The organism is Streptomyces sp. NPDC093546, from assembly GCF_044765045.1.
Taxonomy (GTDB): Bacteria; Actinomycetota; Actinomycetes; order Streptomycetales; family Streptomycetaceae; genus Streptomyces.
Genome location: NZ_JBIWJG010000020.1, coordinates 54,913 through 106,065, shown reverse-complemented (window position 1 = coordinate 106,065; position 51,153 = coordinate 54,913). Strand labels below are relative to the sequence as shown.

Annotated in this window: 43 protein-coding genes; 21 read left to right on the top strand and 22 right to left on the bottom strand. The window is 73.0% G+C overall.

Translation table 11 applies throughout. The features are described from left to right. Window positions 1-197: 197 nt before the first annotated feature. The 6 genes from ACIRNI_RS30255 to ACIRNI_RS30230 form a co-directional block, all read right to left on the bottom strand. Window positions 198-1,241 carry a helix-turn-helix domain-containing protein gene (locus tag ACIRNI_RS30255; RefSeq protein ID WP_403556327.1) on the bottom strand — a complete coding sequence of 348 codons (1,044 nt, stop codon included), beginning with the start codon at window positions 1,239-1,241 and terminating at the stop codon, window positions 198-200. A 231-nt stretch (window positions 1,242-1,472) separates the two neighbouring features. Beyond that, a complete protein-coding gene (gene galU, locus ACIRNI_RS30250) occupies window positions 1,473-2,387 on the bottom strand; it encodes a UTP--glucose-1-phosphate uridylyltransferase GalU (protein ID WP_403556325.1) in 915 nt (304 codons plus the stop codon). 203 nt (window positions 2,388-2,590) lie between these two features. Then, window positions 2,591-3,205: a TetR family transcriptional regulator gene (locus ACIRNI_RS30245; RefSeq protein ID WP_403556323.1), complete on the bottom strand. Its 615-nt coding sequence runs from the start codon at window positions 3,203-3,205 to the stop codon at window positions 2,591-2,593. Next, on the bottom strand, window positions 3,199-4,563 hold the full coding sequence (locus ACIRNI_RS30240) for a hypothetical protein (protein ID WP_403556321.1): 1,365 nt from the start codon (window positions 4,561-4,563) through the stop codon (window positions 3,199-3,201). The genes ACIRNI_RS30245 and ACIRNI_RS30240 overlap by 7 nt, the downstream gene beginning before the upstream one ends. After that, on the bottom strand, window positions 4,560-6,344 hold the full coding sequence (treS, locus tag ACIRNI_RS30235; RefSeq protein WP_403556337.1) for a maltose alpha-D-glucosyltransferase: 1,785 nt from the start codon (window positions 6,342-6,344) through the stop codon (window positions 4,560-4,562). The genes ACIRNI_RS30240 and treS overlap by 4 nt, the downstream gene beginning before the upstream one ends. A gap of 5 nt (window positions 6,345-6,349) precedes the next feature. Further along, a complete protein-coding gene (locus ACIRNI_RS30230) occupies window positions 6,350-8,440 on the bottom strand; it encodes a maltotransferase domain-containing protein (RefSeq protein WP_403556319.1) in 2,091 nt (696 codons plus the stop codon). Between the two features lie 250 nt (window positions 8,441-8,690). On the opposite strand from ACIRNI_RS30230, the gene ACIRNI_RS30225 reads away from it, so the two are divergent. The 9 genes from ACIRNI_RS30225 (at window position 8,691) to ACIRNI_RS30185 (ending at window position 19,223) form a co-directional block, all read left to right on the top strand. After that, complete coding sequence (locus ACIRNI_RS30225) at window positions 8,691-9,518, top strand: type 1 glutamine amidotransferase domain-containing protein (RefSeq protein WP_403556317.1); 828 nt, start codon at window positions 8,691-8,693, stop codon at window positions 9,516-9,518. Then, window positions 9,508-11,175 carry a thiamine pyrophosphate-binding protein gene (locus tag ACIRNI_RS30220; protein ID WP_403556315.1) on the top strand — a complete coding sequence of 556 codons (1,668 nt, stop codon included), beginning with the start codon at window positions 9,508-9,510 and terminating at the stop codon, window positions 11,173-11,175. Before ACIRNI_RS30225 ends, ACIRNI_RS30220 begins: the two co-directional genes overlap by 11 nt. Window positions 11,176-11,206: 31 nt before the next feature. Then, window positions 11,207-11,659, top strand: a complete 453-nt coding sequence (locus ACIRNI_RS30215) for a nuclear transport factor 2 family protein (RefSeq protein WP_403556313.1) — start codon at window positions 11,207-11,209, stop codon at window positions 11,657-11,659. Window positions 11,660-11,712: 53 nt separating this feature from the next. Continuing rightward, a complete protein-coding gene (locus ACIRNI_RS30210) occupies window positions 11,713-12,336 on the top strand; it encodes a DJ-1/PfpI family protein (RefSeq protein WP_403556311.1) in 624 nt (207 codons plus the stop codon). Then, a complete protein-coding gene (locus ACIRNI_RS30205; RefSeq protein ID WP_403556309.1) occupies window positions 12,333-14,201 on the top strand; it encodes an AGE family epimerase/isomerase in 1,869 nt (622 codons plus the stop codon). Before ACIRNI_RS30210 ends, ACIRNI_RS30205 begins: the two co-directional genes overlap by 4 nt. Then, the gene (locus ACIRNI_RS30200; protein WP_403556307.1) at window positions 14,198-14,590 is read left to right on the top strand and encodes an STAS domain-containing protein; all 393 of its coding nucleotides are present in this window, start codon (window positions 14,198-14,200) and stop codon (window positions 14,588-14,590) included. Before ACIRNI_RS30205 ends, ACIRNI_RS30200 begins: the two co-directional genes overlap by 4 nt. After that, on the top strand, window positions 14,587-17,091 hold the full coding sequence (locus ACIRNI_RS30195) for a sugar phosphate nucleotidyltransferase (protein ID WP_403556305.1): 2,505 nt from the start codon (window positions 14,587-14,589) through the stop codon (window positions 17,089-17,091). Before ACIRNI_RS30200 ends, ACIRNI_RS30195 begins: the two co-directional genes overlap by 4 nt. Before the next feature lie 140 nt (window positions 17,092-17,231). After that, a complete protein-coding gene (locus ACIRNI_RS30190; RefSeq protein WP_403556303.1) occupies window positions 17,232-17,735 on the top strand; it encodes a MarR family winged helix-turn-helix transcriptional regulator in 504 nt (167 codons plus the stop codon). Between the two features lie 267 nt (window positions 17,736-18,002). After that, window positions 18,003-19,223: a lipase family protein gene (locus tag ACIRNI_RS30185; RefSeq protein ID WP_403556301.1), complete on the top strand. Its 1,221-nt coding sequence runs from the start codon at window positions 18,003-18,005 to the stop codon at window positions 19,221-19,223. Window positions 19,224-19,469: 246 nt separating this feature from the next. Here the strand turns inward: ACIRNI_RS30185 and ACIRNI_RS30180 are convergent, their stop codons facing one another. The 3 genes from ACIRNI_RS30180 to ACIRNI_RS30170 are packed head-to-tail and all read right to left on the bottom strand — an operon-like array spanning window position 19,470 to window position 21,462. Further along, the gene (locus ACIRNI_RS30180) at window positions 19,470-20,447 is read right to left on the bottom strand and encodes a Gfo/Idh/MocA family protein (RefSeq protein ID WP_403556299.1); all 978 of its coding nucleotides are present in this window, start codon (window positions 20,445-20,447) and stop codon (window positions 19,470-19,472) included. A 13-nt stretch (window positions 20,448-20,460) separates the two neighbouring features. Then, complete coding sequence (locus ACIRNI_RS30175; RefSeq protein WP_403556297.1) at window positions 20,461-21,024, bottom strand: zinc-binding dehydrogenase; 564 nt, start codon at window positions 21,022-21,024, stop codon at window positions 20,461-20,463. A 6-nt stretch (window positions 21,025-21,030) separates the two neighbouring features. After that, complete coding sequence (locus tag ACIRNI_RS30170; protein WP_403556295.1) at window positions 21,031-21,462, bottom strand: alcohol dehydrogenase catalytic domain-containing protein; 432 nt, start codon at window positions 21,460-21,462, stop codon at window positions 21,031-21,033. A gap of 152 nt (window positions 21,463-21,614) precedes the next feature. Between ACIRNI_RS30170 and ACIRNI_RS30165 the strand changes: the two genes are divergently transcribed. Further along, a complete protein-coding gene (locus ACIRNI_RS30165; protein WP_403556293.1) occupies window positions 21,615-23,156 on the top strand; it encodes a glycoside hydrolase family 3 protein in 1,542 nt (513 codons plus the stop codon). Here the strand turns inward: ACIRNI_RS30165 and ACIRNI_RS30160 are convergent. The 10 genes from ACIRNI_RS30160 to ACIRNI_RS30115 all read right to left on the bottom strand — a co-directional run bounded on the left by ACIRNI_RS30160 (window position 23,124) and on the right by ACIRNI_RS30115 (window position 34,517). After that, on the bottom strand, window positions 23,124-23,684 hold the full coding sequence (locus ACIRNI_RS30160; protein ID WP_403556291.1) for a GNAT family N-acetyltransferase: 561 nt from the start codon (window positions 23,682-23,684) through the stop codon (window positions 23,124-23,126). The two genes, ACIRNI_RS30165 and ACIRNI_RS30160, sit on opposite strands and share 33 nt — an antisense overlap. After that, the gene (locus ACIRNI_RS30155; protein ID WP_403556289.1) at window positions 23,678-24,988 is read right to left on the bottom strand and encodes a DUF6271 family protein; all 1,311 of its coding nucleotides are present in this window, start codon (window positions 24,986-24,988) and stop codon (window positions 23,678-23,680) included. Before ACIRNI_RS30155 ends, ACIRNI_RS30160 begins: the two co-directional genes overlap by 7 nt. Then, window positions 24,985-26,091, bottom strand: coding sequence for a phytanoyl-CoA dioxygenase family protein (locus tag ACIRNI_RS30150; protein WP_403556287.1), 1,107 nt, complete (start codon window positions 26,089-26,091; stop codon window positions 24,985-24,987). The genes ACIRNI_RS30155 and ACIRNI_RS30150 overlap by 4 nt, the downstream gene beginning before the upstream one ends. Before the next feature lie 103 nt (window positions 26,092-26,194). Then, window positions 26,195-27,511 (bottom strand): extracellular solute-binding protein, encoded by a 1,317-nt coding sequence (locus ACIRNI_RS30145; protein WP_403556285.1) that lies wholly within the window; start codon window positions 27,509-27,511, stop codon window positions 26,195-26,197. Window positions 27,512-27,534: 23 nt separating this feature from the next. Then, entirely contained in the window at window positions 27,535-28,281 is a 747-nt protein-coding gene (locus ACIRNI_RS30140) for a class I SAM-dependent DNA methyltransferase (RefSeq protein WP_403556283.1), read from the bottom strand. 17 nt (window positions 28,282-28,298) lie between these two features. After that, window positions 28,299-29,981: a WD40 repeat domain-containing protein gene (locus tag ACIRNI_RS30135; protein ID WP_403556281.1), complete on the bottom strand. Its 1,683-nt coding sequence runs from the start codon at window positions 29,979-29,981 to the stop codon at window positions 28,299-28,301. 62 nt (window positions 29,982-30,043) lie between these two features. After that, on the bottom strand, window positions 30,044-31,306 hold the full coding sequence (locus ACIRNI_RS30130) for an MFS transporter (RefSeq protein WP_403556279.1): 1,263 nt from the start codon (window positions 31,304-31,306) through the stop codon (window positions 30,044-30,046). 83 nt (window positions 31,307-31,389) lie between these two features. Then, window positions 31,390-32,046 (bottom strand): GTP cyclohydrolase II, encoded by a 657-nt coding sequence (ribA, locus tag ACIRNI_RS30125; RefSeq protein ID WP_403556277.1) that lies wholly within the window; start codon window positions 32,044-32,046, stop codon window positions 31,390-31,392. A 49-nt stretch (window positions 32,047-32,095) separates the two neighbouring features. Next, the gene (locus ACIRNI_RS30120) at window positions 32,096-33,331 is read right to left on the bottom strand and encodes a hypothetical protein (protein ID WP_403556275.1); all 1,236 of its coding nucleotides are present in this window, start codon (window positions 33,329-33,331) and stop codon (window positions 32,096-32,098) included. Next, the gene (locus ACIRNI_RS30115) at window positions 33,321-34,517 is read right to left on the bottom strand and encodes a glycosyltransferase family 2 protein (RefSeq protein ID WP_403556273.1); all 1,197 of its coding nucleotides are present in this window, start codon (window positions 34,515-34,517) and stop codon (window positions 33,321-33,323) included. Before ACIRNI_RS30115 ends, ACIRNI_RS30120 begins: the two co-directional genes overlap by 11 nt. 453 nt (window positions 34,518-34,970) lie before the next feature. Between ACIRNI_RS30115 and ACIRNI_RS30110 the strand changes: the two genes are divergently transcribed. The 8 genes from ACIRNI_RS30110 (at window position 34,971) to ACIRNI_RS30075 (ending at window position 44,877) form a co-directional block, all read left to right on the top strand. After that, entirely contained in the window at window positions 34,971-36,107 is a 1,137-nt protein-coding gene (locus ACIRNI_RS30110) for a radical SAM protein (protein ID WP_403556271.1), read from the top strand. 22 nt (window positions 36,108-36,129) lie between these two features. Next, the gene (locus ACIRNI_RS30105; protein WP_403556269.1) at window positions 36,130-38,310 is read left to right on the top strand and encodes a DegT/DnrJ/EryC1/StrS family aminotransferase; all 2,181 of its coding nucleotides are present in this window, start codon (window positions 36,130-36,132) and stop codon (window positions 38,308-38,310) included. Further along, the gene (locus ACIRNI_RS30100; protein WP_403556267.1) at window positions 38,307-39,557 is read left to right on the top strand and encodes a hypothetical protein; all 1,251 of its coding nucleotides are present in this window, start codon (window positions 38,307-38,309) and stop codon (window positions 39,555-39,557) included. Before ACIRNI_RS30105 ends, ACIRNI_RS30100 begins: the two co-directional genes overlap by 4 nt. Before the next feature lie 35 nt (window positions 39,558-39,592). Then, window positions 39,593-40,747 carry a hypothetical protein gene (locus ACIRNI_RS30095; RefSeq protein WP_403556265.1) on the top strand — a complete coding sequence of 385 codons (1,155 nt, stop codon included), beginning with the start codon at window positions 39,593-39,595 and terminating at the stop codon, window positions 40,745-40,747. A gap of 65 nt (window positions 40,748-40,812) precedes the next feature. Next, complete coding sequence (locus tag ACIRNI_RS30090) at window positions 40,813-41,670, top strand: phytanoyl-CoA dioxygenase family protein (protein WP_403556263.1); 858 nt, start codon at window positions 40,813-40,815, stop codon at window positions 41,668-41,670. A 61-nt stretch (window positions 41,671-41,731) separates the two neighbouring features. Next, window positions 41,732-42,934: a glycosyltransferase gene (locus tag ACIRNI_RS30085; protein WP_403556261.1), complete on the top strand. Its 1,203-nt coding sequence runs from the start codon at window positions 41,732-41,734 to the stop codon at window positions 42,932-42,934. A 42-nt stretch (window positions 42,935-42,976) separates the two neighbouring features. Then, entirely contained in the window at window positions 42,977-44,104 is a 1,128-nt protein-coding gene (locus tag ACIRNI_RS30080) for a dihydrofolate reductase family protein (RefSeq protein WP_403556259.1), read from the top strand. Window positions 44,105-44,115: 11 nt separating this feature from the next. Then, window positions 44,116-44,877, top strand: a complete 762-nt coding sequence (locus ACIRNI_RS30075) for a formylglycine-generating enzyme family protein (RefSeq protein WP_403556257.1) — start codon at window positions 44,116-44,118, stop codon at window positions 44,875-44,877. Here the strand turns inward: ACIRNI_RS30075 and ACIRNI_RS30070 are convergent. After that, window positions 44,817-45,488 (bottom strand): DsbA family protein, encoded by a 672-nt coding sequence (locus tag ACIRNI_RS30070; RefSeq protein WP_403556255.1) that lies wholly within the window; start codon window positions 45,486-45,488, stop codon window positions 44,817-44,819. The two genes, ACIRNI_RS30075 and ACIRNI_RS30070, sit on opposite strands and share 61 nt — an antisense overlap. Before the next feature lie 11 nt (window positions 45,489-45,499). Next, on the bottom strand, window positions 45,500-46,744 hold the full coding sequence (locus ACIRNI_RS30065) for an acyltransferase family protein (RefSeq protein WP_403556253.1): 1,245 nt from the start codon (window positions 46,742-46,744) through the stop codon (window positions 45,500-45,502). Between the two features lie 248 nt (window positions 46,745-46,992). On the opposite strand from ACIRNI_RS30065, the gene ACIRNI_RS30060 reads away from it, so the two are divergent. After that, entirely contained in the window at window positions 46,993-48,198 is a 1,206-nt protein-coding gene (locus ACIRNI_RS30060; RefSeq protein WP_403556251.1) for an IS701 family transposase, read from the top strand. Between the two features lie 165 nt (window positions 48,199-48,363). Here ACIRNI_RS30060 and ACIRNI_RS30055 read toward each other — a convergent pair whose 3' ends face one another. Further along, on the bottom strand, window positions 48,364-49,335 hold the full coding sequence (locus tag ACIRNI_RS30055) for a ScbA/BarX family gamma-butyrolactone biosynthesis protein (protein ID WP_403556249.1): 972 nt from the start codon (window positions 49,333-49,335) through the stop codon (window positions 48,364-48,366). A 218-nt stretch (window positions 49,336-49,553) separates the two neighbouring features. Here ACIRNI_RS30055 and ACIRNI_RS30050 point away from each other — a divergent pair, with 218 nt between their 5' ends. Together ACIRNI_RS30050 and ACIRNI_RS30045 are read left to right on the top strand one after the other, a co-directional pair. Next, entirely contained in the window at window positions 49,554-50,177 is a 624-nt protein-coding gene (locus ACIRNI_RS30050) for a ScbR family autoregulator-binding transcription factor (RefSeq protein WP_403556247.1), read from the top strand. Next, window positions 50,174-51,109, top strand: a complete 936-nt coding sequence (locus ACIRNI_RS30045) for an SDR family oxidoreductase (RefSeq protein WP_403556245.1) — start codon at window positions 50,174-50,176, stop codon at window positions 51,107-51,109. The genes ACIRNI_RS30050 and ACIRNI_RS30045 overlap by 4 nt, the downstream gene beginning before the upstream one ends. The last annotated feature ends 44 nt before the right edge of the window (window positions 51,110-51,153 follow it).

Here is a 51,153-nt window from a genome sequence, read left to right as displayed (position 1 = left end):
TGAACTGCGCGATCAGCAACACCACCAGCACCAGCCGCTGCCGGCCCGTCATCCGAGGCGGACCGACAGTCCTCCCCTCACCAACCGACTTCACATCATCAATAACCGACATGGGGACGTTCCTCTCTGGGCACTTCTGGCACTGTCTTGGGGGGTCTTCCGGGGGGAAGCTTCTGGGCGGCGCGGCGCGGCGGACATCAGGTGTCACCGCCCTCCGCGCCGGAGCGGGAGCGCATCCTGATCGCCAGGTCCCGCCAGACCGCGGCGCACTGGTCGGCGGCCGCCGCGACCATGGCCGCGCGGTGCGCCGGCACGGCGGCGAGGATCTGCTGCCGACTGCGGGTGCCGGCCACCTGGACGTCGAACATCCGCAGGAGCAGGCGTCCGGCGTCGCTCAGCCGGAGCGCCGGGTCCTGGCAGAGGTTCCTGACCAGGGCCTCCAGCCCCTGACCGGGCCCGCCGTCACCGGACGCGGGGAGTGCGGCGGACACCCTCGGGGCCTGCTCCGGGACGGCCTTGCGTTCCGCCTCGCGCTGGCGCGGCGGCACCGGGTCCTCGCCGTCGTCGGTCCGCCGCCGTACGTCGCGGACCGTGCCGGGCGACAGGCCCGTGCGCTCCGCGATGGCCCGCAGGGACGCGCCCGGGTCCTCGGCGATGAGGCGGGCGGCGGCCCTGCGGCCCTCGGCGGTGCTGAGCGGGCGGACGCGGCCGTCCTGGCCGATCCGGTGGGTGGCGGCCTCGTCCGGCGGAGCCGTCCGCCGGCGCAGCGCGCCGACGGTCGCGGCGGCGAGCCCGGTGCGGGACGCCACGGCCCGGTCCGACCACTGGGGGTGGGCGGCGAGGATGCGCGCCGCCGCGGCCGTCCGGTCGGCGAGGGTCAGCGGCAGGCCGTGCAGGGTGTTCGACTCGACGGCGAGGACGAACGCGTCCTCGCTGCTGCCGTCGAAGAACCGCACCTCGATGAGGCGCTGTCCGCGCAGCCGCGCGGCCCGCAGCCGGTGCGTCCCGTCGATCACCCGCATGGTGGGCCGGTGCACCACGATCGGGGGCAGCGGGTCGCCGCAGGCCGCGAGGGCCTGGGCGTGTCCCAGGTCCTCGCCCCCGGTGCGCGGTGAGTCGGCGGGCAGCAGGTCGTCGACCGGGATCCGGTGCACACGCTGGTCCACACGCCGGTCCACCGCCTCGTGCAGGGGACCCTCGTTCAGGGGCGTGGACATGGACGTGGACATGGGCGTGGACATGGGCGGGTGCACCCCCTCGGGTGGTGATGTGGTCGGGTGTCAGGTCGCCTTGCGTCCGGCGGTGTTCCGGCCGGATCGGGCACGACAACGAGATTACGTAGATACCGTTCGGTATGCTGCCCTGGCAGGGCCTGCCGGATACGACCTTGGCAACTTGCCCAAGAGGACCGCCCGTTGTGGTGTGCAACCGTGCACCTTGCGCGGTCGCACACCACACGCGCCCCGCGCGGCTCAGCCGACCGGGACGAGCAGCTCCTGCTGCACGTACTCCCCCAGCCAGGCCCGGAAGTCCCGCCCGAGGTCCTCGCGTTCACAGGCGAGGCGGACCGTCGCCTGGAGGAAGCCGAGCCGGTCGCCCGTGTCGTAGCGCCGTCCGGAGAAGACGACGCCGTGCACCGGGCCGGCGTCCTCGCGCACCGCCAGTTCGCGCAGGGCGTCCGTGAGCTGGATCTCGCCGCCGCGACCGGGCGCCGTGCGGCGCAGCACGTCGAAGATCTCCGGGTCGAGTACGTACCGGCCGATGACGGCGTAGTTGCTGGGCGCTTCGCCCGGGGCGGGCTTCTCCACGAGGTCGGTGACGCGCACGGTGTCGCCGCCGGTCGGCCGGACCGCCGCGCAGCCGTAGAGGTGGATCTGGTCGGGGTCGACCTCCATCAGCGCCACCACACTGCCGCCGTACCGGGCCCGCACCTCGGCCATCCTGGCGAGCAGCGGGTCGCGGGGGTCGATCAGGTCGTCGCCCAGCAGGACGGCGAAGGGCTCACGGCCCACGTGCGGCGCCGCGCACAGCACCGCGTGCCCCAGCCCCTTGGGGTCGCCCTGGCGTACGTAGTGGATGGAGGTGGCGAGCTCGGTGGGGGCGCACACGCGGGCGAGCTTGTCCCGGTCGCCCTTGCGCGCGAGGGTCTCCTCGAGCTCGTAGTTGCGGTCGAAGTGGTCTTCCAGGGGGCGCTTGTTCCGCCCCGTCACCATGAGGACGTCCGTCATACCGGCGGAGACGGCTTCTTCGACCACGTACTGGATGGCGGGCTTGTCCACCACCGGCAGCATTTCCTTCGGAGTGGCTTTCGTGGCCGGCAGGAAACGCGTGCCGAGTCCCGCCACCGGGACGACTGCCTTCGTTATGCGGTGCGGAGTCGAATTCATGGGAAAAACGCTAGGCGGTGTGCACGCGGCAGCTGAAGCAACTGCCGTGCCACCAGGCCGACTTCGGCAATTCAGCGAAGGCGCGCAAGGGCGCTGCCCCGGGCGCGCGGCCGCCCCGGCGGTCCCGGTCCTGCCGGGGCCGCCGGGGCGGTCGCCGCAGCGTCAAAGCCGTGGGGCCGGAGCCTCCGCGCCAACGCCCCGGATCAGGCCTGCGGGGCGCGCAGGCCGCGGAGGGCCAGCTCCCAGATGCGGGCGAGCTGGGCGTCGGCGGGGCACGGGGAGCCGTCCGGCTGGGGAAGGCCGTGCAGCCATTCGCGGACCTGTACCTCCGAGCCGGCGACCAGGTGGGCGACGAGCGCCGACACCGTGTCCGGCTCGACGCCCTGCCGCAGTTCGCCCTGCTCGCAGGCGCGTTCGGCCAGGTCCCGGGCGAGCGGCGCCCAGAGGGACGACCAGCTGCCCCCCGCGCTGCGCCAGCCGTCCCGCTCCAGCCGGGCGCAGGCGCGGACGAGGGACTTCTCCCGCAGCAGCCGGGCCAGCGTGACGGTCAGCGCGACCATCCGGTCCAGCGCCGGTGCCGGCTCGTCGGTGGCCGGCCGCTCCAGCGCCGCCCGGGTGGCGGACCGGCCGCACGCGTGCACCGCCTCGGCCAGCTCGTCCTTGGTGGGGAAATGGAAGGTCAGCGCCCCCATGGATATTCCCGCGGATTTGCTCACCCGGGCCAGGGACGTGCCCTCGTAACCGTTCTTGTCGAATTCCTCGGCGGCCGCCACGACGAGGGAGTGCCGCGTCCGTACTGCCCGTTCTTGTTTCACCATGCTTGATTCCCGCTGTTCAGGTGTCCGTGCCGCACCAATTCTGCGACGGCCGCGAGCGGAAGACTGATCCGCTCGGGCCGGTGGTCGTGCTCGTACACCACTTCGTGTACGGCCCTGGCGAGGACGCAGGCCCGGAGCAGGAGCGCGTGCTCCCGCGGATCGAGGCCCGACACCCGCGCGTAGCCGTCGCAGAAGGCGTCCGCGCACCGGGCCGTCCAGTGGCCGGTGTCGGGCGCCCCGGCACAACGGGCCGCGTAGTCGAACGAACGCAGCATGCCCGCTATGTCGGACAAAGGCGAATGCAGGGCTCTGCGTTCGGCCAGGGACACGCCCGGGGCGCCTTCGAAGTCCACCAGGATCCAGTCGGCGGAGGACCGCAGGAGCTGGCCGAGGTGCAGATCGCCGTGGACGCGCTGCGCGGGCGGCCCGGAGGTCAGTGCGGCCAGGCGCTCGTAGGCGGCGCGCACCGCGGGCCGCAGCGGGCGCAGGGCCGCCACCCGTCGGGCGGCCACGTCCAGGTCGGTGGTCAGGTCGCGGCGCAGCGCGGCGATCTCCGCGGCGCCGGTGGGCACGGTGCCGAGCCGCCGCGCCAGGTCGGCGTGGACCCGGGCGACGGCCTCCCCCATGGCGCGCGCTTCCCGGACGAAGGCGCCGCGCAGCACACCGGCGCCCGGCGCCTCACCGGTGGCCGCCGCCGCGCCCGCCGCCGCCGCGCAGGCCGCCGTGAAGCCGTCCGTCGCCTCCGGCAGGTAGTCCTGCACCGTGGCGTACGTGACCGGTTCGCCGTCGAGTTCGCCTTCGACGGCCCCGCGCAACTCCGTGACGTGCGGGTTGGCGGTGGAGCCGAGGGCCCGCAGCAGCTCCACGTCCGGGTTCGTACCGGTGCTGATCCGCCGGAAGATCTTCAGCAGGTAGCGCTCGTCCACGACGACGGAGGTGTGGGTCTGCTCCACGCCCAGCGGCCTGCTGGATCCGGTGGCGGGTACGGCCGGTGCGGCCGACGCGCCCGTGAGCCCCAGCAGCGCGCCGACGAGCGCGGAGTCGCCGACCGCCTCGTAGACGAAGAGGTCGTCCACCCCGGCGATCACGTACGGCTCCAGTTCCGGTGCGAGCACGGCCCGCATGCCCACCGGGACCTGGTAGTACTCGGGCGGGCCGCCGTCGGCGAAGGTGACGCGGAGCAGGAGCAGCACGCCGCGCGCCCCGCCGGTGCGGAGGCTGTCGCCGAACGCGGTGGTCCGCACGATCGACGCCCCCTCCGGGGGGCGGCCCTTGCTGCCGTACCAGCGCTGCCAGGGCAACCAGGCGGTCAGGGCACGCTCCAGCCGGAGGTGGAGGGTGTCCATGTCGACGGTCATGTGCGCGGTCCCTCCGCCGTCGGCGGGGGCGTGGGCGTGGGCGGCGGCGTGAGCGACAGCCAGTAGAAGCCGCGGCCCTGGAGGGAGAGCCGGTAGGGGTGGGCCCCGATCCGGGGGAAGGCGGCTCCGCCCAGCAGCTCGACGGGTACGGCTCCGGCCCACCGGTCCAGGTCCAGTTCGACGGGTTGGGGGTGGCGGGAGAGGTTGTTGACGCACAGCACCGTGTGGGCGGTGCCGTCGTCCTCGGTGTGGTGGCGGACGAAGGCGAAGACCGCGTCGTTGTCGGTGGGGACCTCGGTGTAGGCGCCGGGCCCGAAGGCCGGGTGCGCGCGCCGGGCGGCCAGCATGGCGCGCGTCCAGTGCAGCAGCGAGCCGCCGGCGCCCTGCTGGGCCTCGACGTTGACCGCCTGGTAGCCGTAGACCGGGTCCATGACGACCGGCAGGACGAGCCGGCCGGGGTCGCCGGTGGAGAAGCCGGCGTTGCGGTCGGGGCTCCACTGCATGGGGGTGCGGACGGCGTCCCGGTCGTCGAGCCAGATGTTGTCGCCCATGCCGATCTCGTCGCCGTAGTAGAGCACCGGCGACCCGGGCAGCGACAGCAGCAGCGCCGTGCACAGCTCCAGCTGGCCGCGGTCGCCGTCGAGCAGGGGTGCCAGGCGGCGCCGGATGCCGACGTTGATACGCATCCTCGGGTCGCGGGCGTACTGCGCGTAGAGGTAGGCGCGCTCCTCGTCGGTGACCATCTCCAGCGTCAGCTCGTCGTGGTTGCGCAGGAAGATGCCCCACTGGCAGCCCTCCGGCAGCTCGGGGGTCTTGGCGAGGATCTCCGACAGGGGGCGGGCCGTCTCGCGGCGTACGGACATGAACAGGCGCGGCATGAGGGGGAAGTGGAACGCCATGTGGCACTCGTCGCCGCCCGTGGAGGTCTCGCCGAAGTAGTCGACGAGCTCCTCGGGGCGCTGGTTGGCCTCGGCGAGCAGCACCCGGCCGGGGTACTCGTTGTCCAGCGTCTTGCGGACGAGCTTGAGGAAGTCGTGCGTGGCGGGCAGGTTCTCGCAACTCGTGCCCTCCTGTGCGTACAGGTACGGCACGGCGTCCAGGCGGAAGCCGTCCACGCCGAGGTCGAGCCAGAAGCCGAGCGCGTCGAGCATGGCCGCCCGTACGGCCGGGTTCTCGTAGTTGAGGTCCGGCTGGTGGCTGAAGAAGCGGTGCCAGTAGTACTGCTTGCGGACCGGGTCGAAGGCCCAGTTGGAGGTCTCGGTGTCGGTGAAGATGATCCGGGCGTCGGGGTAGCCGGTGTCGTCGTCGGCCCAGACGTAGAAGTCGCCGTACGGGCCGGACGGGTCGCGGCGTGACTCCTGGAACCACGGGTGCTGGTCGCTGGTGTGGTTCATGACCATGTCGATGATGACCCGGATGCCGCGGCTGTGGGCGGCGTCGAGCAGGTCGACGAAGTCGTCCAGGGTGCCGAAGTCGGGGCGCACACTGCGGTAGTCGGCGATGTCGTAGCCGCCGTCGCGCAGCGGCGAGCAGTAGAAGGGCGGCAGCCACAGGCAGTCCACGCCGAGCCACTGGAGGTAGTCCAGCCGCCGGGTCAGCCCCTTCAGGTCGCCGATGCCGTCGCCGTCGCTGTCCTGGAAGGCGCTGACGAGGACCTCGTAGAAGACGGCCCGCTTGTACCAGTGGGGTGCGTACGGGAGCGGGGACGCGCGGCGCGCGGGCGGTCTCGGGGCCGGGCCGTCGGCGAGCACGCCGTGCAGGGACAGCGGCGGGAGTTCCATGAAGGTCACTGGTCGCTCCAGGTGAAGACGTGGGCCACGGACTGCTGGGGGTCGATCTTGAGGTCGAGTACGGGACCGAGCTCGGCGGTCCGGCCCGTCACCTCGTCGACGGCGTGGACGCGCCGGCCGGGGGCCAGGCCCAGGGCCGCCGTGTCGAGCCGTACGGTGGCCTGTTCCGTCTCGTCCGGGGTGAGGGTGACGGCGCACAGGACGGTGTCGCCGCTGACCGGGTCGCGCTTGGAGTAGACGAGGACCCGGTCGTTGCCGGTGGGGTGGAAGTGCAGCGAGCGGAGCTGCTGGAGGGCGGGGTGGCGCCGCCGCAGGGTGTTGAGGAGGGTGATCCAGGGCTCCAGCGAGGGGCCCGCGGCGGTGTGGTCGCGGGGGCGCAGTTCGTACTTCTCCGAGGCGCGGTACTCCTCCTCGCCCGGCACGAGCGGGTCGTTCTCGTACCGCTCGAACCCGCTGTACACGCCCCAGCTCGGCGACAGCGTGGCCGCCAGCGCCGCGCGCAGCGCGAAGACGGCCGGCTGCCCGCTCTGGAGGTGGACGGGGAGGATGTCGGGGGTGTTGACGAAGAAGTTGGGCCGGAACCAGGCGGCCGCCTCCCCCGTCAGCTCGGTGAGGTAGTCGGTCAGCTCGCGCTTGCCCGTCTTCCAGGTGAAGTAGGTGTACGACTGGCTGAACCCGAGCTTCGACAGCCCGTGCTGGACGGCGGGCCGGGTGAACGCCTCCGCCAGGAACAGCACGTCGGGTTCGGTGGACTGGACGTCGCGGATCAGCCGGTGCCAGAAGTCCGGCGGCTTGGTGTGGGGGTTGTCGACGCGGAAGATCCGTACGCCCCGGCCGGTCCAGAAGCGGACGATCCGCAGGATCTCCGCGGAGAGGCCTTCGGGGTCGTTGTCGAAGTTCAGCGGGACGATGTCCTCGTACGTCTTGGGCGGGTTCTCCGCGCAGGCGATGGTGCCGTCGGGGCGGTGGGTGAACCACTCCGGGTGCTCGCGCAGCCAGGGGTGGTCGGGCGAGCACTGGAGGGCGAGGTCCATCGCCACCTCCAGGCCGGCGCGGCGGGCGGCGGCGACGAAGGCGTCGAAGTCCTCCAGGGTGCCGAGGTCCGGGTGGACCGCGTCGTGTCCGCCGGCCGCCGATCCGATGGCCCAGGGCGATCCGACGTCGCCGGGGGCGGCGCTCAGGGCGTTGTCGCGGCCCTTGCGGGCGGTGGTGCCGATGGGGTGGACCGGCGGCAGGTACACCACGTCGAAGCCCATGCGGGCGATCCGGGGCAGCTCGCCGACGGCCGTCCGGAAGGTGCCGTGCCGCGGGGTCCCGTCGGCGGCCCGCCCTCCGGTGGAGCGGGGGAAGAACTCGTACCAGCTGCCGTACAGCGCCCGGCGCCGCTCCACGCGCACGCGGTACGCCGGGCTGTCGGCCGCCAGGGCGCGCAGCGGGTGCCGGTCCATGACGGCGCGCACGGCGGGGCTCAGCGCGGCGAACAGCGCCTCGGAGCCGGTCGCGCCGGTTGCTTCGGTCACGCCGGTCGCGTCGATCCCGTCGCCGGTCGCGCCGGTCGGACCGGTCACGCCGGTCGCGCCGCGCAGCGCGTGCGCGGCCCGGAGCAGCGCCTCGGCGTGGCGCGTCTCAACCGCCCCGGCGGCAACTCCCGCACCGGGCGCCCCTACGGCGCCACGCGGCGCCGCCTCCTCGGCGAGGAGCCGCGCCGCCTGGTCCAGGAGCCTCGCGCCCGTCTCCGGGTCGCCCGACCCGCCGGGCGGGAGGCCGGCCGCGCGGCGGGCCTCCGCCGCCTGCAGCCAGGTCTGCCACGGATCCGTCCAGGCCCGGATCCGGAAGGTGAACTCACCCGTGCCCTCGGGCACGATCACGGCCCGCCACCGGTCGGTCTCCGGGTCCGACGGTCGCAGCGGTGTCTCGCGGCAGGACCCGTCCGGGCCGGTCCACAGCACCGCGGCGGCGAGCGCCTCATGGCCCTCGCGCCACACGGTCGCCTCCACGGGCAGGGCTTCGCCCACCACCGCTTTGGCGGGAAAGCGCCCCAGACCGACGACCGGTGACACGTCGTCGATGAACAGTCGGCCGCTCATGTCCGCCCCCTCTCACGGCTCGCACTGATGCACTCGGTATGTCCGGGGAGAACGGGCGTGCGGCGCGCCCCGTTTCCGTTGCGCGGGAATCCCCGCTACTTCGGCAACTCGCTCCAGTGTCACCAACGCGCCGGGCGTGTCTTGCCGATGGCGTACTCCTGAGGTTTGACTCAAACTCCACGTTGTCCCGGCACACCGGACGCCGAATTCCGCCATGCCGCCGGGCTTTTTCCACCGCATGGAGCCTTTCGTGTCCCAACGCATTCTCGTGGCCCTGTCCGAATACGGTTACTGGGGCGAGGAACTGGTCGGCCCGCTCGGCGTGTTCGACGCCCGGGGCTACCGCACCACGTTCCTCACGCCCACTGGGAAGCGGGCGCACGCGCTGCCACCGAGCCTCGATCCGCACTACCTGGACCCTCCGCTGGGGCGTACGGTCACCACCGCCGACATGGCCCGGCGCGCCCGTGAGCTGGACGGATCCGACCGGCTCGACCAGCCGCTGTCGCTCGCCGGGCTGCTCCCCGAGCGCCCGTACCTCAGCGCGCTGAACCACCTCCGGGAGCTGGAGGAGTACCACCGCCGGCTCGCCGCGGTCACCGACGACCTGCTCGCCGGATTCGACGCCCTCGTCATCGTCGGGGGCAGCGGCCCGATCGTGGACCTCGCCAACAACGAGCGGCTCCACGAGATCATCCTGGCGTTCGCGGCGGCGGACCGGCCGATCCTCGCGGAATGCTACGGAGTGGCGGCGCTGGCATTCGCGCGTGACCCGGAGACCCGCACCAGCCTGCTGTGGGGCAAACACGTCACGGGACACCCGAAGGAATACGACTACAAGGACGGGACCGGTTTCCTCGGAACCGATTTCGTGATGGGGCCGCCGCCCTATCCCCTGGAGTACATCCTCCGGGACGCCACCGGGCCGGACGGCGGATTCCACGGGAACGTCGGCAAGGAGACCTCGGTCGTCGTCGACTTCCCGTTCGTCACGGCCCGTTCGACGCCGGACTCGACCCTGGCCGGCGAGCTGCTGGCCGAGGTCCTGGACGGGGGGCTGCGCCGCCATGGCTGGTGAGGTGGAGCCGCGCCCCGCCAAGGCCGCGCTCTTCGAGCAGTTCGCCGCCGACGGCCTCCACCACATGTTCGGCAACCCCGGCACGGTGGAGCAGGGCTTCCTCGACCTCGTCGACGCCGGTGACACGTCGTACGTCCTCGCCCTGCACGAAGGCGTGGCGGTGGCCATGGCCGACGGCTACGCCCGCGCCTCGGGGCGCCCGGCGCTCGTGCAGCTGCACAGCAGCGCGGGACTCGGCAACGCGATCGGCATGCTCTACCAGGCTCTGCGCGGCGGCTCCCCGCTGGTCGCGCTGGCGGGCGAGGCGGGCCTGCGGTACGACGCGATGGACGCGCAGATGGCCGCCGACCTGGTGGCGATGGCCGCGCCCGTCACCAAGTACGCCACCCGGGTCGTGCACCCGGACTCGGTGCTGCGGGTGCTGCGCCGTGCCGTGAAGATCGCGGCGACGCCGCCGCGCGGCCCCGTGCTGGTGGTGCTGCCGGCCGACGTGCTGGAGGAGCTCACGGACGAGCCGGCCGTTCCCGCCCCGGTCCCGGTGACGCGTTGCGCACCGGACGCGGCGACCACGCGGGAGGCGGCGGACCTGCTGCTCGCCGGGGAGCGGCCGTTGATCCTCATGGGCGACGGCGTCGCCGTCAGCGGGGCGCAGCGGGAGCTCACGGACGTCGCGGAGCGGCTGGGCGCACGGGTCTGGGGGGTGAACTCCTCCGAGGTCAACATGGACACCACGCACCCGCTCTTCGGCGGTGTCCTCGGGCACATGTCGGGCGACGACAGCGCCCGTGTGGTGGCCGGGGCCGACGCCGTGCTGATCGTGGGCACGTACGTGTTCCCCGAGGTCTTCCCCCGGCTGGCGAGCCCCTTCCGGCCCGGGGCACGGCTGGTCCACATCGACGCGGACCCGTACGAGATCGCCAAGAACTTCCCCGTCGACCTGGGCGTGGCCGCCGACCCGAAGGCGGCACTGGGCGCCCTCACGGCCGAGCTGGACCGCCGGGGCCGCCAGGGCCGACAGGGCCGTACGGCCGCCGTGTCCGGGGAGGGACGGGCTACGACTCCGACGGCGACGACGGCGGCGGCTCCGGCGACAACGGCACCCTCCATGATGGAACGTTTCTGCAAGGCGCTGGCCGCCCGGGCACCGCACAACCTCGCCGTGTTCGACGAGGCCCTGACCGCCTCCGCCGACCTGGTGCGGCATCTGCCTCCCCGCGTCCCGGGCACGTACTTCCAGACCCGGGGCGGCTCCCTGGGCGTCGGGATCCCCGGTGCCCTGGGCGTGAAGCTCGCACGGCCGGACCTGGAGGTGTTCGGGTTCACCGGGGACGGCGGCAGCATGTACACGATCCAGGCGCTGTGGACCGCCGCCCGGTACGGCATCGACGCCACCTTCGTCATCTGCAACAACGGCCGTTACCGGCTGCTCGATCTGAACCTCGGCGTCTACCGCGGGGCGCGGCCCGACGGCAGGCGGCAGGCCGACCTGCCGTCGGCGTTCGACCTGTCCCGGCCCGCCATCGGCTTCACCGGACTGGCGCGGTCCCTCGGCGTGCCGGCGGTGCGCGTGGAGACCCCCGAGCAGATCGGCCCGGCGATCGACACCGCGCTGAGTGGCACGGGCCCGTTCCTGATCGATCTCGTCACCGCGTACTGACTGCCCCCCCGTTACGGAGAAGAGACCACCCATGCCCCCTGTCACCGGCCTCCTCACCCGGTCCGCCGTGGAACGGACCGTCACCGACTGGTACGCCGCCCTCGACCGGCACGCCCCCGTCGAGGAGGTGCTGCACCATCTGGTCCCGCGCGGACTCGTCATGCGCTTCCCCGAGGGCACCGTCCGGGGGCTGTCCGGCTTCCGCTCCTGGTACCGCAAGGTCTGCGCGCTGTACTTCGACGAGCTGCACCGGGTCGACGCGGTCGCCGTCCGCCCGGTCACCCCGCTCAGCGCGGAGGTCGAGGTCACCGTCAACTGGCGCACCCGCGTGTGGAGTGCGCCCGACGCGTACAGCCGGACCCTCGACTTCGACGCCCGGCAGACCTGGTCGGTCGTGCTGCTCGACGGCCGGCCCCGTATCCGCGCCTACACCGTGGACGCCCTCACGCCCCGGCCCGGGCCCCTGGCCCCGGCCCCCGCGTGACGTCCCTTCCGAACCGACCCTTCCGTACTTCTCACCCGCGGGGGAATGTGAGCATGGCAAGCATCAGGCCGCTGTCGGACGGCCCCCTGGCCGGCAAACGCATCGGCGTCCTCATGGAGAACGACTTCGCCGAGGACGAGATCGCCTACTTCGAACGGCGGTTCGCCGAGGAGGGCGCCCACGTCGAGCTGCTGACCCGGCTGTGGGGCCGTGACTCCCTCACCTTCCACGGGCACGTCCACCGCGGCGAGGTCCGCGTGGCGGGCGACCTGGAGGCCCTCGGCTACCACGAACTGTCCCGGCTGTCCGCGCTGGTGGTACCGGGCGGGATGGTCGCCGACCGGCTGCGCTACAGCGAGGACGTCGGCCGCGAGGCGCCCGCCGTACGGCTGATGCGGCGCGCCTTCGGCATCCCGCACCTGGTGAAGGCGTTCTCCTGCCACGGCCTGCTGCTGCTGTCGGCGGCCAAGGAGCTGATCCGGGGCCGTCCGGTGACCTGCCACAACAACCTCGTCGCCGACGTCCGCAACATGGGCGCCGACTACCTGGACCAGGACCTGGTCGTGGACGGCGACCTCATCACCTCGCGCAGCGCGGACCACTGCCACCTCCTGGCGCGCACCGTGATCGAGACGCTGGCCCGCCCCGGGGGCGCCGCCGCGGGAGCCGCCGCGTGAGCGCCGTACAGAGCCCCGTGGCGTCGTTCTCCGACACGATGGCCGGCTACGTCGAGCGGTACGCGGGCGACCGGCTGACGCTGCGCACCCTGGGCGGTGCGCCGGTGACGCTGGAGGTCACCGCGGCCACCTCCGCGCAGCGGCTGCGCAACCTCGGCGAGCCGTACCAGGACGTGACCGGCCGGCTGGCGGAGCACCTGGTGCCGGGCGCCCTGGTGTTCAGCTACGGGCCGGTCTACCACGGCGGCCCGGACGGTCCGCGCTGCCAGGTCGACCACCTCGTCGTGGCGGGCGGCGGCCCCGGAACGCCGTACCCGCACCCGCACGAGGAGCCGGGGTGGTGGACCGCCCAGCTGCGGCGGCTCGCCGGCTTCTACCACCGCGCCCAGTTCGGCGGCGGCCCGGCCGACTTCGGGCAGTACCGCACCGAACTGCGCGGCGGCGGCGAGAAGTCCGCGTACGGCGTACAGGAGACGGACACCATCTCCCGGCTGGTGTACGGGATGGCCACCACCTACCTGCTCACCGGTGACGAGACCTACCTCGACACCGCCGAGCGCGGCTGCCGCTACCTCCACGACCACCTGCGCTTCCACGACGGGGCGGAGGACGTCGTGTACTGGTACCACGGCATCGAGAAGCACCCGCTCGGCGAACGGAAGCTGTTCGCCTCGGAGTTCGGCGACGAACACCGGGCCCTGCCCGCGTACGAACAGATCTACGCGCTCGTGGGTCTGGCCCAGACGTACCGGATCACCGGCGACCCGGTGGTCCGGGCGGACATCGACGGCACCGTACGGCTCTTCGAGCGCTTCTACGCCGACCGCAGGCTCGGCGGCTACTACTCCCACATCGACCCGGTCACCCTCAGCCCGCACGCCGACAGCCTGGGCCCCAACCGGTCCCGCAAGAACTGGAACTCCGTCGGGGACCACGCGCCCGCGTACCTGATCAACCTCTACCTGGCCACCGGGGACGAGCGGCATCTGCGCATGCTGGAGCACACCTTCGACATGATCGTGGAGCACATGCCGGAGCGCGGCGGCGCCAGCCCCTTCGTCAACGAGCGCTTCCACGCCGACTGGTCCCCCGACCACCACTGGGGCTGGCAACGGAACCACGCGGTCGTCGGCCACAACCTGAAGATCGTCTGGAACCTGCTGCGCATGCAGTCGGCCCGCCCCAAGCGCGAGTACCGGGCACTGGCCGAGCGCCTCGGCGCCCTGCTGCCCGACATCGGTCGGGACGGCCAGCGCGGCGGCTGGTACGACCTCATGGAGCGCGAGCCGCGCGACGGCCGGCACGCCTTCGCGTACCACGACCGCAAGGCGTGGTGGCAGCAGGAGCAGGCGATCCTCGCCTATCTGCTGCTGGCCGCCCACACGGACGACGCCGGGCACCTGCGGCACGCGCGCGAGGCCGCAGCGTTCTACAACGCCTTCTTCCTCGACCACGACGCCGGCGCCGTCCACTTCACCGTGCTCGCCCAGGGCATCCCGTACGCGGTCGGCAACGAACGCCTCAAGGGCAGCCACGCGATGTCCATGTACCACAAGGCGGAGCTCTGCTACCTCGCCGAGGTGTACCAGCGGCTGCTGATCCAGGGCGAGCCGCTGGAGCTCTGGTACAAGCCGCGGCCGGACGCCGCGTTCCCGGGACGCGTCCTGCGGGTCGCGCCCGACCTCCTGCCGCCCGGAAAGGTCCTCCTGGACCGGGTGCTGATCGACGGCGAGCCCTGGTCCGACTTCGACGCCGAGGCCATGGCCGTACGGCTGCCCGACACCGCCGGGCGGCCGACGGTACGGGTCCGCCTGCGGCCCGCCGCGCCCGCACCCGCCCCCGTACGAAAGGGATCCGGCCGATGACCTTCGACGCCTATCTCTCCGTCTCCGGACGGACCGCCGTCCTCCACCTGTCCGGGGAGCTGACCGACGCGCGGGTGGCAGCCCTGCGCGCCCTGCTGGGCCAGGCCGTACGGCAACCGGTGGACCGCCTCGTCCTCAGGGTGGGCGAGCTCGCCTCGCTCACCGCGGGCGGAGTGCGCTGTGTCGCCCTGGCCCAGCAGGAGCTGGCCCCCGGCACCGACCTGGTCCTGGAGGGCGCCCGGGACGAGGTCCTGTCCGCGCTGCGCCTGGGCGGTGTCGACGCCCCCTCCCTGCCGACCGCACTGCCCGTTCCGCCCGAAACCGCTCCGACCGAAACCGCTCCCTTCCCGCTGCACCGCCACCCGTCCGAAAGGAGTCTTTCCCTGTGAAGGCTGTTGTGATGGCCGGAGGCGAGGGCACCCGCCTGCGCCCCCTGACCACGTCCGTGCCCAAGCCGCTGCTCCCCGTCGGCGAACGACCCATCATGGAACACGTACTGAGGCTGCTGCGCAGACACGGCGTCACGGAGACCGTGGTCACCGTGCAGTTCCTCGCCCACCTCATCGAGGAGCGGTTCGGGGACGGTTCGGACCTCGGCATGTCCCTCACGTACGCCCACGAGGAGACCCCGCTCGGGACGGCCGGCAGCGTCAAGAACGCCGAGGACGAGCTGGGCGGCGCCCCCTTCCTGGTGATCTCCGGCGACGCCCTCACCGACATCGACCTGTCGGCGCTGATACGCCACCACCGGGAGCGGCGGGCGATGGTCACCGTCTGCCTGACCCGCGTGCCCGACCCGCTGGAGTTCGGCGTCACCGTGGTCGGCGAGGACGGCCGCATCGAGCGCTTCCTGGAGAAGCCGACCTGGGGCGAGGTGTTCTCCGACACGGTCAACACCGGCATCTACGTGATGGAGCCGGAGGTGCTGGCCCAGGTGCCGGCCGGGGAGCCGGTCGACTGGTCCGGTGACGTCCTGCCCCGGCTGATCGCCCAGGGGGCGGCCGTCCACGGCTATGTCGCCGACGGCTACTGGCAGGACGTCGGCACCCTGGACGGCTACCGGCAGGCCCAGACCGACCTGCTGGACGGCCGCGTGGACTCGGGCGTGCCCGGCACCGAGATCATGCCCGGGGTGTGGGTGGCCGACAGCGCCTGGGTCGACCCGGAGGCCGACGTCCGGGGCCCGGTGGTCATCGGCGAGCACGCGCGGATCGCCGCCGGGGCGCGGGTGCACGAGCACTCGGTGATCGGCGCCCACAGCGTCGTCGAGCCCGGCGCCCACCTCCACCGGGCGGTGCTCCACCCGCACGCGTACGCCGGGGCGCACACGTCCCTGCGCGGGTGCGTCGTGGGCCGCAACACGACCGTCCGGCGCTCCGCGCGCCTGGAGGAGGGCGTGGTCGTCGGCGAGAACTCCCGGGTGGGCGAGGACGCGGTGGTGTCGGCGGGCGTCGTCGTCAACCCGGCGAAGACCATCGGTCCGGGCGCCGTGATCGGCACCGACCTCCTCTGGGACGGCCAGGGCTCCCGCGCCCTGTTCGGGCCGGAGGGCGTCAGCGGTGTCGTCAACGTCGACCTCACGCCCGAACTGACCGTGCGGCTCGCCGGGGCGTACGCGACGACGGTGCCCCACGACGCCACCGTCACCGTCGCCCGCGACCACGCCCAGGGCTCGCGGGTGCTGGCCGCCGCGGTGGTCTCCGCGCTCCAGTCGAGCGGCGTGCACGTACGGGACCTGGGCCACGTCCCGGTGCCCGTCGCGCGGCGCGAGGCCGCGCTCACCGACGGCGGCGTCCTGCTGACGACGACGCCGGGCGCGGTCGACTCGGTGAGCCTGACGTTCCTCGACGCCCACGGCGTGGACCTGCCGCAGGCCGCGCAGCGCAAGCTGGAACGCCTGCTGGGCCAGGGGCAGTTCCGGCGGGCGCCCGCCGGGGAGTTCGGCGCGCTGCTGTCCGGCGAGGAGTCGGCGGCGATCGCGCTGAGCGCGTACACCGAGCGGCTGCTGAAGCGCGTCGACGCCGCGGCGATCCGCGAGCGCGCGCCCAAGGCCGTCGTGGACGCCGCGTTCGGCAGCGGCGCCCTGGTCCTGCCGGGCCTCCTGGACGGGCTCGGCGTCCGCGCCGTCACCCTCAACACCGGCCTCGACGACGAGCGCGCCACCGAGACGGCGGTCGAGCGCCGGGGCGCCCTGCGCTATCTCGGGGACGTTGTCGCCGCCAACCACGCGGACTTCGGCGTACGGATCGACCCCACCGGCCAGCGCGTCTCCGTGGTGGACGAGCGCGGCCGCGAGGTGTCCGACGAGACGCTGCTGCTCCTCATGGTGCAGCTGGTCTCGGCCGAACGGCCCGGCGGCACGGTCGTGCTGCCGCCCACCGTCAGCCGCGCCGCCGAGGACGTCGCCGCCCGGCACGGCGGCCGCGTCCTGCGGACCTCCTCGGCCCCGGACCGGGCCATCCGCGCCGCCGAGGCCGCGGGGACCGTCCTGTCCGCCGACGGCCGGGGCGGTTTCGCGCTGCCGGAGAACTCCCCGTACCACGACGCCTTCGCCGCGCTCGCCCGCCTCACCGCTCTCCTCGCCCGCCGCGCCGCGCCGCTGAGCGCCCTGGTGGAGGCGGTGCCGCGCGTCTTCGTCCGCAGGCGCGAGCTGGCCACCCCGTGGGAGGCGAAGGGCACGGTCATGCGGCAGGTCGCGGAGGCGGCCGCCGGGCTCGAGGTGGACACCACCGAGGGCATCCGCGTGGTGGAGCCGGACGGCCGCTGGGCCCTGGTCCTGCCCGACGCCTCCCGCGCGGTCACCGGCGTCTGGGCGGAGGCCCCGAGCGCCGCGGCGGCCGACGCCCTGCTGACCCGCTGGGCCGAGGCGGTCTCCCGCTCCGCCGCCTGACCCCGGCCCCACGGGCGGCTCCCGAGGCACGCGGCCCCGGGAGCCGCCCGTGGGCGTGGTGTTCCCCTCGGGGTGTCCGCGCCTAGACTTCCCTCGCCCGTAGGGGGCGCGTGGTCCCCACCACGGGGAGGAACCGGGAAGTGACGGACGTGGACGTGAGGGCGAGGCGGGACGGTGGACGCGCGGCCGTGGCGGCGCGCAGCGCGCCGGCGGAACTGGCCGATCAGGCCGCGCGGCTGACCGCCGCCATGGACGCCACCGTCAACGGCGAGGCCGCCCGCCACGGCCTGACCCGCGCCGACTTCGACGTCCTGGCCGCCCTGCGCGGCGCGGCCCCGGAGCACCGGCTGAAGCCGACGGAGCTGTCCGTCGTCTGCCGCCTGTCGTCCGGCGGGACCAGCAACGTGATCCGGCGGATGACCGAGTCCGGCTATGTCGTACGGGAAGCCGACCTGCGTGACGGACGCAGCTCGTGGGCGCAGCTCACCGAGGAGGGCCTGCGCGTCTGCGAGCGTATCCAGGACACCGTGGACACCGTCCACGCACGCCGCCTCGCCGGGCTCCCCCCCGGCGTGGTCGACGCCCTGACGGCGCTGCTGGCACAGGCGGTCGGCGCCCTGGAGGCGGCGCCCGAGGGTTCTTAGGGCCGGGGCTCTCAGGGCGTGTCCGACGGGTCGCGTGACACAGCACCGACCGTCGACGTCCCGGACGAGGCCCTGGTGGCCCTCGCCCTCGGCCCGACCCACCCGCTGCCGAGGGGAGTGGTGCACTCCCACACCGTTCGACACCCGACCTGTTCGGTAGGGGTTGGGGCATCCGCATTCCCTACGGACTCCGTGGGGTTTTCCCCCTGTGCGGCCCGGGGGGTCGCTCCATGTCCCAGCCGAGCGGCCGACGGGCATGATCCATCCATGACTTCACGGCGAACAAGAATCCGGATTCTGGCTGGTGCGGCGGTCCTCGGCAGTGTGTCCGCCCTGGTGGCTCCGGTCTCGGCGGCGGCCGGCTCCCCCAGCGAGCGGGCACAAGGCGGGGCCATCGTCTCCGTCGAGCAAGCGGCCGACCTCACAGCGGAGGAAGTGGCCGGGGAACTCCAGGGAAAGATCGACTCGTCCCAGGTCCGCTACGGCGTGACCGCCTATCGGGTCACCTACCGCACCACTGACAGCGCGGGCACCCCCACGACCGCGAGCCAGCTCGTCGTCCTGCCCAAGAACAGGACGCGCCACCTGTCCACCGTCTCCTGGCTGCACGGCACCACCGTCTACCGCAAGGACGTCGCCTCGGAGAATCCGAAGTCGAACGACCGGCTTGTCGCCCTGCTATTCGCCTCGACCGGGCGGGCCGTTTCGGCGCCCGACTACGTGGGCCTCGGCTCGGGCGAAGGCTTCCACCCCTACGGTGACCCTCGGGCCACCGTCGCGGCTTCGGTGGACGGCCTGCGCGCGGCCCGGACATTCGCCCACCGGAACGGCCGGGAGCTGAAGCGGAAGGTTCAGGTCAGCGGGTTCTCGCAGGGCGGCCCCGCGACCATGCTGGTAGGCCGGGCGCTTCAGCAGAAGGGCGCCGACCGCTACTTCAGGCTGGGGGCACTCGCCCCGGTCAGCGGCCCCTACAACCTCTCGGCCTTCGAGGCCGCCGCGGCCGACGACAAGATCGCCAAATCCGGCATCTACCTCGCCTACTTCGTCACCGCCTGGAACAAGATGTACGGCCTTTACACGTCACCCGGCGACGTCTTCCGCTCCCCCTACGACAGCAAGGTGGAGGGTCTCTTCGACGGCCATCACACCGCCGGGCAGATTGTCAGCGAACTCCCGGCGGCCTCCAAGGACCTGTTCACCGAGGACTTCCTGAACAAGATCCGCAAGCCTGACGGTGTCCTGAAGGACAAACTGCGTCCGATGGACAACACCTGCGACTGGCGGCCGAACGTACCGGTGGAGATCTTCCACGGCCGGGGCGACAAGGACGTCGACTCCAGTCACGCGACGTACTGCGCGGACCAGTTGACGAGGAACGGCGTTGCTCCCCGGCTGACCGACGTCGGCAACTACGACCACAACGGCTCGGTGCGGCAAGCCCTGCCCCGGATCGTCAGGTTCTTCGACGAGTCGGAGAAGACCGACTGAAGCGCGCCACAATGGCTGGTCGAGCGGAGGGTGGACCCGACGGTGCCGCTCGTCGCCTGTCGGACAACACACCTAGGGAGTGTCGTCAAAGTAGCGTCGTCCGCCCGAAGGGCGGGCCCGGCGGCGTCTGGTGCGTGCAGATGCAAGGCGGAGGAGGGAGCCACTGCGGAGCATTGGCGACCGACGACAACGCGGCAGATGCGCGTGCCGGGCGTCGCCGGGCAGACGGGACTTTGACGACACGACCTAGGGCCGCACCGGTACGGGCCGACCTCCCCGGGCGTCCGAGCGTTCCGCCGCCACCAGGACCGCGTCGACCAGAACGGCCTCGGGCAGGGGGCAGACCGGGGGGCGGCCCGTCGTCGCCGCGGTGCGGAAGTCGGCGATCAAGGGCTGGTGCGGGTTGGCGGCGGGGGGCAGGACCTGGCGGCGGGTGCCGTGGGCGGTGGTGACGCACAGTCGGCCGGAGTCCAGGGGGTCGAGGGTCAGGGTGCGGCCGCCGCCCGTCATGGTGAGCAGGTCCATGGGCGGGGCCTGGTGGTCCCACTCCGTCAGGCAGTGGGCGCGGAGCCCGCGGGGCCATTCCAGGACGACCTCGGCGCGGCGCTCCGCTCCGGAGGGGAAGCGCCGGGTGAGCCGGGCCCGTACCGTCGTGGGCGTGCCGAAGAGCGTCAGGAGCAGGTCGAGGCGGTGGCTGCCCGCGTCGGCGAGTACTCCCCCGCCCGAGACGGCGGGGTCCGTGCGCCATGCCATCGGGTGGGCGGGGCCGGGGGCGAAGGCGGACCGGAAGCGGACCTCCACCCGGTCCGGGCGCCAGTCGCGGAGCTGCCGGCGTACGGCGGCCACCGCCGGGGCGAGCCGGCGGTAGTACGCGGCTCCTGCGCATCCCGGGCCGGTGCCGTCCAGCCCTGCCCCGCCACGGCGGAGGGTGCCGGCGAGGGGCTTTTCCACCAGGACGTGCAGGCCCGCCCGCAGCCCGGCGGCGGTCAGCGGTACGTGGTGGACGACGGGTGTGGCGACGTACAAGGCGTCGACTCCGTCGGCTCCCCCGAGCAGTTCCCCGGGCGCGGCGGCGACGGAAGGGATGCCGAACAATTCGGCGGTCCGTGCCGCGCGGAGCGGGTCCCGCCCCCACAGGCGGACCGGTTCCTCGCCCAGGGCGCGCAGGGCGGGCAGGACGCGGCGGACCACGACGTCGCCGTAGCCGGCGATGGCCCATTTCACCGCAGCGGCCCGATCACGGCAGGACCGCCACCTTCAGGGTGCGCGGCGGCGGGCCGTCGTACGGAGCGTCCGTGCCGTCCGGGTACAGGGCGCGGCTCGCCGACAAGTGGTCCATCGCCTTGGGGAGTTCGGCGAGCGGGTAGGTGTGGGTGAGCAGTGCGGACAGGGGCAGCTCGGCGGGGCGGGAGTGGATGAGGCGCTCGGCGACCCGGAGCGCCTCGGCGCGTGCGCCGTCCAGGGGCTCCGCCGAGCTGTGCACGCGCAGTCCCTTGCGCTCCCACGTCACCAGGTCGACGGTGACGTGGGTGTCCACGTGGTGGGTGCCGAGCATGACGACGAGTCCGTTCTGCCGGACGAGGCGGACCGCGGAGTTGAGGGTGGTGGGGGTGCCCACCGCGTCGATGGCCACGTCGAAGCCGTCCCCGAGGGCGGCCAGTGCGTCCGCCGAGCCGTCGACCTGGTGGACGGCGTCGGCGCCGAACCGGGTGGAGTGCCCGAGGCGCCAGTCGTCGAGGTCGGCGGCGGTGAGGTGCGAGGCGCCGCGCAGGGCCGCCATGCGCAGGGCGAGCAGTCCCACCGGTCCCTAGCCGAGGACCGCCACCCGGTCGCCGAGCCGGATGCCGCGGGTGGCGTGCACCACGAGCGGCAGCAGTTGCAGGATGGCGCCCTGCGCGAAGGGCACGTTGTCGGGCAGGGCGCCGACGGATATCTCGCGCGCCAGGGCGTATTCGGCGTAGCCGGTGGTCAACGGCGTACGCACGAAGACGCGTTGACCTTCGCTCACGCGCGTGACGCCGGGTCCGGTCGCCGCCACCACACCGGCGATCTCGTGGCCGAAGCAGCCCTGGGAGCAGTGCTCGCGCAGTCCGTAGTAGTGGTAGTAGGCGAGGTCGCTGCGGTTGCAGACGGTGCAGGCGTGGACGCGTACCAGCACTTCGAGAGGGCCCGGGACGGGTACGGGGGCATCGGTGGCGAGCCGTATATCCCGGCGGCCGACGAGTGCGTATCTCTGCATGGCGGGGTCTCCTGTGTGCGCGTTCTCGTACGTCGATCGACGTGAATTCGGTGGCCGGTCACGGCCTTGACACTCCGTCGGGCGCTGCGCGACCCTTTCGTTGGTCTGTACCAATCATTCTGTTGTATCTTCGCGCCTTCGGAGGCCCCGCGATGGAATCGAGCAGCCACCAGGAACTTTTTCGCCTGGCCCATGCCGTGCTGCAGCCGGGATTCGTGGGGACGACCGCTCCGGACTGGGTACGCCGGCGGATTTCCGAAGGTCTTCGGTCCGTGGTGCTTTTCGGGCGGAACATCGTGGACGGCGAGCAGGTCGCGGCCCTCACCGCGGCGCTGCGTGCGGAGAATCCGGAGCTCGTCATCGCCATCGACGAGGAGGCGGGTGACGTCACCCGGCTGGAGGCGTGGTCCGGTGCCACCCGCCCGGGCAATCTGGCTCTCGGCGCGGTCGACGACACCGATCTCACCGAGCGGGTCGCCCGGGATATCGGACGTGAACTGCACGCGGCCGGAATTTCGCTGAACTACGCGCCGAGCGCCGACGTCAATTCCAATCCGCTCAATCCCGTGATCGGCGTGCGCTCTTTCGGTGCGCGTACCGATGTGGTCGCGCGGCACACGGCCGCCTGGATCCGCGGGCTGCAGTCGGCGGGTGTCGCCGCCTGTGTGAAGCACTTCCCGGGTCATGGGGACACGGCCGTCGACTCGCACCACGGGCTGCCCGAGATCTCCGCGAGCGCGGAGGAGATCGCCCGCACCGCGCTGCCGCCGTTCGTCGCCGCGATGGAGGCGGGCGTGCGCGCGGTGATGTCCGCGCATCTGCTGGCCCCCGCGTACGACGGTGAGCTGCCCGCGACGCTCAGCCGCCGCGTCCTGACGGACCTGCTGCGCGGCGAGCTCGGGTTCACCGGGCTGGTGGTCACGGACGGCATCGAGATGGGCGCCGTCTCCGGCCGGTACGGCATCGACGGGGCGACGGTGAAAGCGCTGGCCGCCGGTGCGGACGCGGTGTGCGTGGGCGGCGAGAGTGCCGAGGAGGCCACCACCGACCAGCTCGCCGGCGCCCTCGTACGCGCCGTGCGCGAAGGGACGCTCGCCGAGGAGCGGCTCGCCGAAGCGGCGGGGCGGGTCGCGGAGTTCGCGTCCTGGTCCGCCCGGCGGTTCCTGTCGGTGGCGCCCGACGGCACCCGCTCCGACATCGGTCTGGTCGCCGCCCGCCAGGCCATCAGGATCCACCGCCGCCCCGGTGCGCCGGAGGTGGTTCTCCCGGTCGTGGGTGACGCTCATGTCGTGGAGTTCTCCCCGGTGATGAGCCTGGCCGTCGACGGGCGGACCCCCTGGGGCCTGGCCGAGCCGCTGTGCCGGCTGCGCCCGGCCACCACGTCGGTCCGGCTGACCGAGGCGGAGGCCGGCCCCGCGGGCGAGGTGCTCGACCGGGAGGTGCTCCGCCCGGCGCAGGGGCGGACGCTGATCATCGTGGTGCGGGACGCGGCCCGCCACCGCTGGATGTCCGACGCCGTGGCCCGGCTGCTGAGCGCCCGCCCGGACGCCGTGGTGGTGGAGATGGGCGTGCCCGTCGGCGGCGCGGGGGGCGCCGCCGACCTGGTCACCCACGGCGCCACCAAGGTCGCCGGGATCGCCGCGGCCGAGGCGGTCACCGGCTCACTCACCGCCGCCGAACCCTTGAGCCGCTGAGGTCTCGAGGCGGCCGGTCGCCACGGGTTCGAGCACCCTCTTGGACATGTACACCGCTTGCGGGCCGTAACTCCGGGGGAGCTCGACCTCGCGCCGGGCGCGGAAGCCGTTCCTCGACCAGAAGGCGTCGCTGCCGCCGACGGCGATCAGGGAGATCTGCTCGTACGCCTCCGAGCGTGCCCTCGCCGTGAGGGCGTGCAGCAGGCGCCTGCCCAGCCCCCTGCGGCGGTAGGGCCCGGCGATGACGAGGTCGTGCAGGTGCAGATTGCGCGAGTGGTGCACGACCTCCTCGCTCCTGGTCAGATCCGGATAGGAGAAGAGGGGATAGGGCAGGGCGAGCACATAACCCACGGTCCGCCACTCCCATTCCAGTACGAAACAGGTGGCCGGTGACGCCTGGGCCCTGGATTTCAGGGCGTCCGCATCCTCCGACAGCGTGATGTCGGCGTAGGCGTCGGCCTCCAGCGCCATGATGTCGGCCCAGTCGCCTTCGGAGACCGGGCGTATGTGGACGTCGGCGGTCACCATGTCGGGCCCACCCCGTCGCTCGCGCGCATCAGCGCGTCCCACGCTTCGACCAGGAGCGCGAAGTGCAGGATGTCCTGGCGGGCTTCATCGAGCAGCTGTGGCGCGCGTTCCGCCAGGACCCCGGCGAACTCGGCGTATTTCCCGCCGAGTTTTCGGTAGGAACGCTCGATGGTGAGCAGTCGCCGCACGTTCTCCGTCTGGTCCAGCAGGGCGCTCTGCCGTGCCAGTCCGGCGATCCTGTCCGCGCGCGGGCGATGGTGGTCGTCGAGGAGGTCCGGGCCGGCCGCCGCCATTTCGCGGTAGAGGAAGGTGAAGTAGAGCATCGAGAGGAAGAACTTCGTGAACCGCGTCTGGTACGCCATGAACCCGGGCGTGGTGCGCCGCTCGGCGGTGTAGAAGTTCACGATGTGCCGGTTGTGCAGGACGCCCGGCAGCTGTGCGTCGTGGACCAGGTGCAGGAGGAAGTAGTCGCTGCCGATGGTGTCGGTGGCCGGGGGCAGCGGCACCCGTCCGTAGACCTCCTCGTGGAAGCTGACGTTGCACATGTCCACGCGCATGGGGTCGACCGCGGCCAGCGTGGAGTGGTCCCGGACGAACGGGTCGGTGCCCGCGCCCCTGAACGACTCGTCGACGAGCGCGCGCTTCTGCTCGTACGACCACTCGGGCGGGGCCCACAGGCTGACGACGTCGTAGTAGACGGCGGGGTCGAGTGCGAGGATCTCGGAGATGTCCACGGACAGCTCGCCGATGAACGAGGCACCCACCAGCACGACCGGCAGGTCGGCGCGTTCGGGCGGCAGGGCGTCGGCACCGACGCCGGCCGCGGCGTCGGCGGCGCGCTTGCCCAGCGAGCGGAGCTCCTGGTGGACGGGGTAGACCGGCTCGCCGTTCAGGACCTGGTAGGCGCTGTCGGAGTCCCTGCGGTGCACCGACCGGCAGCCCAGCGCGGCGGCCAGCAGAAAGGCGCGGTTGGTGCAGGCGCCGTAGGAGAGACCGGTGGGGAGCATGAGGTCGAGCAGCAGCTCCGGCTTCTCCGCGCCGGAACGGAGCACCACCTCGTGGAGGAAGGCCCGCTGATCCGCTTCGTTCAGATGGTGCACGACCACATGGGGTGCCCTCCGTGCGCGCTCGCGCTCGATGACCCGGGCGTGCTCGGCGTACGACGCCGCGTCGGACGAGTCCAGGACGAGCAGGTGCACCTCGACGCCGAAGTGGGTGGCGGCGTAGTCGGCCTCCCCTCCGATGGCCGAGATCATCGGGGCGCAGGCCCTGTTGGTGGGCAGGACCAGGCATATGCGGTTCACGCCGGGTCTCCGGTCACCTGTGCGGCCGCTTTCCCGGCCGTGTCGTCGGCCGTCCCGTCTGCCGTCTCGTCGAACGTCCCGTCGGACGTCCCGTGCCAGGACGCGAGCCCGAGGAGCCGGGCGCCGAGGTCGTTGAGCGTCGCCCTGCCGTACCGGAGGGACTCGTGCCGGACGCAGTCGCCGACCAGCGTCTTGTTCCACTCGGGGGTGGAGAGGTGGCGCCAGGAGTCGATCCGGGACCGCCGCAGGGTCTCGTGCGATTCCAGGGCGGGCATCATGGACAGGTACTGCACCGCCCGCACGCCGTCCCGCGAGGTGTTGCGGGCCACGCCGTGCGCCAGCAGGCCGTTCCAGATCAGCAGGTCGCCCGCCTCGAGCTCGGGGCGGATCACGGGGAATTCGGCCTTGTCCGTACGGGGCCTGATGGGGTCCCGGTCGGCGGGCTGGTCGAGCTTCCACCGGTCGAAGCGCCGGAAGAGCTCCGGCGAGCACTGGAAACCGCCGTGCTCCGGCCGGGTGTCGTTGAGGGCGATGATGCCCTGGACCCGCTGGGGCGGCACGCTGAGCGTGGTGTCGACGTCCCAGTGGAGCTCGATGTCGAACCCCTTGTCCGTCGGCGCGATGAGCGCGCGGTCCCGGTTCTTCACGTTGGGCGGATTCAGGTTGAGCCGGTCCAGGGTGACCCACAGCTCCTCGCAGTCCCAGACGTCGACGAACGCGTCGTAGACCCGCTGCCGCTGGCGGCTGTCCCAGATGAGCTGGTGCTGGTAGGCCTCCACGAAGCCGTAGACGTGGAGTTCCCGGTCCAGGTCGTCGCGGAACGGCCGGTCCTCGTACCAGGTGTCGGGCCGGTCGGGGTCCAGGCCCTGGAACTCCCAGGCGAAGTCGAGCAGCCGCGCCGCGTGGGCGGCGGGGATCGCCTCCTTGACGACGACGTAGCCGTACGTCTGCCAGAAGGCGAAGTCCTCTTCGGACAGAACCCGCAGCGGCAGGCTCTTGTCGAGGTCCCGCAGGGGCGTCGGCGCCAGGTAGGTCTCCCCGTCGGCGCTGAAGTAGGGGCGGTCCGAGGCCGCCCGGTGCAGATACGGATGGGTTGCCGGCATGTCGTCACTCCCGGGACGGATGGTGGTGGGGTAACCGGGTGGCGGTCCGGTGGTCGCTCGTGACGAGGCACCGGACCGCCACCCGGAAGCTGTCCGTGCTCGCTCAGTGGAGCCGGCCGCGGCCGTCCGCCGGTGGTGTCCCGTTCAACCGCTCCTCGACGATCCGGTCGGCCTGCCGCCCCGCCGCGCGGATCGGCTGCCGGCCGGTGAGTACGTCGGTGAGGAGCGTCTTGACCGGGTTGGGTTCGGCTTCCACCAGCGGCCAGCGCGGGTCGACCGGGGCGGTGTGCCCGTTGGCGGCGGCCGCGGCCTGCACCTTGACCACCGGGCTGTCGACGTCCTGCGCCAGCGCGAGCCGGTTGGGCAGCGTGCCGTTCGCCGCCGCGATGCGCTTCTGGGCCTCGGGGCCGGTGATCCCGGCGACCCATTCCAGCGCCGCCTCCGGCTGCGCGCTGCGGGCCGACACCGCGACGTTCGAACCGCCGAGGAAGACGCTGCCCGGCCGGTCCGCCGAGAGTCCCGGCACGGGGAACATGCCGAGCTTGCCCCGGAGGGCGGGGTTGATGCGCTCGGCGTCCGCCAGCTCCCAGGGCAGCCCGACCATCTGGCCGACCTTGCCCTTCGCGAGTTCCTCGTACTGGAACGGGTGGGCCTCGTCCTGGTCCTTCGGCGCCTGCGACAGCGACTGGAGCGTGCGGTAGTACTTCAGCGCCGAGGCGGCCTCGGTGGTGGCGAGCCCGCCGTGCCAGCGGGTGCCGTCATGGGTGGCGAGCCTGCCGCCCCGGTCGTGGAGCAGGCCGGACAGCACATACCAGTTCTGGCCCGGCAGATAGAGCGGCTGGAAACCGGGGTCCGCCTGGTGGGCCCTGCCCAGCGCCCGTGTGGTGCGCACCCATTCCTTCTGGTCCCGGGGTGTGTCGAGACCGGCCTGGGCGAAGAGGTCCGTGCGGTAGATCACCACGCGGGACGCGGCGTACAGCGGCACGCCGTACTGCTTGCCCCGCCAGTTCCCGGACTCGCGCAGCGACGGTATCCACTCCTTCGAGCCGAGCGCGTCGGCCTCGGAGCTGAGGTCCTTGAGCAGGCCGGCGGAGGCGAACGAGGGGGTCGTGGTGGTGCCGAGCTCCACGACGTCGGGCGCGTCGTCGGAGGCGAGCGCGGTTTCCAGGCGCTCCTGGATGCCGACCCAGCTCTGCAGCTCGACGTCCACCTCGACGCCGGGGTGCTCGGCCTCGAACTCGTCGACGAGCTGGTCCACCACGGGCGTGGGGACGGAGCCCCACATGAGCCACACCTTGAGGTGCCGCGGGGCGGTCTCCGGCGACGCGGTGCCCACCGGTGCGGCCGAGGCGGCCGTGGTGACGCACGCCAGCAGCAGGGAGGCGACCAGCGTCCCGAGGTTTCTGAGGTTTCTGGGCATGCTGTTCTTTCTTGTCGTTCTCGTCATGCCGGCTTCTCCGCCCGGATCGTGAGGTACATGGGGACGGCCCGGCGCGCTTCGCACGTGCGGGGGTCCCGGAAGTTGTCCGGCTCGGGGCGCCCCTCGGACAGGCCGGTCAGGGCCAGCCCGGCCTCGTGCAGGTCCCGGACGTAGGTCTCGACGGTGCGGTGGACCTTCCGTACGGAGGAGCCGAGCCACTCGCAGGCCCGCTCCCCCTCGTCGAAGTAGCCGCGCACCCGCATCTCGGACGGCACACCGTCGTGGAAGTCGCCGTCGTACGCGCAGGTGACCACGGGGTGTTCGACGGAGAGGACGAACCGGCCGCCGGGGGCGAGGGCGGTCCGCACCTCGCGCAGCAGCGCCGGGAGGTCGTCCAGGTAGTGCAGGACCATGCGGGCCGTGACCACGTCCCACGCCCCCGGCTCACGGCAGGTCCAGGCGTTGAGGTCGGCGCGCTCCAGCGTCGCCGGGTCCAGGCGGGCGGCGGCGGCCGCGAGCATCCGGCCGCTGCCGTCGATGCCGTGGTAGCGGTCCGCGCCGGCCCGCAGCACGGACTCCCCGAACGTGCCGTCCCCGCAGCCGAGGTCGAGCACCGAGCGGCCCCGCAGGTCGCCGATGAAGGCGAGGACGTACGGCTCCTCGAGGGTGGTGTTGCCCTCGTCGACGGCCGCCCGGGCCTCCTGGTAGCGGGGGAAGACCGTGGCCTCGTCGTAGAAGTCGGGGCCGTAGTCGAAGGTCGCGCTGGGCATCGGTTGTCAGCCTCGGTTCAGTGGGACGACACGGGGTAGACGCGCCCGTCGTACGAGCCGGCCAGGAAGCGGTCGGTGTCGGCGTCGTAGAACAGGGAGGAGATGCCCGCCGTGGTGACCCGGCTGACGGTGGACCAGGTGTCGTCGGCCACGTCGTAGACGGCGACGAGGCCGTGGTACGAACCGGTGGCGACGTACCGTCCGTCGGTGCTGGCGGCGACGCACTTGATGGAGTGGTTGTGCGGCGTGGCGATGACCGTGGGCTCGAAGCCGCGCCACAGCCGCAGCTTGTAGTCGCGGCTCACACTGGCGAAGTCGCCGCCGGGCAGCGGCGCGCAGCCGTTGGCGATGCGCTCGTGCGCCTCCTCGATGTGGTGCAGCTGCTCCAGGTCGTCGACGGAGAACCAGGTGGTGCTGGCGTCGGCGCAGACGGAGAAGATCCGGCCCTCGGAGACGGCGATGCCCTTGACGGCGTTCTGGTGCAGCTGGAGCGTCGCCTCGTGCCGGACGGAGCCGTCGGCCGCGACCGACAGGACGATGCCCTCACCGGTGTACGCCCCGATGACGACGTGGGGGACGCCGTCGCGTTCGAAGGCGGCGCCGCAGTTCAGCGGGGAGCGGTGCTGGTGGAGGACCTCGCCGGTGTGTGCGTCGAAGACCTTGCCCATCTGTCCGCCGGTGAGGACGCGCCCGCCGACCGGTGTGAGGAAGTTGCACAGGCTGCCCGTCTCGCTGTGCCGCTCCCCGTCGATCCACAGGACGCCGGCGTCACCGATGGTCAGCGTGCGGCCGCCGTCCACGGTGACCGCGTTGACGCAGGGGGTCTGCTCCACGCCGTCGACGTTCCACTCGTCGGCGCCGATCCGGTACGTCGCGTAGGAGGACCCGAAGGTGGCGAAGGCGAGGGTGTCGCTGTCGAGGAAGGCGCACGAACGCGGCCAGATGTCCGAGGGCAGGGACGCCTGGGCGACCTCGGTGAGGTCGGCGGAGGTGTCCCACACGCGCAGGGTCCGGTCGTAGCTGAGGCTCACCAGGAGGTCCCGCTCGGCGTTGTAGACCAGGCGCTTGATACCGGCCTCGTGGGCCGGGTGGTTCTCCACCCGCTCGCCGTTGACGACGATGATCTCGCCCTCGTCGTTCCCGGCGTAGATGACACCGGTGCGGGCGATGGCGACGGTGTCGGTCTCGACTCCGGCGAGGTCGATCTCGTCGGTCATGCCGCCGGTCTCCAGGGACCAGCGCTTGATGGTGCCGTCGTCGCTCGACGAGACCAGTTCGTCGGTGCCGGCGACCCACTCGACCGAGATGACGTCCGCGGTGTGCCCCTCGAACGTGGTGATCAGCGTGCCCGTGAAGTCGTACACGCGGACGTTGTGGTCGCGGGACGCGGTGGCGATGAGTTCCTTGGTCGGGTGGAAGACGGACATCTCGACGTCGTCCTTGTGGTCGGCGAGGACCGCGACCAGGCTCAGCTTCGGCAGCGACCACAGGCGGGCCGAGTAGTCGCTCGACGAGCTGACGAGGAAGCGGCCGTCCGGGCTGAACGCCGCCTGGTTGGCGAGGTGGTCGTGGTTCACCCGGGCGAGCGGCTGCTTGGTCGCGGCGTCCCAGAGGATGAGCTGGTTGTCGTAGCCGGCCGTCGCGACGTACTGCGTGCCGTAGGCGGCGACACCGCTGATGGGGCCGTAGTGGCGGATCATGGGGGTTTCCCTTTCTGGGTGACGGGATGACGGTCGGGGGTGGACGGTCAGGGGCGGGGCGGTCAGGGGGTGGCCTGCCTGACCTGCGGGCTGGCGAGCAGGTGGGGAGCCAGGCGCCCGGTGAACCGGTAGCCGAGCCCGCCCAGCGAGACCAGGGCCGCGAGCACGGCCCACAGGACGGCGCCGTGCCGCTCGATCAGGACGCCGACGAGTGCGGGGCCGACCACCGCGGACAGCGTCCAGGTGAGGTTGAACAGGGCGAGGAACCGGCCGCGCGCCTCCGGTGGACTCGCGGTCGCGGACAGGGCGACGAAGGCGGGGGTCGCGGTCATCTGCCCCGCCGTGAAGAGCAGGACCGCCAGGAACACGACCGCGACCATGGCGCCCTCGCCGACGGCCGGGACCGCGGCGAGCAGGCCGACGGCGCACAGGATGAGCCCGGCGCCCCAGGAGATGACCCGGCCGCGCGCCACCGTGCCGAGCCGGCCGGTGACGTACGTCTGGCCCACGACGATGAGCAGCGAGCTGAGCATCAGCGTGGTGGAGGGCAGCCAGGTCGGCAGGGCCCGCACTTCGACGAGGTAGACCGGCAGGATGACGGTGGGGATGAGCCAGCCGAACGTGAGCGCGGTGTGGGAGGCGAGCAGGCAGAGGAGCACCCGGTCGCGGAGGATCGCGCCCCAGCCGGCCTGCGGGGCCGGGGCCTCCCCGCCGGCCGCGGGCGGATCCGGTGCCGTGCTCGCCTCCGGCTCCGGCGCCGTTTTCGGTTCCGGCGCCGCGCCCCCGGCCGGCCGCGGCCGTGGTGAGGGGCGCAGGAACAGGAAGGCCGTCAGGACGCTCGTGGCCGCGTTGAGGACCACGATGAGCAGCGGCGCCCCGGACCAGCCGGTGCCCAGGACGAAGCCGCCCGCGGCGCCGCCGAGCGCCACGCTGGCGTTCTTGCCGGCCGCGGTGAAGGCGTACCAGCGGTCCAGTTCGGCGCCCTCGGCGAGGTCGGCGACGAAGGCGGGCCAGGCCGCCCAGTACAGGCGTTCCGCGCAGAGCACCACGAGCATGCTCGCCACCAGGGCGTTCAGGGAGTCGACCAGCAGGTAGCAGAGGTAACCGGCGGCGGCCAGCACGTTGTTGGCCACCAGGCACGCACGCGGCCCCCAGCGGTCCACCGCGCTCCCCGCCAGCGGGGAGAACGGTATGGACAGCAGCGTCGCCAGACTGGCACCCCACCCCACCTCGGTCACGGTGAGGTCGGTGGTGAGCAGGAAGAAGAGGAACGACAGCGGGGTGAACATGCCCACCCCGAAGGTGTCCAGGGAGGTGGCGGCCACGATGCGCCCGTGGCCGGTCAGATCCGGAAGTCCCAGGCGTCGCCGCCACTGCGCGGCCACAGTGTCCGGAGATGCCGATGACGTCATGCCGGGGTCGCGTCCGTCAGCACGATGCGGTGGCCGGCCTGTGCCTTCGCCTCGATGTAGCGCCGGTTACTGCTGCTCAGGAACACCCCGGTGCTCACCGACTCCTTGACGGCGATCCCGCCGGCGGTCAGCTGGGCGGCCTTGTCGGGGTTGTTGGTGAGCAGCCGGATGCGGGCGATGCCGAGGGCGCTCAGCATCTGGGCGGCGACCCGGTAGTCGCGGGCGTCCGCCTCGAAGTTCAGCCGGAGGTTGGCCTCGAAGGTGTCCAGGCCCTCGTCCTGGAGCAGGTAGGCGTCGAGCTTGTTGTACAGGCCGATGCCCCTGCCTTCCTGGCGCAGGTAGAGCAGGATGCCGCCGTGCTCCGCCAGCAGGCCGAGGGCTTCGTGGAGTTGGGGGCCGCAGTCGCAGCGGCCGGATCCGAAGACGTCGCCGGTGAGGCACTCCGAGTGCACGCGGACCAGCGGTGCCGGTCCGGGGTCGTCGCCGAAGACCAGCGCCAGGTGTTCGCGGCCGTCGAGCAGGCCGGAGAAGGTCGCCATGCGGGCCGTCGCCGTGCCGATGGCGGTGTCCACCGGCACGGCGACCTCGGCGCGGACGGTGCAGTGGGGTACGTCGCTGTGCTGGTTCTCTCCGATGGGTGCAGCCGTGGTCATCGCATCCTCCATGCGGTGTCGTGCTGGTCGTGTGGGGGAACCGGCTCTGTTACGCCGCGTCCGCGAGCCGTGGGTCCTGCCAGATGAGCTCCGCCGGGGGAAGGGCGGCCAGCCGTTCGGCCGGGACCGGGCGCGGTGGCCCGTAAGTGCGGTGGTCGTCGAGTCCCGCGGCGAACCCGTGCTCGGCGAGGGTCGTCAGCCTGGCCGCGTGCCGCTCGGTCCACAGGCGCTGTTCGGCGGGGAGCGCCGTGCCGCCGAGGACCAGGCTGCGCAGCGCCACCCGGACGAGCCTGGGTGGCGGCACGCCCTGGGTGGAGGGGGTGTGGGCGCCCACCACATAGGCGCAGTACCACAGTTGCTCGCACAGCCAGAGCATGCCGTCGGGCGCCTGCAGGTCCTGGCGGGCCTTCTCCCAGTGGGCCGGGACGCGTCCGGCCATGCCGGTTTCATCGAGGTAGGCGCGCAGGGGGATGAAGCGCGGCTCGCCTTCCGGTCCCGGGAGGTCCGGGCCGGTGAGGACGATGTGGGCGCGTCCGCGCAACCGGTGGACGAGCACGTCGGGAAGGCGGGCGGGGGCGGTGTCCGCGGGCAGGTCCCGGTCGCGTGGCCGGTCCCGGTCGCGTGCCGCGGCGTCGCGCAGGACGTCGTCGGCGAAGCAGGCGGAGTGCCGGGGCCCGTAGAGGTCGTTGCCGACGAGGCTGGGCTGCCCGGTGTGCTCGACCAGGTGCGGTACGGAGATCAGCACGCGCCGGCCGCGTGCGCGCAGTTCGCGGGCGAGGACCACGTCGTCGGGTTCGGGCTCGGCCCGGTCGGGGTGCGTGGCGGACAGCAGGTCCTCCACGTCACGCCGCGGGAGGAGCAGCGCCAGGGTCGGTATCCACTCCCCCGGCACGGCGGGCACCCAGCGGGCGCCGGCGAGGGCGGCGGCCCGGGTCGCCGCGCCGTTCCAGGAGTCCCAGTTCGCGTAGAAGGCGAGCGGTGTGTCCGGGTGCTCGCGCGCCGCGGCCTCCACGCGCTCGGCGAAGTCGCGGCACAGCTCCACGTCGTCCTGGAGGACCAGGTGGTGGGTGGCGTCGGGGCGGATGGCGGACCAGGCGGCCCAGGCGGTGCGCAGGGTCGTCGGCGGGCCGTCCGGCCGCGGGTCGAGGGCGACTTCGGTGTGCCAGCGGCCTAACGCCTCCGCCAGGCGCGCCGCCTCCGCCTGCCGGCGGGGATGGCTCATCACGGCGGCGCTGATGACGATGCCGGAGGGCACGGGCCCGGGGCGTACGGCGTCACCGGCCATGAGGGTGCTCCTCGCGTGCGGCGGCGCCGGCTGCGGCGCCGGGCGCCGCATGTGCCGCCCCGGGGGCCTCGGCTTCGGAGACCTCGCGGACGCTGTGCCAGCCGCGGTCACCCCTCGCCCACTCCCAGAGCGCGCGGTACACCGCCACGGAGCCGACGAGGTGCCAGGGCACGACCAGCGCCCACGCCGGCCCGTCCGCCCGCTCGCGGTACTCGGGGCTGCGGCGCGCCCCCAGGACGCACAGCGCGTCCGCGACGAGCAGTCCGGCGGCCACCTTGCGGGCGCGGGGGGACACCGCGGAGGCGGCGAGGAGGACCGGCATGGCGGCCCGGGCGGCCATGCTGCCCACGCTGACGGCGCCCAGGACGCGTCCGCGCGCGGAGAGCGCGGGCCAGTTGACGGCGACGGCCCGCAGCTGTCCGCGCGCCCAGCGCGCCCGCTGGCGCAGGGCGGCGCCGGCGTGCTCGGTGGAGCTGACGCCGGAGGGCGTACGCAGGAAGCCGGTGCGGACGCCCTGGCTCATCAACTGGAGCGACCAGTGGTAGGACTCCTCCACGTCGTCCTCGCGGACCGGGCGCACCCGGTCCCACGTGGAGGCCCAGGCGTAGACGGAGCTTCCCGCGACCACGTGCACGCCGGTCGCCCTGGCCAGTCCGCGCACGGAGGCGTGCCATACGGCGTCCTCGGCGGCCCTGACGCGGGCCGTGAGCCCGTGTCCGCGCTCGCTGATCTCCTCGGCCTGGACCAGCGCGTAGCCCTGCTCCAACGCCCGGACGGCTTCGAGGGGTTGGCGGGGGCCGGGGACGACGTCGGCGTCCACGACGGCGATCACGTCACCGTCGGCGTACGGGAAGGCGTGGTTGAGAGCGGCGCCCTTGGGGCGCATGCTCGGCAGTCTCAGGATGCGCCAGTCGAGGTCCGGGCGGTCCACGGCGGCCCGGACCCGGGTGGCCCGTTCGAAGTCCTGGTCGCCGTCGGGTCCGTCCTCCACGAGCCACAGCACCTGGAGCAGCTCCGGGGGGTAGTCCAAGGCCGCCACGGCGCCGGCCGAGCGGGTCAGCGTGGCCTCGGTCTCGCGGTAGAAGGGCATCAGCAGGGTCAGGCGGCGGGAAGGCCGCCAGTGCGGCGCAAGCCCGTCCGCGGCGTACGGGACGACCGGCCAGGTGGGGACCAGAATGTCGGTCATATCAGCTCTGAGGTCGGATTATCGAGCACAGCCCGTGATATCTGCATGGCCGGTGTCCGGGAGCCGGCGGGAGAGCTTCTGCGCGAGCGGAGTACGAGTGGCACTTTCATTCCCTTCAGAACAGGAGAAAAGCGCGTCACCGGGCAGATGAATAAGCAACGGCGAGTCACGGACGCTGGTGGCGGTCCACGAATAGCGAAGATCACCCCCAGCACCTCGGCAAAGCCAACACGACAGCTCAGCGGTCTGTCAACCATGATCATCGACCTGATTTGTGGCTCAACTAAATCGGTTGACAGGCTAGTTGGATGCTCCTAGCGTGACCGCCCACCTCAGGAGTCTGCTCACCAGGGAGTCACCATGAAGGCGTCGGATGGCAGCTCGGATAAATATGGAACCACTCTTCGAAATGATTCCGCAAAAACCCTTCAAAAAGAGGGTGGCTTGCCTGCGGTGAGCCTCGATGAGGCGCACTCCCCGCAGAAGGTCCTGAGTCATGGCGATCTCCTGCGGCGGTTTGTGGCGGGGCAGGAGATCAAGCCGATCCATATGCGGATCGGGATCATGGGCGCCTGCAACATGCGATGCAACTTCTGCAACTTCCACTCACCGCACGAGGACGGGTTCTACGACCTGTTCTCCTTCAAGGACTCCCTCTCCACTCAGAACGCGGTGTCGCTCCTGGAGGAGTTCGCCGCCAACGACGGCCGGGCCGTCACCTTCTGCGGCAGCGGCGAGTGCACCATCCACCCCGGGTACGCGGACATCTGCCACGCCGGGCACGCGGCCGGGCTGCGCATCGGCCTGATCACCAACGGATCGCGGCTGCACCGGCCCAAGGTGGCCGAGTGCGTCGCACGCACCCACACCTGGGTGCGGATCGGGCTCAACGCGGGAACCGAGGCCACGTTCAACGCGATCACCCGGGACCGGGAGCAGACCTTCGCCTCCTTCGTCGGCTCCGTCAACCGGCTGCGCGAGACGGCCGTGGACCCCGAGTTCCGCATCGGCTTCAACTACGTCATCACCGCGCAGAACCACACGGAGATCCTGGCGGCCGCCGCCCTCGCCCACGAGGCGGGAGCCCACTACGTACGCTTCGAGCCGGAGTTCTACAGCGCGCTCGGGCACGAGACCATCGAGCCGGTGATGGCGGACATCGCGGCGGCGCTCACCGAGGCGGCGGAGCTCTCCACCGAGGACTTCGAGGTGTCCGTCCCCAAGCTCGACCGCGGCCCCATGGACCGGACGGACGACGTCGAGGGCGACTTCGAGCGGTGCCACTACAGCCGCTTCGTCACCGCGGTCGGCGCCGACGGCAACCTCTACCCGTGCCCGCAGGTCCACCTGAACAGCAGGTACCGCATCGGCAGCGTGGTGCAGGACGGCTACCTCAAGGTTCTCGACGGGGGTCCGCGCGCCGAGTGGGAGAGCTCCAACCCGCGCAGGACCGACCTGTGCAAGTCGTGCTTCTACCGCCCGCAGAACGAGCTCCTCGAACTCCTCCACCGCGGCCAGGTCGAGCTGGAGGACGCGCTCACCGCGTACGCCCTCGAGGTGCCCCGCACCCTGCATGCCGACTTCGTCTGATCCGAACGGAACGGAAGAGCACATGCAGACACACCGCCTGGCGCACCTGCTGTCCGTCACGCCGCCGCTGAGCTTCCCCGCCGAAACCTCCGAGACCGCCGAGACCGCCGACGCGGCCGGCGGTGCCGTGCGCCACGCGGCCTGGGCGGGGCAGGTCCGCGCCGTCGTGGAGCGGCTGGCCCGCGTCTCCGCCCCGGCGCCCCTCACCTCCGTGTCCCTGGGCACGTCGGTGAGCGACGGGCTCCACCGCCAGCAGCTGGAGCTCGACTCCCCCGTACGCGGCCGGTTCCGCGCCACCCTGCTGCGCCCCGCGGACGCCGCCCCGGGGCCGGCCGTGCTGGTGCTCGGCGGGAAGAACGCCCGCCTGGATCAGCTGACCGGACAGACGCCGCCCGACCACGCGGACCGCAACGTCGCCGAGCACCTGGCGCGCGCCGGGTTCACCACCCTGGCCCTCGCGTACGGCATCGACGGCGGCTTCGACCCGGATGCCCTCGCCGGACGTGACGAAGGGGCCCTGCTCGCCCACGCGTTCGCCCTGCGCGGCCACTCCCTGCTCGGCGCCCTCGCCGGTGACGCGCTCGGCGCCCTCGACGTGCTGCGCGCCCATCCGCTCGTCGACGCCGACCGCGTCGGGATGTTCGGACACAGCCTGGGCGGCGCCGTCGCCCTGCACACCGCACTGCTGGCGCGGCGGGCCGTGCCGCTCTGCGTGGCGAGCCACCTCGGCACGTACGCGGCGCTCTTCACCCGCCTGCTGACCGGCTTCGAGGGGGCCGCCCTCCCGGGCATCCTCGAGTACGCCGACCTGCCCGACCTGTTGGGGGCGCTCGCGCCCGCCCCCCTCCAGCTCCAGTACGGCACCGCCGACCGGTTCCTGGACGCGGACGACGCCCGTACCGCCGCCGGCACCGTCGAGCGGGCCTACGCCGCATGCGGCACCAAGCAGCGCCTGGAGGTCCTGGAACTCCCCATGGGCCACGGCACGGAGATCTCCCGGGCGGCCGCGTTCTTCACCCGGGCACTCACCGCGCCCGACACCGTGCCGGACAGCGCGACGCCGGTCGCCGCGCCGGTCCCGGCGCAGCGCGTGTCCTTCGACGCGGAGGCGCGGCGCACCGTCTCCGAGCGGGTCGACGCCGCGCTCGTCTCCGGCGTCCTGACCCAAGGGCCCCAGGTGGCGCGGTTCGAGGAACTGTCCCGGGCCTGGACGGGCACCCCGGGCGCCGCGGTCAACTCCGGTACGGGCGCCCTGGAGATCGCCCTGCGGATCCTGGACGTCGCGGGCCGCACGGTCCTCGTACCGGTGAACACCTTCTTCGCCACGGCCGCCGCGGCCGAGCGCGCGGGCGCCCGCGCCCGCTTCGTCGACCTCGAGCTCGACGGGCTCGGCATGGACCCCGACGGGCTGCGCGCCGCGCTCGACCGGTACCCGGACACGGCCGCGGTGGTCCCCGTGCACATCGGCGGCATCGTCTCACCGGCGCTCCACGAGGTCCTGGCGCTCTGCCGCGACCGCGGCGTCCCGGTGCTGGAGGACGCCGCACACGCCTTCGGCAGCACGCTCGACGGGCGCCCCGCGGGCAGCCTCGGCCGGTTCGGCGCGTTCTCCTTCTTCCCGACGAAGGTCGCGACCAGCGCCGAGGGCGGCCTGCTCACCTGCGCGGACCCGGACGACCTCGAACGGGTGCGGCTCTGGCGGGACCACGGCAGGAGCGCGCCGGGCTCGACCCTGCACGACAGGGCGGGCGGCAACTGGCGCATGAGCGAGGTGCACGCCGCCGTCGGCACCGTCGACCTGGAGCGCTTCGGCGCGACCCTCACCGCCCGCCGCGCCCTCGCGGCCCGCTACGACGAGCTGCTCGCCGGCGTCCCCGGGCAGCGGCCGCACGTGGTGCCTGCGGGCTCGGAGAGCAACTTCTACAAGTACGTGCTCTACCTCGACGACGGCGTCGACCGGGCTTCCCTCAAGCGGCGGCTGCGCGAGCGGCACGGCGTCGCCCTGGCCGGCGAGGTCTACGACCACCTCCTGTGCGACCAGCCGTTCTTCGCCGCCTCCCGCGCCCCGGCCGACGGCACCGGGCACGACTTCCCGCGGGCGCGCTGGTTCGCCCGGCACCACATCGCCCTGCCGCTCTACCCGTCCCTGACGGAGGGGGAACAGCTCCGGGTCGCCGCCGCACTGCGCAGCGAGCTCCGGTGAACGCGACGGCGAACGCGACGACTCCGGACGGCCGGGTCCTGGAATCCTTCCGCCAAGGACGATGGCGTCCGTCCCTCGACACCATCGCCCTGCCCGGTGCCACGGGAACGGCACCGGGAGCCGCACTGGCCCTCGTGCCGGAGATCGTGGCGGCCGCGGACCGCCGCTGGTGGGACACGACCGGCCGACGGCGCCTCACCGGCTTCCCCCGGGAGACCCGGCGGACCCTGCTGCTGCGCGCGCTCGACCTGTTCGACGGCGGCACCGTGACGATCGGCGGCCTCGGCGCCCAGAGCGCGGAGGAATTCCGCACCGCGCTGTGGGACGTCGCCGGACTGCCCGCTCCCCTCGTCGACCGGTGGTGCGCCCTGCTGCGCGCCCGCCTTCTCGGGCCCCGGGCCACGGCGCCCCCGGACGACGCGCTGGCCCTGGTCTCCCTCCCCGGCAACACCTTCACCTGCCTGGAGTCCGTCCTCGGGGAGGCGGAACGCTCCGGAGCGGTGTGGATCCGCCCGAGCCGCCGTGAGCCGCTCTCCGCGGCCCGCCTGCTCGCCGCGCTCCTCGCCGTGGGCTGGCCGCCCGAGCGCCTGGGCCTCTATCCGGCGCAGCCGGCCACCCTGCACCGGCTCATCACCCTGACCGACCGCCAGACCGTCTACGGCGGCGCGGAGGTGGCCACGTCGGTGCGCGCCTCGGCCACGCTCACCCTGCACGGCCCCGGCAGAGCCTGCGCCCTGCTGCCCGGACACCTGCGCGGCGCCGCCGCGGCCGACTGGCTGTTACCGCTCGTGGCGGGCGACTCCGGGCGCTTCTGCACCAACGTACGCACCGTCGTCTGTACGGACCCGGCGGAGGAGGCGGCCGAGGAGACGGCCGGGGCGCTGGCCGCCGCGCTCGACGCGATCGGCCCGTACCCGGCGGACCCGGCCCTGCCGCTCGCCGCTACCAGGGACCACCGGGCGACGGACCGCGCGGTCCGCTCCGTACAGGAGCGGCTGCGCCCGGGGGACCGCGTCGTGACCCGGCGGCCCCCAACGGCCGACAGCCCCGCCGGAGACCGTTATCCGCTCCCCCGGCTCGTGCTGGCCGGCGGACGGGTGACCGGAAGCCGGGACGTCCCTCCGCTCGCCGGGCACGAGACGCCCTTCCCGTTCGCCGTGGTGGTACGCGCCACGCAGGCGGGGGCGGCGGCCGTCGCCGAGCGCGCCCTGTTCGTCCACCGGCCCGACCCGAGCCGCACCGCGTGAACGCGAACGCGAACGTGAACGTGAAAGGGACCGACATGACCAGCACCGTGCACGGCGGGCAGGACGCTCCCGTCACCTTCGAGACGTTCCAGGACGTCCTGCGCGAGCGGGTGCCCGCCCTGGCCATCGGGCTCGACGAGTGGACGCGCCGCATGATGCGCTGGCACTTCTCGCCCGAGACCGGCTCCCCGTTCTGGGTACGGCGCCGCTCGGCCCTCGGCTTCGACCCGCTCCGGGACGTCGACGGCTTCGCGGCCCTGCGCCTGTTCGGGCTCTTCGACAAGGAGGAGCTGCGCGCCGCGAGCGCCCGTGACCTGCGGCCGCGCGGCTACCGGGACCGCCCCTTCCGGGTGTTCGAGACCGGCGGCACCACCGGGGCGCCCTGCCGGATCGTCAACGTCACCAGACTCGCGTACGACGTCGAGATCTACCGGACGATGCTGGAAGCCCGCGGTGTGGCGGGCGGGGACGTCCTCGCGATGACGCCGAGCGGTCCGCACGCCTACGGGCACTTCGTGGAGGGGCTCGCCGACAGCTGGCGCGGGGCCGTGTTCTCCATCGACTTCGACCCCCGCTGGGTGAAGGCGGCGCTGCGCGAGAACGGCGAGGCCGACGCGTACACGGACCACCTCGTCGCACAGACCCTGACCCTGCTCACCGCCGAACGGCCCTCGCTGCTCTTCACCACCTCCCAGCTGCTGCTGGCGCTCGCCATGAGGCTGCCTCGCCCGCTCTCCGCGTACGGCGTGAAGGCCGTGTGCACGGGCGGCACGTCGTGCACCGCGGCCGAGGCGGAGTTCCTCCGCGAGGAGCACCTGCGCGGGGTGCAGTGGATCGACACCTACGGCAACACCCTGGTGGGCCACGCACTCCAGGCGGACCGGCTCGGCGACGGCCCCGGCGAGCCCGGCGGCCCCGGCGAGCCCCTCGGTCACTCCTACCACCTGCCGCCGCCGTTCGCCGTGATGGAGGTCGTCGACCCCGCGGACCCCTGGCGCGTCCTGCCCGTGGGCGAGCGCGGGCGCGTACGTGTCACGACGCTCCTGGAGGACCTCTTCCTGCCGAACCTGCTGGAGCGGGACAGCGCCGTGAGGACCGGGCCACACCCCTGGTTCCCCTGGGACGGGGTGAGGGCCGTACAGCCCTTCCAGGACGACGAGACCGAGGAGACGTACCAGGGCGTCTACTGACGGCCGCCGGTTCGTGTTGTCACCCCACCGTGCCGGCATCGTCCGGACTATGCCCTCAGGAATCCATGAAGACGCTCTCCTCGAACGGCCTGCCCCTCCCCTTCACCCCGGACCTCTTCGCTCCGCTGAGGGACAGCACCGACCTGTACGGCCGCCCCGACGCCCTGCGGGAACGCCTGGCCTCGGACGGCTACCTGTACCTGCGCGGCGTGCTGGACCGCGCGGAGGTACTGCGGCTGCGCGGCGCCTACTTCTCGCTCTTCGACCCCGCCTACCTCGCCCCGGGCACCACTCCGGAGGAGGGCGTGTTCTCCGGCCGGGTCCCGGACGGGCTGCCGCCCCACGGGATGCCCGGGCACCCCGCGCACGCCTTCGTGCGCTCGCGGACCTTCCGGGAGTTCGTCGGCAGCCCGGTGCTCGCCAAGCTCGCCGAGGCGGCGCTCGGCGGCAGCGCGGAGCTGCTGCCCCGCCGCATACTGCGGCACTTCCACCGCGGCGCGCACCGCGCCTCCCGCGCCCACGTCGACCTGGACTACCTGGACGCCGGGTCCGACCGGCTGGTCACAATGTGGATACCCGGCGGCGACTGCCCGCTGGAAGCCGGGGCGCTGGTGTACCTGGAGGGCTCGCACACCCTGCGGGCCGATGAGTACGCGCCGCTGCGCGCGACCTCCGACCGCCCCCACGACCGGCGGCCGATCACCCACGACCTGGAGCTGCTCGCCACCCGGCTGGGGCGCCGCTGGCTGTGGGCGGACTTCTCCGCCGGGGACGTCATGGTCCACGTACCACGCATGGTGCACGCCTCCGTCGACACCGCCACCGACGCGATGCGCCTGTCCGTCGACATCCGGTTCCTCCCGGCGGGGGCCGCCGCCGACCCCCGGTGGCTCCGCGCGTGGTCGGCGGACGACGGCGCCTGAAACACCGTCGCACCACGGGGGAACCACCACTGAGCCACCACCACTGAAGGGGAGTACGGAGATGCACGAAGCCTCGGAGCCGGACACCGGGCGGCTCGCCCGCCGGCTCACGGCCCACGCCGTCCTGGCACACCATCCCGCGGTGCCGGACATCGCGGCGGACTACTGGGAGATGAGCCGGGACCACTACCGCGCGGTGGACGGGCGGCTGGCGGACGCCGTGGCCGGATCCCCGGACGCCGGCGCGGCGTACCGCGCCGTGCTCGCGGACCCGGACGACGCCGCGCTCCACCACCTGCTGGCCGAACGGCTGGAGCGCCTGCTGGCCGAGCGGCCGCACGACCGGGAGCGGCTCGCCGGGGCCGTCGCCGGGGCCGACCCGCACATCTGGATCGACTACCACCTGGGGGGCGGGCCGGGCGACGCGTACGGCACCGGGCCGGTCGCACCGGACGGGGCGGCGGAGGGCTCCGGCGGGGACCGGCAGCCGGGGGTCCGCGGCCTGCCGGAGGCGCACGTCGTCATCCCCTTCCGCGACCGGGAGGGTGGCACCCGGACCCGTAACCTGCTGGCCTGTCTGCGCGCCCTGGCGGACCAGTCGGGCGGCGCGGCGCACCGGGTCACCCTGGTGGAGGCGGACAGCGAGCCGCGCACCCGCGCGCTCGTCGACGGCCTGGTCGACGACTACGTCTTCGCGTACAAGGACGGCCTGTTCAACAAGGCGTGGGCGGTGAACGTCGGTGCCGTCGCGCACGCCGGGGCGCCCGCGCTGTGCGTCCTGGACGCCGACATCCTCGTCGACCGCTCCTTCGTGCACCGCAACGTCGCGCGGCTGTACGACGGCGGGCACGCGGCGCACCTGCCGTTCACGTGGTCGCTGTCGCTCGACGAGGAGTCCACTCTCCGGGCGATCGGTCTGCGCAACGGCGAGGGCAGGGCCGGGGTGCCGACGACGTGCCTGCGCGGCCTGCTGCTGCGGGAGCCCCCGGGCGGCTGCGTCTGGACGCGCACGGAGACGTTCCACGAGATCGGCGGCTTCGACGAGCGGTACGAGGGCTGGGGCGGAGAGGACGACGACATGGTCGCCCGGCTCTCCGCGGCCGCCCCTCTCATCCGGTACGACGACCCGCTGCTGCACCTCAACCACACCCGGCCCGCGATGACGAGGGACGGGGTTCCGTTCAACGCGCATCTGGAACCGATGAGTTGGAGCGCGGGGATGGGCTACGGCGATGTGGCGAAATTCCGCGACCAGAAGAGCTAGAAGAACGAGAAGGACGACCAGGACGAGAAGGAGCTTCGTACCGTGTCCATGCCCCATGTTCTGCTGTCGGCCGCGGTGTCGCTGGACGGCTGCCTCGACACCCGCCCGGGCGAGGACCGGCTGTTCCTCTCCAGCGAGGAGGACTTCCGGCGGGTGGACTCCGAACGCGCCTCCAGCGACGCCGTTCTGGTCGGAGCGGGGACGCTGCGCGCCGACGACCCCCGTTTGCGCGTGCGGTCGCGGGCCCCGCACGCGTACCCCCTGAAGGTCACCGTCACCCGGAGCGGCGATCTCGATCCCGCATGGCGGTTCTGGCACCACGGCGGGCGCAAGGCGGTGTACGCGGTCGGTGCCCGCGCGTACGCCCGGGCCTCGACCGCCGTGGGCGGTCTCGCCGAGGTGTACGAGGTGGCCGAGGGCGACGACGCCGCCTGGGAAGCCGTCCTGCGCCACCTCCACACGCTCGGCGTGCGGCGGCTGATGGTGGAAGGCGGCGGTCAGGTCCACACCCAGCTGCTCCAGCGGGGCCTGGCGGACGAGCTGCAGCTCGTCGTCGCGCCCCTGCTGGTGGGTCAGCCCGACGCACCGCGCATGCTGGGCCCCGGGCTCTACCCGGGCGGACCGCTGCACCGGCTGACCCTCGTCGAGACCCGGCCGGTCGGCGATGTGGTCCTGCTCCGCTACGCGTTGAACCGGCGGCCCGGCACCGACGGCCGGGCGACCGCGGCGGACCTGGCCTGGCTCGCCGAGGCCTGTGCGCTAGCCGCCGCGTGCCCGCCGTCTCGGACGGCGTTCTCCGTCGGCGCGGTCGTCGTCGCGGCCGACGGTGAGGAACTCGCCCGGGGGCACTCCCGGCAGGGCGGCGATCCCCACGTCCACGCCGAGGAGAGCGCGCTCGCCAAGCTGGCCGGGGACCCGCGGCTGCCCGGGGCGACGGTCTACAGCAGCCTGGAGCCCTGCGGCCGGCGCGCGTCGCGGCCTCGCCCGTGTGCCCAGTGGATCATCGATTCGGGGGTACGGAGGGTGGTGACGGCCTGGCGCGAGCCGGACACGTTCGTCGCCGCGGCGGCCGGTGCCGAGCTGCTCCAGGCGTCGGGCGTGACCGTGGTGGAGATCGCGCGGTACGCCGATGCCGCGATGAGGCCCAACGCGCATCTGCTGTCGAGCTGAGGAGGGAACGGGTGAGGGACGTGGTGGAGCGGGTGGGACAGGTGGAACGGGTGGACTGGGTGGAGGTCCCGGCCGGGCTGCTGCGCCGGGGCACGCCGGTGGACGAGGTGGCGGAGGTGGCCCACCGCTACCGGGACACCGGCGTGCCGCTGGAGTGGTACAGGAAGGAAGCCCCGCGTACGGAGATCCGGCTCCCGGCGTTCCGGATCGCCCGCACGCCCGTCACGGTCGGCCAGTGGACGCGCTTCGCGGTGGCCACCGGCAGGCCGGTCCCGCAGGCGTCGGCGGACCACCCCGTCGTCGGTGTCGCCTTCGACGACGCGACGGCCTACTGCCGGTGGCTCGGGGAACGCCTCGGCGGCGTCGCGGTGCGGCTGCCCACCGAGGACGAGTGGGAGCGCGCCGCGCGCGGTGACGACGGCCGGGAGTTCCCGTGGGGGGACGAGTACCGCACGGGGCTGGCCAACCTCGTGGACCTGGGCATCGGGGCGACGGTGCCGGTCGGCTCGTTCCCCGAGGGGGCCAGCCCGTTCGGCGTGCTCGACATGGCGGGCAACGCCGACGAGTGGACCTCCACCCGCTACGCCCCCTATCCGGGCGCCCCCGACGACGTGCCGCGTACCGAGGACTGGGCCTTCGACCCGCACGTCACGCGGGGCGGGTCCTTCCGCCACGACCGGGACCTGGCCCGGTGCGCCCGTCGGCACGGTGTCTACGAGCGGGACCTGGCGGCGCTCGGCGTGGGGTTCCGCGTGGCGGCACCGGCGGAGTGAAGGGAGCCGCCCGCGGGCGGGCGGAGCGCCGCGAGGACCTCCCGCACGCGGTCCGCCCGCGGGACGCCCTCCGTGCGCCAGGTGCCGATGGTCAGCGTCGGCACCGTGTGGATGCGGTGCGTCCGCCGGGCCTCCTCCTGCTCGCGCAGGTACTGCTCGGCGGCCGCCGCGGAGGTGACGTAAGCGCGGAACTCGCGTGCGTCGAGGCCGACGTCGGCCGCCAGGTCCCCCAGCGGTCCCGGGTCCGCGATGTCCAGGTGCTCCAGGAAGTGGGCGTCGAAGACGCGGTCGCTGTAGGCGAGGCCGGCGCCGTGCCGTTCCGCGTAGCGGTGGCCGCGCAGCGCCAGGCCCGTACGCGGCAGGGGCAGCGAGGGCGCCGAGCCGAGCCGGACGCCGAGGCGTTCGGCCATGGGCAGGACGGAGTTCTCCCAGACCCGCTCGGGGTAGTCGCCCTCGCCGGGCGGCGGGGTCCCCTCCGGGTGCAGCTCGTAGGCGCGCCACACGGTCCGGACGTCCGGATCGGTGACCGCGTCGGCGAGCACCTTGCGGGTCATCACGGAGAACGGGCATATGTAGTCGAACCACACGTCGATCGTCGTCACAGCGGTCATGGTCGTCAGCGTCATCGTGAGCCTCCGTCACGGGGCGGGCCGGACCGTCCGGCCCATGGAGCGGGTGGGGGTGGGGGTGGCGTTGCGGGTGGCCGGGCGACGCCCATGCGGCGGGTGACCGGCCGTTCGAAGAACGTGTACAGCAGCCAGGACAGCCCCAGCGTCACCACAAGTCCCAGGAGCAGCACCCCGATCCCCGCCGGGGTGTCCCAGGACCGCTCCGCGCCGACGGCCCGGTGCCCGTACATCTGCACCAACCGGTGCGACAGGTAGAAAGCGAAGGAGAGTTCGCCGAGGCGGACCAGGGTGCGCGTACGGAACGGTGAAACGTTTCCGCGCAGGTCCGCGGCGGCCGCGGCGGTGACGAGCCAGGCGAGCGGGACGACGGTCGCCGCCACCATGCCGTACGCGAACGGCACCACGAGCGCGACGCCGTAACCGGCGACGACCGCGAGCCCGGCGAGCGGCAGCCCGGGCCCGTGCCACCGCCCGGTCCACAGGATCCGCGCCATGACCATGCCGAGCACGAACTCCAGGGCCCGTACGGGCGGAAACGCGAACACGAACCAGTAGTGCTCCTCCGAGATCGCCAGCCACCACATGTCGGGGCCGGCGGGCACCAGGGCCGAGGCGAGGGCCGGGACGCAGAGGACGGCCGTCACGAGCCCCGCCGCCCACCACCACAGGCGGGCCGGGCGGATCGCGTCCACGAGCCGGAGCAGGAGGGGGAAGGCGAGGTAGAAGACCGCCTCGCAGGCGAGGGACCAGCTGACCGGATTGGCGCTGAGGATCACGTCGACGTCCGGCGTCCAGGTCTGGACGAGCAGCAGGTTGCGCACGGCCCCCGGCACCGCCTGGCCGGTCCAGGCAAGCAGGGCGACGGCGACGGCGAAGGTCAGCACGTGGCTCGGGTAGATCTTCCACGCGCGCCGCCGCCAGAAGCGGCGCGCGGTGTCGTCCGGGCGCGCCGACCAGGTGAGCAGGAAGCCGCTGAGGACGAAGAAGAAGGACACGCCGACCCAGCCCGCCTTGGAGAACAGCTGGACGAAGGCGGCGTTGGTGCCGGGGTCGCGGAAGACGTTCTCGTACGTCGCGTGGAAGAGGAAGACGAGCAGCGCGGCGGCGAACCGCATTCCGGTCAGGGACGGCAGCCGGCCGCCCCCTCTGCCTCCGCAGTCGGCCGCAAAGGTGCTCTTCCCGTCCGCGGGCGCCGGGGTCGCGGACGTCGGGGCCGCGACGCGTGCGTGAACTGCCAAGGCTCTTCCCCCTCTCCGTGCGTTCAGCCTGCTGGCCCACCCCGGGCCGGGCAACGCCGACTTGCACAAGAAGCGCCGACTTCCGGCCATCAACCACCAAACACAGGACAGGACTTGCGCAAGTCGTCACGGACCGGTGAACCCCCTTGGAAAATACAGAACGTTCTCTATTCTTTTACGAGTGAGGTGTCCTCTCACGCCGTCCGTCCGAACCAGTCGAGGGGGAACGCATCGTGGCTGCGCACGGCATGACGCAGTTACGGGGACCGGTCGATCCGGCCCCGATCGCCGCCTACACCGAGGAACTCTTCGGCCATCTGCCGCGCGCGGACCAGCGCAGGTGGGCGCACTCCTACCTGCAGGGTCTGCTCACCACGCCGGGCAAGAAGTCGGTCCGGCGGCTCGCCGCCGCCGTCTCCACCTCGCCCACGGCCTCGCAGTCGCTGCAACAGTTCATCAACGCGAGCCCCTGGGAGTGGGACCCCGCCCGGGGCGAGCTGATGCGCTGGGTCGAGGAGCGCGCCCCGGTCCGGGCCTGGACCATCGCTCCGGCCGTCCTGCCGAAGCGGGGCGACCACTCGGTCGGCGTACACCGCCGCTTCGTCCCCTCGGCCGGCCGCACCGTCAACTGCCAGGTGGCCCTCGGGCTCTTCCTCTCCGTCCCGGGGCACAACGTCCCGGTCGACTGGCGGCTGTTCCTGCCCGACCACTGGGCCGACGACACGGGGCTGCGGCGGCGCACCCGCATCCCGGACACCGTCCGGCACCGGCCCCTGTGGGCGGACACGCTGGACCTGACGGCGACCGCGGCCGCGCGCACCTCGCTGGCCGCGGTGCCGGTGGTGGCGGACATGACGGAGCTGCCGAGCGTCGCCCCGCTGGTCTCCGGACTCTCCCAGCGGGGGTACGACTTCCTCGTCGCCGTGCCCGACGCCATGCAGGTGATCGCCGACGGGCACCTCAAGGCGCAGCCCGTCGTGCACGCGGCGACGGCGGCGACCACGCTCAGCGCCCGGTCCTTCCTGGCCATGAACAGCCGGCGGCACCCGCACACGGCCACCGTGACGGCGTCCGACGGGCAGCAGCGGCTGCTCCGCATCGTCTCCGGCCTGGTGCGGGTGCCCGGCGTCCGGACGGGCGCCGGCGCGCCGCACCGCACCTACCGGCTCTTCGCCGAGTGGCAGGCGGACGAGCAGCGGCCGTCGGTGGTGTGGCTGACCAGCATGGTGCAGGCGCGCATGAGCGACCTGCTGGCGCTGACCCGGCTGCGCGCGGGCAGCGCCGCGACCGTGCACAGCCTGCGCGAGCACCTCGGGCTGCTGGACTTCGAGGGCCGGTCGTACCCGGGCTGGCACCACCACATGACGCTCGTGTCGGCCGCGTACGCCTACAGCCGCCTGGCCGGAATCACCCAACGGTCCGAGGCGCTCGGCCTGAGCAGACGCACGGCCTGACCCCTGCCCCCCCGGTGGGACCGTCGGCCGCCGCCCCCCTTCGGGCGCGGCGGCCGACGGTCCCTCCTCCCCCCGCCCGTTTCGGGCACGCGGAAAGGCGGGCGGTGCGGGCACGCCGTAGGGCTTGCCCGCACCGCCCGCCCGATCGTCAGGCGTGCCGCCGACTCAGCGAGCGGCGACCGTTTCCGTCGTCACCGTCGCGGAGAAGACCACCTGCTCCTCCTGCCAGGCGGTCACCTTCGTACGCCGCCGGCCGTGCTGGTCGTGCCACTCCGGTTGGTCCGGCTCGGCGGTGATCCAGCAGGGCGAGTCGAACTCGACGTACCGGAAGAAGGCGATGTCCATGCCGACGGGCAGCACCCGCCGGTGGGGATCGAGCGCCTGCGTGGCCTGGCGCGCGGCTTCCAGCAGGAGCATCCCGGGCGCGTGGTCGACCGGGTGGTCGAAGAGCACCGGGTGGGCGGTGTCCGTACGCAGCCGCCAGCGCCGGTCCCCGTCGGCGGGGGCGAGCACCACGTCCTGCGGCCGGTCGCGGCCCACGAGGGCGGGAGACACCGGCGGAGGCGGGGCGAGGACGCCCGCGAGGACCTTGTCGAGGTCGGCCCGGCCGGCGCGCAGCCGCTGGTAGACCGCCGGGCTGTAGCAGCCGAACCGGGTCTCGGCGGTGGCCAGCGGCACGCCGTCGCGCGAGACGTCGAAGTTCATGGTCACGGCGGCCAGCTGGCCGCTGCGGCGCCTGATGTCGGAGGCGGTGACCGTCAGTTCGAGCTCGGCGGGGACGAACTGTGCGGCGAGTGCGGAGGGGTTGAGCGTGTAGCGGAAGAAGTCCCAGCTGAGCCGGGTGCCGAACGGGACGTCGTACGCCGCGTGCGACAGGAGGGGCAGGGTCTGGCGGATGGTCTCGCTCAGCAGCAGCGGATCGTGCAGCCCCTCCTGCGTCAGGTAGAAGCTGTGCTGGCGGGGCCACTGGGCGGTGACGGTGAAGGAGTCGGCGCCCATCGGCCGCCAGCCCGTGAGGAACACCTCGGCGATGGCCGCGCGGTGCACGTACTCCCTGGGAACGGCGTAGGTCAGCGTGGGCGTGAGCACGGGCGCGGGCGCGGTGGACGCGACCGACTGCCGGGTGGTGTGAGACATGCGGAACCTTCCCCCTGATGTCCGATGTGTGTGACAGACCGTGCTGTACGGCGACGTCGTGCCCGCACACTCATAAAATAGAGAGTGTTCTTTTTGTTTGTCGAGGGAAACCGTGAGAACTTTCGCCAACCGCAGGTCAACGCAGGGGTGTTCAGGGTGTCGTCCCACATGGCGAGCGGATAGCATAAAGAGCGTTCTCTACGGTTAGGGGAGGGTGCATGCCACGGACGAAGCAGGAGCGGGCCGTTCGGACGCGCGAGGCGATCTTGCGCGCGGCCGCCGAGGTTCTCGACGAGTACGGCTTCGCCGGCGCGAGCATCACCAAGATCGCGGAGCGTGCCGGCGCCACCACCGGGGCCATGTACTTCCACTTCAAGTCCAAGGAGGGGCTGGCGCTCGCGGTGATGAACGCCCAGCCCGACACGATCGTCCCGATGCTGCGCTCCCGGGGCCTGCAACGGCTCGTGGACATCACGCTGCTGTGGTCGTGGCAGATCCAGCAGGACCCGATGCTGCGCGCCGCCGTGCGGCTGGCGGTGGAGCAGGGCGCCTTCGGGATGCGCGACGACACCTCCTACCGCACGTGGGTGCGGATCATGACGGACTGTCTGCTGGAAGCACGGCACGACGGCGAGCTCCGGGACTCCGTGGACCCCGTGGAGGTGGCCGAGTTCGTCGTGGGCGCCTGTACCGGCATCCAGCTCTACTCGCAGCTGGTGAGCGGACGGGCCGACCTGCCCCAGCGGACCGTGGGGATGTGGCGCAACCTGCTCCCCGGGATCGCCGTCCCTGCCGTCGCGGAGCGGATCGTGCTCGACGCCGACCGCGCGAGGCCGGCGTGAGCGCCCCCACCGGGCTCCGCGCGGCCCACCGGCAGGCGCAGTGTGCGGCGCGGGCGGACCGGGACGGCGGAAAGCGGCTGACCATCGCGGTGACCGGCGCCAGCGGCACGGTGGGCCACGCCGTGACGGCCCTGCTGGCACCACGCCACCGCGTGCGCGCGCTGACCCGGGACCCGGCCCGGGCCGCCCGCCGGGGGCTCGGGGGCGACATCGTCGGCGCCGACTTCGCCGACCGGGCCTCGCTGGCCCGCGCCTGCCGGGGCGCGGACGCCCTGCTCCTCGTCACCAGCGATCCGCTGCGGCCCGACCACGAGGACAACGTTCTCGCGGCGGCCCGGGCCGGCGGCGTACGGCACATCGTGAAGGTGTCCGCGCTCGCCGTGACGGAACCGGACGCCCAGGACCTGGTGACCCGCTGGCAGCGGGAGAACGAGGAGCGATTACGCGCCACGGGCATGGAGTGGACCCTGCTGCGTCCGCGCGCGTTCATGTCGAAGACGCGCGACTGGGCGCCGTCCATCGCCCGCGAGTCGGTGGTACGGGCGCTGTACGGCGACTCGCGCGTCGCCTGCGTCGACCCCCGGGACATCTCCGAGGTGGCGGCGCGGGTGCTGAGCACGCCCGGCCACGCGGGACGGGCGTACGCCCTCACGGGTCCCGCCGCGATCTCCCCCCGGGAGCAGTGTGCGGAACTGGCCGCCGCGGTCGGCAGGCCGCTGGACTTCGTCGAGCTGACCCCGCGGGAGGCCCGCGACGCCTGGCGGCGGCGCTACCCCGAGCCGCTGGTACGGGCCCTGCTGGAGATGAGCCGGCGTCAGGCGGCCGGCGGCAAGGCCGCGGTGGCCGACGGGATCGAGCAGGTGCTCGGACGCAGGCCCACCACCTTCCGGACCTGGGCTCGGGACCACGGCGACCACTTCCGGGCGGCGTGACCGGCAGACCGCCACGCGGTTCCCGGATCCCGTGAGGATGTCGT

Excerpts from the sequence above, each read along its gene's own strand:
- ACIRNI_RS30210 (WP_403556311.1), top strand. The coding sequence starts at position 11,713 with ATGGCAAGCATCAGGCCGCTGTCGGACGGCCCCCTGGCCGGCAAACGC.
- ACIRNI_RS30105 (WP_403556269.1), top strand. The coding sequence starts at position 36,130 with ATGCAGACACACCGCCTGGCGCACCTGCTGTCCGTCACGCCGCCGCTG.
- ACIRNI_RS30255 (WP_403556327.1), bottom strand. The coding sequence starts at position 1,241 with ATGTCCACGCCCATGTCCACGTCCATGTCCACGCCCCTGAACGAGGGT.
- ACIRNI_RS30160 (WP_403556291.1), bottom strand. The coding sequence starts at position 23,684 with ATGGTGACCGCCGACGTCCACATACGCCCGGTCTCCGAAGGCGACTGG.
- ACIRNI_RS30115 (WP_403556273.1), bottom strand. The coding sequence starts at position 34,517 with ATGACCGACATTCTGGTCCCCACCTGGCCGGTCGTCCCGTACGCCGCG.
- ACIRNI_RS30135 (WP_403556281.1), bottom strand. The coding sequence starts at position 29,981 with ATGATCCGCCACTACGGCCCCATCAGCGGTGTCGCCGCCTACGGCACG.
- ACIRNI_RS30090 (WP_403556263.1), top strand. The coding sequence starts at position 40,813 with ATGAAGACGCTCTCCTCGAACGGCCTGCCCCTCCCCTTCACCCCGGAC.
- ACIRNI_RS30240 (WP_403556321.1), bottom strand. The coding sequence starts at position 4,563 with ATGACCGTCGACATGGACACCCTCCACCTCCGGCTGGAGCGTGCCCTG.
- ACIRNI_RS30165 (WP_403556293.1), top strand. The coding sequence starts at position 21,615 with ATGGAATCGAGCAGCCACCAGGAACTTTTTCGCCTGGCCCATGCCGTG.
- ACIRNI_RS30060 (WP_403556251.1), top strand. The coding sequence starts at position 46,993 with ATGACGCAGTTACGGGGACCGGTCGATCCGGCCCCGATCGCCGCCTAC.
- ACIRNI_RS30220 (WP_403556315.1), top strand. The coding sequence starts at position 9,508 with ATGGCTGGTGAGGTGGAGCCGCGCCCCGCCAAGGCCGCGCTCTTCGAG.
- ACIRNI_RS30245 (WP_403556323.1), bottom strand. The coding sequence starts at position 3,205 with ATGGTGAAACAAGAACGGGCAGTACGGACGCGGCACTCCCTCGTCGTG.
- ACIRNI_RS30095 (WP_403556265.1), top strand. The coding sequence starts at position 39,593 with ATGACCAGCACCGTGCACGGCGGGCAGGACGCTCCCGTCACCTTCGAG.
- galU (WP_403556325.1), bottom strand. The coding sequence starts at position 2,387 with ATGAATTCGACTCCGCACCGCATAACGAAGGCAGTCGTCCCGGTGGCG.
- ACIRNI_RS30230 (WP_403556319.1), bottom strand. The coding sequence starts at position 8,440 with ATGAGCGGCCGACTGTTCATCGACGACGTGTCACCGGTCGTCGGTCTG.
- ACIRNI_RS30120 (WP_403556275.1), bottom strand. The coding sequence starts at position 33,331 with ATGGCCGGTGACGCCGTACGCCCCGGGCCCGTGCCCTCCGGCATCGTC.
- ACIRNI_RS30200 (WP_403556307.1), top strand. The coding sequence starts at position 14,198 with ATGACCTTCGACGCCTATCTCTCCGTCTCCGGACGGACCGCCGTCCTC.
- ACIRNI_RS30055 (WP_403556249.1), bottom strand. The coding sequence starts at position 49,335 with ATGTCTCACACCACCCGGCAGTCGGTCGCGTCCACCGCGCCCGCGCCC.
- ACIRNI_RS30150 (WP_403556287.1), bottom strand. The coding sequence starts at position 26,091 with ATGCCGGCAACCCATCCGTATCTGCACCGGGCGGCCTCGGACCGCCCC.
- ACIRNI_RS30050 (WP_403556247.1), top strand. The coding sequence starts at position 49,554 with ATGCCACGGACGAAGCAGGAGCGGGCCGTTCGGACGCGCGAGGCGATC.
- ribA (WP_403556277.1), bottom strand. The coding sequence starts at position 32,046 with ATGACCACGGCTGCACCCATCGGAGAGAACCAGCACAGCGACGTACCC.
- ACIRNI_RS30215 (WP_403556313.1), top strand. The coding sequence starts at position 11,207 with ATGCCCCCTGTCACCGGCCTCCTCACCCGGTCCGCCGTGGAACGGACC.
- ACIRNI_RS30070 (WP_403556255.1), bottom strand. The coding sequence starts at position 45,488 with ATGACCGCTGTGACGACGATCGACGTGTGGTTCGACTACATATGCCCG.
- ACIRNI_RS30140 (WP_403556283.1), bottom strand. The coding sequence starts at position 28,281 with ATGCCCAGCGCGACCTTCGACTACGGCCCCGACTTCTACGACGAGGCC.
- ACIRNI_RS30185 (WP_403556301.1), top strand. The coding sequence starts at position 18,003 with ATGACTTCACGGCGAACAAGAATCCGGATTCTGGCTGGTGCGGCGGTC.
- ACIRNI_RS30145 (WP_403556285.1), bottom strand. The coding sequence starts at position 27,511 with ATGCCCAGAAACCTCAGAAACCTCGGGACGCTGGTCGCCTCCCTGCTG.
- treS (WP_403556337.1), bottom strand. The coding sequence starts at position 6,344 with ATGGAACTCCCGCCGCTGTCCCTGCACGGCGTGCTCGCCGACGGCCCG.
- ACIRNI_RS30170 (WP_403556295.1), bottom strand. The coding sequence starts at position 21,462 with ATGCAGAGATACGCACTCGTCGGCCGCCGGGATATACGGCTCGCCACC.
- ACIRNI_RS30085 (WP_403556261.1), top strand. The coding sequence starts at position 41,732 with ATGCACGAAGCCTCGGAGCCGGACACCGGGCGGCTCGCCCGCCGGCTC.